Below are 57671 nucleotides of genomic sequence, written 5' to 3'. Positions count from 1 at the left end.
GCGCCGGTCATCCGGGCGTACGGCATCGCGGAGCGCACCGGCCGCCGCCTCGACGAGGCGATCGACGGCCAGCGCCGGGCGCAGCAGCGGGCCATCCGGATCAGCATCATGGGCAGTTCGGTGGGTGAGTTGGCGGCCGGGCTGGCGCTGGCCGGCGTGGTGGCGCTCGGCGTCGTCCTCGGCGTCGGGGGCACGCTCAGCATCGGCCAGCTGACCGCGTTCCTCTTCCTGGTCACCCTCTTCATCCAGCCGGTGCAGATCGCCACCGAGGTGCTCAACGAGGCGCAGAACGCGATCGCCGGCTGGCGCCGGGTGCTGAACGTGCTCGACGTGGCCCCGGACGTGGCCGACCCGGCCGAGCAGGGCCGTGACCTGCCGTCCGGTCCGCTGGACATCCGCTTCGCCGGGGTGGGCTTCGCGTACCCGGGCGGCGCGCCGGTGCTGCACGACATCGAGGTGGAGATCCCGGCGAAGAGCCGGGTGGCGGTGGTCGGCGAGACCGGCAGCGGCAAGACGACCTTCGCCAAGCTGCTCACCCGACTCATGGACCCGACCGGCGGCGCGGTGCTGCTCTCCGGGGTGCCGTTGAACGAGGTGCGGTTCGCCTCGCTGCGCGCCCGGGTGGTGATGGTTCCACAGGACGGTTTCCTCTTCGACGCCACGGTGGGGCAGAACGTCCGGTTCGCCCGCCCGGAGCTCTCCGACGAGCAGCTCGTGGCGGCCTTCAACGAGCTGGGCCTGGCGGACTGGCTGGACGGGCTCCCCGCCGGGCTGGACACTCCGGTCGGCGAGCGCGGTGAGGCGTTGAGCGTGGGGGAGCGGCAGCTGGTGGCGCTGGCCCGGGCGTACGTGGCCGACCCGGACCTGCTGGTGCTCGATGAGGCGACCAGCGCCGTCGACCCGGCCACCGAGGTGCGCCTGCAGCGGACCCTGGACGCGGTCACCCGAGGTCGGACGACCCTCGCCATCGCGCACCGGCTCTCGACCGCGCAGGCCGCCGACGAGGTGATCGTGGTCGACCGGGGTCGGATCGTGCAGCGCGGACCGCACGACGAGCTGGTCCGGGACCCGGAGTCGACCTACGGTCTGCTCTACGCCTCGTGGCTGGAGCAGACCCGCTGACCCCGGCACGGGGGTCGACCGTGCCGGGGCGGCGGGGTCAGCGGGAGTAGTACTCCACGACGAGCTGCTCGTCGCAGATCACCGGCACCTCGTTCCGGGTCGGCTCGCGCAGCAGCGTCGCCCGGAGGCCGGCCAGGTCCACGTCCAGGTACGGCTGTCCCGGGCCGTCTCCCCGGTTCGTGCCGGCGGCGGCGGCCTGGAACGGCAGCAGCTCGCGGCTGCGCTCGCGGACTCCGACGAGCTGGCCGGGGCGCAACCGGTAGGAGGGGCGGTCGACCTTGCGACCGTCGACCGTGATGTGGCCGTGCGCGACCAGCTGGCGCGCCTGGTAGATGGTGCGGGCCAGGCCGGCGCGGTGGACCACGGCGTCGAGGCGGCGCTCCAGGAGCGCGACCAGACGTTCGCCGGTCTTCCCGGCGCCCCGGGCGGCCTCGTCGAAGGTGCGGCGCAGCTGGGTCTCGCTGACGTTGTACTGGTGGCGCAGCCGCTGCTTCTCCAGCAGCCGTACCTGGTAGTCCGAGGTCTTGCGGCGTTGCCGCCCGTGTACGCCCGGCGGGTAGGGGCGGCGCTCGACGTAGCGGACGCACTTGGCGGTGAGGGGGATACCGAGGGCGCGGGAGAGCCGGACCTTGGGCCGGGCTTGGTTCACGTGGACGTCTCCGATCAGGTGCTCTATGGTGCTAGTTAGGTAAGCCTAACCTACTAAGGAGATCGCGCCATGGGACCCAGCCCCGCCGAGATCATCCGTACCCTCGTCGCGGGCCGGCTCCCCGGCCTCGTCCACCTGGCGCACCGGCCCGGCCCGCACCACGTACGGCACGTGACCGACCCGGAGGGGCGGGTGCTGCTGCTCGTGCCGGTGGTCAGCGATCTCGCCGCGGCGCTGCGGCCGGTCGACGGCGACGAGGACGTGGCGATCGTCCTCGACGTGCTCGACCTGCCTCCCGCGGCGGGCGCGCCCTCGCTCGGGCGGGCCTGGGTCTCCGGCTGGGCCGTCGAACTGGGCGGCGCGGAGGCCCGCGCCGCGGCGCAGGACTTCGCCGCCGTCGAGCCGACCGGTGACCTGCTCGACCTCGGCCGCCGGTTCCGCCTGTTCCGCTTCGAGGTGGCCGAGGCCCGCTGGGAGCGCGCCGACGACGTCCGTCGCGTCGACCCCGACGTCTACGCCGGGGCCGAGCCGGACCCGCTGCACCCGATCGAGGCGGAGCTGCTGGCCGACCTGGCCGACCACCACGGCGACGAGGTGAGCGCCTACCTTCGCCGGCACTTCGGCCTGGTCGCCGACGACCCGGCCGACGCGCCCCGGGTGGTCCGGATGGACCGGTACGGTCTCGTGGTGGCCCTCGGTGGGCCGGGGGCCCGGCGTCGGGCGCGGCTGGCCTTCCCGGCGCCGGTGGCCGACCACGCCGAGCTGGTCCGGCTGCTGCACCCGATGATCTGCCCGCGCGCCGCCGCCGGCTGAGCGGCCGCCCGCGCACCGATCGACGGCCGGGGTTCAGCGCCGGGGCAGGCCCCGGTCGACCAGCTCGGTGGGGATCAGCAGGTCGCGCGGCGCGGACCGGTCGCCCTGGATCCGGCGGAAGAGCAGCTCGGCCGCGGTGCGCGCCAGCGTGCGGGTGTCGTAGGCGACCACCGTGAACGGGTACGGCAGCAGCCGGGACAGGTCGAAGTCGTCGAAGCCGAGCAGGGCCGCGTCGCTGCCCCGGCGGTGCAGCTCCTCCACCGCGCCGAGTGAGATCCGGTTGTTGAGGGCGAAGAAGGCGCTCGGCGGTTCGGGCTCGTCGAGCAGCTCTCCGACGACCCGGGCGGCCGTCTCCGGGTCCCGGATGCCGTAGCGGATCAGGCGGTCGTCGGCGAGCCCGGCCGCGGTGAGCGCGTCCCGCGCGCCGGCCAGCCGTTCCCGCATCGTGTAGATGGCTGTCGAGTCGAGCAGGATGCCGACCCGGCGGTGGCCGAGTTCGACCAGTTGCCGGACGCCGGCGTTCGCGCCGCCGCGGTTGTCCAGCAGCACCGTGTCGGCCGGCAGGCCGCCGGCCGGCCGGTCGAGGAAGACCGCCGGGGTGCCGCGCTCCACCTCGCTGCAGAGGAACGCGTGGTCGTCGCCGGCGGGTACGACGAGCAGGCCGTCCACCTGCCGGGCGCAGAGGTCGCGGAGCAGCTGCTGCTCCCGGGCCGGGTTCTCCTCGGAGCTGGCGATGAGCAGCATCGTGTCATGCTCCGAGGCGACCTCTGCGACGGCGCCCGCGATGGTGGCGTAGAACGGGTTGGCGATCTCCTCGATGAGCAGCCCGATCGTCGCCGTGGCCTGGCCGGAGCGGAGCGAGCTGGCCAGGTGGTTGCGGCGGAAGCCGAGCTCGGCGACGGCGGCGAGGACCCGCTGCGCCACCTCCGGCTGCACGTAGGGGGCGTTGTTGACGACCCGGGAGACCGTCTTCACGCTCACCCCGGCGAGGGCGGCCACGTCCACCATGGTGGGTCGTCTGCTGCGGCCGGGGGCGCTGGTCACCCGCGAGACCTTACCGCCTCCGGATGACGGGTGGATCAAGCTCGGGTCAACGCCTTGACACGTGTGATCTTTCGCCGCGAGGATCTGACAACGTTGTCAGCCTGGGAGGCATCATGTCCGAGTCCGCGTCCATGTCGCGGCGAACCTTCCTGTCCACGAGCGCCACCCTGCTCGCCTCGGTCGGCGTGGCCGCCGCGCTGCCCGAGGCCGCCGGGGCCGCGCCCGCCGCGCCGGCAGGCGGAACCGCCGCCGTCGACCTGGCCCGGTACCGGCCGGTGAGCGTCTCCTCGACCGACTACGCGCCCACCCCGGGTTCGTTCGCCGTGGACGGACTGCCGCAGGTCGGCGTGCGCGGCAGCGGCTGGCGAGCCGCCGCCGCCGATCCGCAGTGGATCTCGGTCGATCTCCAGGCGCCGTGCCGGATCGAGGCGGTGACGCTGGTCTTCGAGGCCACGCTCGCCGACGGGCCGTTCGACGGCAACTACACAGACACCGACGGCGACGAGATCCTCTCCAGCGCCGCCGTGGCGTACCGGCTCGAGGTCTCCTCCGACGGGCGGACCTGGCGGACCGTGTACGAGACCACCGAGGGCCAGGGCGGCGCCCAGGCGATCCGGCTTCCGGAGCCGGCCACCGCCCGGTGGATCCGGATGACCGCCACGAAGCGCTCGAACAGCAACCCCGTCGGACTCAACGGGTTCCAGGTCTACGGCACCGCCCTCGCCCCGCGGCCGCGAGCCGAGGGCTGGACCAGCTGGGCGGGGGGCAACACCCGCCCAGCACCCGAGCTGAAGGTCGCCGCCGACGGCACCGTGCCGGTCGAGTCCGGCTGGTCGTTGACGATGGACGACTTCGCCGGCACCACCGACGGCGCGAAGCTCTCCACCGGCGGTGTCGACGTGCGGGACTGGCTCCCGGCCACCGTGCCCGGCACCGTGCTGGGCACCCTCGTCGACCGGGGCCACCTGCCCGACCCGGTCTCCGGCCTCAACAACATGCGCATCCCGGAGGCGCTGTCCCGGCACTCCTGGTGGTACCGCCGGGCCCTGCGGCTGCCCCGCGGGCTGGACACCTCCGCCGGCCGCCACGTGTGGCTCGAGTTCGACGGCATCAACCACGAGGCCACCGTCTGGGTCAACGGGACGCGGGTGGGCGACGTCAAGCACCCCTTCGCCCGGGCGGCCCTCGACATCACCGCCGCCCTCGCCGGGCACACCGAGCACGTCGTGGCCGTCCAGGTCACCCCGATGCCGCACCCCGGCACTCCCGGCGACAAGGGGCCCGACGGGCGGACCTTCCTCCAGTCGGCCCACCACTACCTCGACGCGCCGACCTACCTCGCCGTCTCCGGCTGGGACTGGATGCCCGCGGTCCGGGACCGGGTCAGCGGCATCTGGAACCACGTCCGGCTGCGCAGCACCGGGGCCGCCGTCCTCGGTGACCCGTACGTCAAGACCGTCCTGCCGAACCTGCCGGAGACCGGCGCCGCCGAGGTCACCATCGCCGTACCGGTGCGCAACGCGGCCGCCACGGCCACCACGGTGACCGTCCGCGCGGAGTTCGACAAGGTCAAGGTCGAGACCACGGTGACCGTGCCCGCCGGCGGGGAGACCACTGTGGAGTTCACGCCGGAGCGCTTCCCCGCGCTGCGGCTGCGCAACCCCCGGCTCTGGTGGCCCAACGGCTACGGCGAGCCCCACCTGTACGACCTGAAGCTCACCGCCACCGTCGGCCGGAAGGTCAGCGACCGGCGTGGGGTCCGGTTCGGTGTCCGGGAGTTCGGCTACGACTGGCACCAGCCGATCCAGATCTCGCCGCCCGGCACGCCCCCGCTGGACTTCGTCGACGGCGCCGCCACGCAGATCGTCACCTTCGACCGCCAGCACGCCCGGCACGTCCGCATCCAGGCCGGCCAGCGCGCCACCGGATGGGGCGTCTCGATGTGGTCGCTCTCGGTGGCCGACGGCGACGGCCCCGACCTGGCCCGGGGAAAGTCCGCCACCGACTCCGGCGCGGAGAACGACACCAACGTCGCCGCCAACGCCGTCGACGGCGACCCCACGACCCGCTGGGCCTCCAAGTACGAGGACGACCAGTACCTCCAGGTCGACCTCGGCGAGGCGGTCGACTTCGACCGGGTCACCATCGTCTGGGAGCAGGCGTACGCCCTCGACTACCGCGTCCAGGTCTCCGCGGACGGGGAGTCCTTCACCGACGTGAAGGCGGTCAGCAACGAGACCCCGCTGGGCAGCCGGGCCACCCAGGTCGAGACGTTCCCCGAGCAGACCGCCCAGCACCTGCGCATCCAGGCCGGTACCCGGGCCACCTCGTGGGGCGTCTCCATGTGGACGCTCTCGGTGGGGCGGCAGGCCGACCCGGAGACCGATCTGGCCCTGCGCGCCGCCGCGAGCGCCTCCTCCGCCGACAGCGACTCGACCGGCCCGGAGCGGGCCGTCGACGGCAACCCGCGCACCCGCTGGGCGTCGAAGGCGGAGGACGGCCAGTGGATCCAGGTCGACTTCGCGGGGCCGGCCACCTTCGACCAGGTGACCATCGTCTGGGAGCAGGCGTACGCCCGCGACTTCGTCATCCAGGTCTCGGCCGACGGGCAGCACTGGACCGACGTCAAGTCGGTGAGTAACAAGATCACCGAACTCAAGATCAGCGTGAACGGCGTGCCGGTCTTCGCCCGGGGCGGCAACTGGGGCTGGGACGAGCTGCTGCGCCGGGTGCTGCCCGAGCGGCTCGCCGACACGGTCGAGATGCACCGCGACATGAACTTCACGATGATCCGCAACTGGCTCGGCAGCAGCAACCGCGAGGAGCTCTACCAGGCCTGCGACGAGCAGGGCATCCTCGTCTGGAACGACTTCTGGCAGGCCGGCCAGTTCCTGCCCAACCCGCCCGGCTACGTCGACATCGCCGCCGACACGATCCGGCGGTACCGCCACCACCCGAGCATCGTCGTCTGGTGCGGCGCCAACGAGGGCGACCCGCCGCCGATCGTCGACGCCGGGCTCAAGCAGGCGGTCGCCGCCCAGCACCCGGAGATCCTCTACATCCCGAACTCCGCGAGCGGCATCGTCAGCGGCCGCGGGCCGTACCACTGGGTCGACCCGGCGACGTACGTCGACAACAAGATCTACGAGGCCGACTCCTTCGGCTTCCACACCGAGATCGGCATGCCGGTGGTCTCGGTCGTCGAGAGCATGCGCAACCTCGTCGGCGACGAGCCGGAGTGGCCGCCGGGCGTGGTCTGGAACCACCACGACTGGTCGAGCATCGGCAACCAGCGCGTCGGCACGTACCAGGAGGCGATCGACGCGCGGCTCGGCGAGTCCGGCTCGCTCGACGAGTTCGCCACCCGGGCGCAGTTCGTGAACTACGAGAGCCACCGCGCCATGTTCGAGGCGTGGAACGCCAACCTGTGGCAGGACGCCACCGGCCTGCTGCTGTGGATGTCGCACCCGGCGTGGCACAGCACCGTCTGGCAGACGTACGACTACGACCTGGACGTGAACGGCGCCTACTTCGGCACCCGGAAGGGCTGCGAGCCGCTGCACGTCCAGGCCGACCCCGGCACCTGGCGGGTCCGGGCCGTCAACCACACCACGACGGCGCTCACCGGCGCCACCGTCACCGCCCGCCGGTACGACCTGCGAGGCCGGTCGTTGGGCGCGGCCCAGAGCCAGCGGCTGAGCGTGGCGGCCTCGTCCACCTCCGCCGCGTTCGTGGTGCCCGAGCCGGACCGTGCCGGGCTGCACCTCGTCCGGCTGGAGCTGCGTGACGGACACGGCCGGCTGCTCTCGGAGAACACCTACTGGCGCTACGGCGAAGCCGCGCAGATGCGCGCGCTCAACGACCTGGCGCGCACCCGCCTGTCCACGAAGACCGGCGGCGTGCGCACGGCCGGTGGTCGCGCCACGGTCAGCACGACGGTGCGCAACGAGGGCGACACGGTGGCGGCGCTGGTCCGGCTCGACGTGCGCGACGCCCGGGGGGAGCGGGTGCTGCCCGCCCGGTACGAGGAGAACTACTTCTGGCTCCTTCCCGGCGAGTCGCGTCGGGTGGAGATCTCGTGGCCGGCGCGGCTGGACCTGCGGGGCCACGTGCGGGTCTCGGCGCGGGCGTACAACTCGGCGGGCTGAGGTTCGGGTGCGCCGGTCGTCGCTCCGGCGGCCGGCGCACCCGTCGGCGTGACTGCCCCAGGGCTCGGGCTGCCGTGCCGCCCGACACCGATCGTGAGCCTGGGCGGTCCCGTGCCGCCGCCGGAACGGTGACCCGCACCGCCCGGGGCGGTGGGGCTATCCGGTGGGCAGCTCGCCGGTCAGGTAGCGCTGGATCGTCGGGCCGACGGCGGCGACCAGGGTCTCCGGGGCGGCGGAGGCGACCGGCTCCAGCCGGATCACGTAGCGCATCATGGCCAGCCCGACCAGCTGCGTGGCCACCAGTGACCCGCGCAGCGGCAGCTCGGCCGGGTCGATGTCGAGGTGCTCCAGCACCCGGCGCAGCACCTGGGTGACCACGAACTCGCGCAGCAGCCGGGCGGTCCACTCGTTGCTCACGGCCGAGCGCAGCAGTGCCACCCCGGCGGTGCTGGCCGGGGAGTCCCAGACGCCGAGGAAGGTGCGGACCAGCCGCTCGCCGATGCCGTCCGGATCGCCGGCGATCACTCCCGGGAGCAGCTCCCGGGGGTCGACCGGCGCCTGCATGGCGGCCAGGAAGAGCTGGTCCTTGCTGCCGAAGTAGTGGTGCACCAGCGCCGGGTCCACGCCGGCGGTGGCGGCGATGGTCCGGATGGAGGCCGCGTCGAAGCCTCGTTCGGCGAACGCGGCCCGCGCCGAGGAGAGGATCGCCTCGCGGGTCCCCGGGTTGCCGGGTCGCCGGCCGGTCCGTCGCGCCATCGCCGCCCTTCGCTGGTGCTCCTCGACCCGTCCGTTCGCCCGGCCGGGTCGCTCGTGTTCCTCGTGCTGCCGGCCCGCCCGTTCGCCGGGCCGGGTCGTCCTGCTCCCGCCCCGCCGAACGGGCGGGTCGGTCAGCCGCTGCGTCGGCGCAGCGTGGCCGCGGCGAGCACCAGCGCGAGCACCGCCGCGCCGGCGACCACCGCCACGTCCCGCCACATCGTGCCGGTCGGCTCGGCGTGCGCGCCGACCTCCTGCAACGCCTCGACGGCGTACGACAGCGGCAGCACGTCGCTGATCGCTTGGAGCCAGCCGGCCATCTCGTCACGGGGCACGAAGAGCCCGCAGAGCAGCAGCTGGGGGGCGACCACGACCGGCATGAACTGTACGGCCTGGAACTCGGTGCGGGCGAAGGCGCTGCAGAAGAGGCCGAGCGCGACCGCGAGCACCGCGTTCAACGCGGCGATCATGATCACCAGCCCGCTGCCGCCCGCGGTCTCCAGGTCGAAGAGCCAGTACGCCACCGCCGCGGCGACCGCGGCCTGCGCCGCCCCGGCCAGCCCGAAGGCGATGCCGTAGCCGAAGAGCAGGTCGGCCTTGGCCAACGGCGTGGTGAGCAGGCGCTCCAGGGTGCCGGTGGTGCGCTCGCGCAGCATGGCGATGCTGGTCACCAGGAACATGACGATGAACGGGAAGAAGCCGAGCATCACCAGCGCGATCCGGTCGAAGGTGGAGGGCGCGCCGCCGGGCGGGGCGGGCTGGTCGGCGTACATGTAGTAGACCAGGGTGAGCAGCAGCGCCGGCACCACCAGCAGCAGCGCCACCGTACGCCGGTCGTGGCGTAGTTGGCGCAGGATGCGACCGGTGGTCACGGCCAGGATCCGCGGGTTCACGACGACTCCCCTCCGGCGCCCGCCGCCACGGCGGCACTGGCCTCGTTCGCCCGGATCAGACGCAGGAAGGCCTCGTCGAGGTCGGCGACCCCGGCGGCGGCGCGGACCGCGTCCGGGGTGTCGTCGGCGATCAGACGCCCCTCCCGGATGAGCAGCAGCCGGTCGCACCGGGCCGCCTCGTCCATCACGTGGCTCGACACCAGCAGCGTCACCCCGGCCGCGGCCAGCTCGTGGAACCGGCTCCACAGCTCGGCGCGGAGCACCGGATCCTGTCCGACGGTCGGCTCGTCGAGGACGATGAGCTCCGGCTCGCCCACCAGGGCGCAGGCCAGCGAGGCCCGGCTGCGCTGCCCGCCGGAGAGGGTGCCGACCAGCTGTCCCGCCGCCGCGCCCAGCCCCACGTCGGCGACCGCCCGGTCGGCGTCGGCCCGGCCGCGCCCGTGCAGGGCGGCGAAGTAGCGCGCGTTCTCCCGCACGGTGAGGTCGGCGTAGACGCTCGGCGCCTGGGTCAGGTAGCCGACCCGTCGGCGCAGGTCGGCCGAGCCGGCGGGGCGTCCGAGCACTGTCGCCGTGCCCCCGGCGACCACCTGCACCCCGACCACCGCGCGCATGAGGGTGGTCTTGCCGCTGCCGCTCGGCCCCAGCAGGCCGGCGACCACGCCGCGCGGCACCGCGCAGCTGATGCCGTGCAGCACGCGCCGCCGCCCCCGGTCGACGACCAGGTCGCGGAGCACGATCGCATCCTCCATCGCTCCTCCCAAGAACTCATCAACTGTTGAACTCAACGCTAGATGAGTTATCCGCCCGCGCGCAACGGGTTGACTTCGAGCGCAGTCGAACTGCAACCCTGTCGGTCGTGGACATCAGCACACGCGAGCGCACCCTCACCGTCGGCGAGGCGGCCGAGCGGGTCGGCCTCACCACCTACACGCTGCGCTGGTACGAGCAGGAGGGTCTGGTGGCGCCGGTCGGTCGCGACTCGGCCGGACGGCGCCGCTACACCACCGGCGACGTCGACTGGCTCTTCCTGCTCACCCGGCTGCGCCGCACCGGCATGCCGGTACGGGACATGCGCCGCTACGCCGAACTGGCCCGGCAGGGCGATCGCACCCTCGGGGCGAGGCGGGCGCTCTTCGAGTCGCACCGGGCGCGGGTACTGACCCGGATGGCCGAGCTCGAGGCGGACCTGAAGGTGCTCGACCACAAGATCGACGCGTACCGCCGAGCGGAGGAGGGCCAGTGATCAGTCGGCGTGTCGGAGCGAACGGGCCGGAGGTCTCCGCGATCGGCCTCGGCTGCATGGGGATGAGCTTCGCCTACGGCGGCCGGGACGACGCCGAGTCGACCCGGACCCTGCACCGCGCCCTGGACCTGGGCGTCAACCACCTGGACACGGCCGACGTCTACGGCGCCGGCGCCAACGAGCGCCTGCTCGGCCCGGTCGTCCGAGCCCGTCGGGAGGAGGTGTTCCTGGCCACCAAGTTCGGCAACCGCAACCGGGGCGAGGGCTACGGCTTCACCGGCACCCCCGGCGCCTACGTGGACTCCAGCGCCGACTGGGCCCGCCAGGCGTGCGACGCCTCGCTGTCGCGCCTCGGTGTCGACACCATCGACCTGTACTACCTGCACCGGCGTGACCCGCAGACCCCGATCGAGGAGACCGTGGGAGCGATGGCCGAGCTCGTCGCGGCCGGCAAGGTGCGGCTGATCGGGCTCTCCGAGGTCAGCCCGGCGACCCTGCGCGCCGCGCACGCCGTGCACCCGGTCGCCGCCGTGCAGATGGAGTACTCGCTCTTCACCCGGGACGTGGAGGCGGAGATGCTGGCCACCTGCCGGGAGCTGGGGGTGGCGCTGGTGGCGTACTCGCCGGTCGGGCGGGGACTGCTCACCGGGGCGATAACCAGCCGGGGTCAGCTCGCCGCCGACGACTGGCGTGCCGGGGCGCCCCGCTTCGCCGAGAGCAACCTGGCGGCGAACCTCAAGCTGGTCGACGAGGTGCGCGCCGTGGCCACCGAGGTCGGCGCCACCGCGGCGCAGACGGCGCTGGCCTGGCTGCTCGCGCAGGGCGAGGAGGTGCTGCCGATCCCCGGCACCAAGCGGGTGCGCTGGCTGGAGGAGAACGTGGCGGCGGCCGACGTCCACCTCGACGCGGCGCAACTGGGCCGGCTCGACGCGGCGCTGCCCCCCGGAGCCGCGGCCGGCGAGAGGTACCCGACGCCGGCGATGAGAACCCTCGGGCACTGAGAGACTGTCGCCGTCGATTCGGACACCAGGTGCGCCATCGGACAGCGCCGGTACGGCACGATGGCGGACGTGGATCACGCTCCGTTGCCAGACGCCGGATTCCTCGACGACTGGGCGGCCCGGCTGCGTGAGTTCGGCGAGCGGCAGGTCGTCGGCATCATGCTGCGCGGCAGCCACGCCCGGCAGGCCGCCACCGAACACAGCGACGTCGACCTCGACGTGCTGGTCGGCGGTGCGCCGTACGCCGCACGGCGGGCGTACCTGGCCCGGACAGCGGGCCGGCTCACCCACGTGTCGGTGGCCGCCCGGGACGTCCGCTCCTGGGTGGCCCGGCTCGGGAAACCGGCCGACTGGGCGTTCGGCCTGCCGGTGCTCGCGCCCGCCCGGCTGCTCTGGGCGGACGCGCACTGGCGGCGACGGATCGACCTGCCGGTGCTCTGCCAACCGGCGGGCGAGCCACAGCTGGAGGAGTTGATCGCCGCCCTCGGCAAGGCGGCGAGTGCCCGAGCCGCCGGGGACCACCTCGGGCTCCGCCTGGTCACGGCCGACCTGGCCCGGCTCTGCCCGTCCGTGCTGCGGCTGGCGAACCCCTCGGTGCGCGTCGCCTCGCGCCGGGCCGCCGCCGAGGCCGCGCTGAACCTTCCGGTCGCCCCGCCCGGCTACCGGGCGGACATGCTGCTCTGCCTGGGCCTGCGCCCGGGCGCCCCCGAGCAGCTCTGGGCCGCGGCGGTCCGGCTGGTCAGGGGGTCGCTCCCGCTGATCCGGCCGTACGCCGAACGGATCGCCGAGGCCGCCGGGGCGGACCTGGCCGAGGCGCTGCTCGACGGCCGGCTGGACCGCTACGTCGCCCAGCTCGTCCGGGCCTCCGATGCTCCGCCCCGCCCCCGACGGGAGGCATCTGCGGTGCCCGCGCCGCGTGCGGGAGAATGTCTTACTGTGCCCGCACCTGACGCGCCCGTGACCGGCGCCCCCAGCCCAGCGAGCCGGCCCCCGGTGTCCGGCCCGGCCCGTCCGTCGTCCCGGCTCGACCCGGCCATCGCGGCGCGGTTGCGGCGTACCGCCGACGGGCTGGTGGCGGCCGTGGTGCGCGAGCAGGAGACCGGCGAGGTACTGATGGTCGCCTGGATGGACGACGAGGCGCTGCACCGCACGCTCACCACCGGCCGGGCCACCTACTGGTCGCGCAGCCGCCAGGAGTACTGGGTCAAGGGCGCCACCTCCGGCCACCACCAGTACGTCCGCTCCGTCGCGCTCGACTGCGACGGCGACGCGCTGCTGGTGACGGTGGAGCAGGTCGGCGCGGCCTGCCACACCGGGCACCGCACCTGCTTCTTCGACGAGCTGCCGGTCACCGGCGTGGAGACGCCGTGAGCGCGCCGGGAAGCCGGCCGGCGGACGGGCGGCGGTCGTGACCGACGGCAAGGTCAGCCCCGACCAGGCGACCTTCACCGAGCTGGCCGCCCGCTGGCGGGTGGTGCCGGTGACCAGACGGCTGCTCGCCGACGCGGAGACCCCGGTCGGGGTCTACCGCAAGCTCGCCGGTGGCCCAGGCACGTTCCTGCTGGAGTCCGCCGAGCAGGGCGCCGGATCGGCCGGCATGACCTGGTCGCGGTACTCGTTCATCGGCGTACGCAGCAGCGCCACGCTCGTCGAACGTGACGGCGCGGCCAGCTGGCTCGGAGCGCCGCCGGCCGGGCTGCCCACCGGCGGTGACCCGGTCCGGGTGCTGCGGGAGACCGTCTCGGCGCTCGCCGGCCCCGCCTGGGACCCGGCCAGCGGAATGCCTCCGCTCACCGGAGGCATGGTCGGCTACCTCGGCTACGACCTCGTACGCCGCTTCGAGCGGCTGCCCGAGCTGACCGAGGACGACCTCGGTGTGCCGGAGCTGGGCATGATGCTCGCCACCGACCTGGTGGTGCTCGACCACTACGACGGTTCGGCGATCCTGATCGCCAACGCGGTCCTGCCCCCGCTCGACGAGCCGGCCCGCGACGAGCTCGTCGCCGCGGCGTACCACCAGGCGGTGGGTCGGCTCGACGCGATGACCACCGCGCTCTCCCGGCCGATCCCGCCGATGATCTCGACGGTCGACCGGTCACCGGCAGGGGAGGTGGCCGGCCGTACGCCCGAGGGCGGCTACCCCAAGGCGGTGGAGGTGGCCAAGGAGGCGATCCGGGCGGGTGAGTGCTTCCAGATCGTGCTGTCCCAGCGCTTCGAACGGCCCACCCACGCCGATCCGCTGGACGTCTACCGGGTGCTGCGCACCACCAATCCGAGCCCGTACATGTACCTGCTGCGCTTCGACGGCTTCGACATCGTCGGCTCCTCGCCGGAGGCGCACCTGAAGGTGACCACCGAGGCCGGCGGCGAGCGGCGCGCGCTGCTGCACCCGATCGCCGGTACCCGCCCGCGCGGCGCGACCCCGGCCCAGGACGCCCACCTCGCCGCCGAGCTGCTCGCCGATCCGAAGGAACGGGCGGAGCACGTCATGCTGGTCGACCTGGGCCGCAACGACCTGGGCCGGGTCTGCCGGCCGGGCACGGTCGAGGTGCCGGAGTTCGCCACCATCGAGCGGTACAGCCACGTCATGCACATCGTCTCCACCGTGGTCGGCACGCTCCGGGAGGACCGGACGGCCTTCGACGCCCTGGCCGCGACGTTCCCGGCCGGCACCCTCTCCGGTGCGCCGAAGGTGCGGGCCATGGAGATCATCGAGGAGCTGGAGCCGGTCCGGCGCGGCGTCTACGGCGGCACGGTCGGGTACTTCGGCTTCGGCGGCGACCTGGACATGGCCATCGCGATCCGGACGGCGCTCATCCGGGCCGGCCGGGCGTACGTGCAGGCCGGCGCGGGCATCGTGGCCGACTCCGACCCGGCCGCCGAGGAGCAGGAGACGCGGAACAAGGCCGCCGCGGTGCTCGCCGCCATCGCCGCCGCCGAAACGTTGCGAGCGGCCCGGTGAGCGCGAGGAGTGCAGCGCAGCGGAGCCCCGCAGTCGCGAACGAAAGGCTGACCCGGTGAGCGCGAGGAGTGCAGCGCAGCGGAGCCCCGCAGTCGCGAACGAAAGGCTGACCCGGTGAGCGCGAGGAGTGCAGCGCAGCGGAGCCCCGCAGTCGCGAACGAAAGGCGGGTCCGGTGAGCGCGGACGAGACCCGGGACGCCCGGGCCGGCGCCGGTCGGCGCGAGTTGACGTACGCGGTGCTGCTCAGCCTGGCCGGCGCGGGCCTGGCGCTCTGGGCGGCGACCCGCACCTGGTCTGTCGAGCTGACCGTGCGGCCGTCCCCGCTGCCGCCGGAGCGGGTCGCCAGCACCGGTACCGCCCTGCTGCCGTGGCTGCCCGCGCTGGCCGTGGTCGGCCTGGCGGGCGGGGGAGCGGTGCTCGCCACCCGGGGCCGGGTACGCCAGCTCCTCGGTGGTCTGCTCGCCCTGCTCGGGCTGGCGGTCGCCGTCGGTGGTGGCTACGGCCTCGTCGCCGGCTTCGAGGGGGTGGTGAGCCGGCAGTGGCCGGTGCTCTGCCTGGTCGGCGGTCTGCTGGCGGGTGCGGGTGGTCTGCTGACGGCGCTGCGCGGCCGGGACTGGCCGGCGATGGGGGCCCGCTACGAGCGGCCGTCGCGGGCCGCCGCCGTGCCGCCGGGGGGTGCCCCGGCGGGACCGGTCACCGGCCGCCGCACCACCGAGGCGTGGGACGCGCTGGACCGGGGTGAGGATCCGACGGTCAACTGACCGGCTGTCGCTCCCGCTCGCGGCGGGCGGCGGCGCGGGTGGTGGTCAGCTCGGCGACGAGGCGGTCGAGTTCGGCGCGCCGGTCGGCGCGGGCCCGGTCGGCGCAGACCGCCTCCCACGCGTTGCCGCGCGCCGTACGCATCCGGGCCTCGCCGACCACCGCGCGCTCCAGCGTGTGCACCACGCCGACGGCGAGGGACGCGACGGTCCGCGAGATGGTGGTCAGGCCGATGTTCGGGTTCGGGCCGGCAGTGCTCATGGTCACCCCGTACGAGGAGGTTGGCGAGGGCTGGGCGGGCGCGCATTCGAGTCTGCCCGACATCGATGCTCACCGGCTCACGTTTCACCGTGGTGTCCGTCGCATCAACACTCCGTCCGGCCCCTGACCAGGGCCGGTCCGGCAGTCCTTGAGCTTCCTCACAAAATCGATGCCCGTGACTGGATTCCCGGGCCGGCCCCGGGGGCATCATCGATAGGTCGACGGCGATGGGATCCGGCCGTCGCGACGCGGGCGCGACGGGCGATGGAGGTGGCGCTGCGTGACATCCCCTTCACGGCAGGTCGGCCATTATGCCGCAGGCCGTTTCGTGAGCAGCGCCATACCCCCACCGTCTGGCGCCAGGTGGGGACGCCTAGCATCGGCCCATGACGCCCGGAGGAGGGAGTCCGTTGGTGACTGCTGAGCATGCGCACGCGGAGGGGGACGGGGCCGATTCGGCGGCGTCCGTAAGCGTGCTCGACGAGATCCTGGCGGGCGTGCGCGAGGACATCGCCCGCCGACAGGAGCAGGTTCCGCTGGAGCGGATCCGGGAGTTGGCCGCGGCCGCCCCGCCGCCGCTGGACGCCTACGCGGCCCTGCGCCGCCCCGGCGTCGCGGTGATCGCCGAGGTGAAGCGCTCCTCGCCGTCCAAGGGGCAGCTCGCGGAGATCGCCGACCCGGCGGACCTGGCCGGCGACTACGCGGCCGGTGGCGCGCGGGCGATCAGCGTGCTGACCGAGGGGCGGTGGTTCGGGGGGTCGCTGGACGATCTCGCGGCGGTCCGCGCGGCGGTGCAGATTCCGGTACTGCGTAAGGACTTCGTGGTCTCCAGCTACCAGGTGCACGAGGCGCGGGCGTACGGCGCCGACCTGGTGCTGTTGATCGTCGCCGCGCTGGAGCAGAACGCCCTCGTCGGGCTGCTGGAGCGGATCGAGTCGCTCGGCATGACCGCGCTGGTCGAGGTGCACGACGAGGAGGAGGCCGACCGGGCGATGGAGGCCGGGGCCCAGGTGATCGGGGTCAATGCCCGCAACCTGCGTACCCTTGAGGTTGACCGTTCGGTGTTCGAGCGGATCGCGCCCGGCCTGCCCAGCAGCGTCGTGAAGATCGCCGAGTCCGGCGTGCGTGGCCCGCACGACCTCATCCGGTACGCCTCCGCCGGTGCCGACGCGGTCCTGGTCGGTGAGGGTCTGGTCACCCAGAAGAGCCCTCGCGAGGCGGTCGCCGAGCTGGTCAACGCCGGCAACCACCCGGCCACGCCCCGTCCGGTGCGCTGATCCCGCGCCGGCCCGCCAGCACCGAGAGGATCCCGCCATGAGCGCCGACGCGCCGGCCGACACCGGCTCCCGCCCTGACCCGGCCGGTCACTTCGGCCGCTTCGGCGGCCGGTTCGTACCCGAGGCCCTGGTGGCCGCGCTCGACGAGCTGACCGAGGCGCACCGCACGGCCATGACCGACGAGTCGTTCCGGGCCGAGTTCGCCGCCCTGCTGCGCGACTACGCCGGCACCCCGTCGCTGCTCTACCCGGCCGAGCGGCTCTCCGCCAAGCTCGGGGCCCGGGTGCTGCTCAAGCGGGAGGACCTGAACCACACCGGCGCGCACAAGGTGCGCAACGTGCTCGGCCAGGCCCTGCTGACCCGGCGGATGGGCAAGACCCGGGTGATCGCGGAGACCGGCGCCGGGCAGCACGGGGTGGCCACCGCCACCGCGGCCGCGCTCTTCGACCTGGAGTGCGTGGTCTACATGGGCGAGGTGGACACCGAGCGGCAGGCGCTGAACGTGGCCCGGATGCGGATGCTCGGCGCCACCGTCGTCCCGGTCACCACCGGTTCCCGCACCCTCAAGGACGCCATGAACGAGGCGATGCGGGACTGGGTCGCGAACGTCGACGGCACCCACTACCTGATCGGCACCGCCGCCGGGCCGCACCCGTTCCCGGCCCTCGTCCGCGACTTCGTCCGGGGCATCGGCGACGAGGCCCGCCAGCAGTGCCTCGACCAGATCGGCGCGCTGCCCGACGCCGTGGCGGCCTGCGTCGGCGGCGGCTCCAACGCCCTCGGCATCTTCCACGCCTTCGTCGGCGACCCGGACGTGCGGCTGTACGGCTTCGAGGCCGGCGGCGAGGGGGTGACGACGGACCGGCACGCGGCCAGCATCACCGGCGGGTCGCTCGGCGTCCTGCACGGCGCCCGCACGTACGTGCTCCAGGACGCCGACGGGCAGACGATCGAGTCGCACTCGATCTCCGCCGGCCTGGACTACCCGGGCGTCGGGCCGGAGCACGCGTGGCTGCACGACAGCGGCCGGGCCAGCTACCTGCCGGTCACCGACGACGAGGCGATGGCCGCGTTCGAGCTGCTCTGCCGCACCGAGGGGATCATCCCGGCGATCGAGAGTTCGCACGCGATCGCCGGCGCCGCGGCGATCGCCCCGAAGCTCGCCGCCGAGCTGGGCCGGGAGCCCACCATCGTCGTCAACCTCTCCGGGCGGGGCGACAAGGACGTGCACACCGCCGGCGAGTACTTCGGCATCCTCGGCAAGGAGCAGTGATGAGCCGGATCGGTGTCGCCTTCGAGAAGGCGCGGGCGGAGGGGCGGGCGGTGCTGGTCGGCTGCATGCCGGCCGGGTTCCCCACCGTCGAGGGCAGCATCGCCGCGATGACCGCGATGGTGGAGGCCGGCGTCGACGTGATCGAGGTGGAGATCCCGTACTCCGACCCGGTGATGGACGGCCCGGTCATCCAGAAGGCCAGCGACATCGCGCTCGCCGGCGGCGTACGCACCGCCGACACGCTGCGCGTCATCGAGGCGGTCGCGGCCACCGGCGCCCCGGTGGTCACCATGACCTACTGGAACCCGATCGAGCGGTACGGGGTCGACGCGTTCGCCCGTGACCTGGACGCCGCCGGTGGCACCGGCCTGATCACTCCGGACCTCATCCCCGAGGAAGCCGACGAGTGGCTGGCCGCCTCGGACGCGTACGGGCTGGACCGCACCTTCCTGGTCGCGCCCTCCTCCACCGACGCGCGGCTGGCGATGACCGTCGAGCACTGCCGGGGCTTCGTCTACGCCACGGCGATCATGGGGGTCACCGGGGCGCGGGCGCAGACCTCCGACGCGGCCCCGGTCCTGGTCTCCCGGGTCCGGCAGGTCACCGACCTCCCGGTCGGCGTCGGTCTCGGCGTCGGCACCGGGGCGCAGGCCGGCACGGTCGGTGGATACGCCGACGGCGTGATCGTGGGCAGCGCGCTGATCCGTCGGGTGCTCGACGCGCCGGACCTTCAGACCGGGCTGGCCGGGCTGCGTACGCTCGGCGCCGAGTTGGCCGAGGGCGTGCGCAACCCCGTCCGCTGAGCCACCGCGCGGCGACGTTCCCGCGGGGACCCTGCGCACCCGCCGGGTGCGCAGGGTCGACAGGTCGGGCGGGCCGGCCCCGCCGGGCCGGTCGCCGTCACTTCCGGCCGGTCGCCGTCACTTCCGGCCGGCGCGGGCCGCCGGCTCGCCACCGGCGACGAAGGCGTCCCGGGGGCGCTGCACCGAGGCGAGCGACAGGATGTCGCGGCCGAAGATCCCGGCGGTCAGCCAGATGGCGAGGACCCGGGTCTTGCGCTCCCAGCTCGGTACGGCCAGCACGTGGTAGCCGCGGTGCATGAGCCACGCCGGCAGGCCCTTGATGACGATGCCGCGGTACTGGAAGATGCCCCGGCCGAGGCCGAGCGTCGCGATGGAGCCGAGGCTGTGGTGCAGGTACCGCTTCGGCTTCCGGCCGTGCAGGACGGCCGCGATGTTGCGGGCGAGCAGCTTGCCCTGGCGGTAGGCGTGCTGGGCGTTGGGCACGGTGCGCGCGCCCGCAACGGGCGAGGCGAGGTCGGGTACTGCGGCGTCGTCGCCCGCGGCCCACGCGTCGGGCACCGGGTCCTCGTCGGTGCCGACCCGCAGGTCGGGCCGCACGACGATCAGACCGCGCCCGTCGATCGGGAGGTCGGTGTGCCGGCTGATGACCGGGTTGGCGCCGTTGCCGGCGGTCCAGACGATCAGTTCCGAGTCGAACTCCTCGCCGCTGGAGAGCACCACGTGCCCGTCCACCGCGGAGGTTATCTGGGTGTTCAGGTGTACGTTTCCGCCGCGCTTCTCCAGCGAGCGCACCACCCAGCGGCCGGGCTCGTCGGTGACCTCGGGGAGGATGCGGCCGGTCGCCTCGACGAGGTGGAAACGCAGCTCGTCGCGGTGCAGCTCCGGGTACCGCTTGAGCAGCGCGGTGGCCAGGGAGAGCAGTTCGCCGAAGCCCTCGACGCCGGAGAAGCCGCCGCCGACGAAGGTCACCGTGAGCAGCTTCTGGCGTTGCGGCCCCGGCGGAAGCGCGGCGGCCTGGTCGAACGCGGTGAGCAGCCGGTCCCGGATGGCGACCGCCTCCTCCACGTGCTTCAGGCCGATCGCCTGCTCGGCGATGCCGGGCACGGGGAACTTGCGGGTGACGGCGCCGGCGGTGACGACGATGAGGTCGTAGCTCAGCTCGAAGTCGTCTCCGGTGTTGGGCTCGACGGTGACCACCCGGTGCTCGTGGTCGATCGCGGTCACCGAGCCGGCGACGACGTGGGTGCGCCGCAGGTGACGCCGCAGCGACACGGCGGCGTGCCGGGCCTCGATCGAGCCGGCCACGACCTCCGGCAGGAACGGCTGGTAGGTCATGTACGGGCGAGGGTCGACGATGGTGAGGTCGGCTTCGTCTCGGCGAAGTTTCCGCTCGAGTTTCCAGGCCGTGTAGAAGCCGGCGTAGCCGCCACCGACGATCAGAATCTTGCGCATTATGCCCTCCGCCGGAGTTCGTCCGGCAACTCGGATTGCTCCTATCCGAGATAATACTCGGATGTCAGTTGTCCGGGTCAAGGACTGTCGTTAGGCTCACCGTATGCGACTGTCCGGCGGAGTGGAGTCGGCTCTGCACTGTTGCGTGGTGCTGACCGCGTCGGCCGCGCCGGTGCCCGCCGCGCGCCTGGCGGAGTTGCACGGCGTCTCGGCGACGTACCTGGCCAAGCAGCTGCAGGCGCTGTCCCGGGCCGGGTTGATGCAGTCCGTCCAGGGCAAGTCCGGCGGGTACGTGTTGACCCGCTCGGCAACTGAGATCACGGTGCTGGACGTGGTCGAGGCGATCGAGGGCACCCGGTCGACGTTCATCTGCACGGAGATCCGGCAGCGGGGGCCGCTGGCCCGGCCGCAGGAGGCCTGCGCCGCCCCGTGCCCGATCGCCCGGACGATGTACGCCGCCGACCGCGCCTGGCGGGCCGCGCTGCGAGAGGTGACGATCGCCGACCTGAGCGGCGCGGTCGGCGAGTACGACGGCGGCGTGCTGAGCCGCATCGGCGCCTGGCTCCTCTCCCCGCAGCCCTGACCGGTCAACCCGCCCCCGCCCCGGGCGCGCTCTTTCACGGAAAGAGTGTCCGTTCGCGCCGCAATGCGCACTCTTTCCGTGAATCTGCGCGGTGCATGGTCGGGGTTGCGGGTCAGGGGTGAGCGGGTTCCGCCGGCGGAAGCTGTGCGCGCTGGTTGGGTGCTGGCGGAGTCGGGGCGGGATGTTCGCGCAGCACCCCGGATCGGCCGGCGAGGGCATCGGTGAGCGCCGCCCGCGTGGTCGGCGTGAGCGTCTCCGGCAGAGCGGCCGGGTCGTGCCAGGAGGTCCGGCAACCGCCCGTCGGCTCGCCCGCCGCCGCGCGACCCCGGGCCCGGGCCCGGAACACGTGCACCAGCACGTCCGACGGCGGCCCGGCTCGTCCGGGTGGCGCCGGGTCGCTGAGGTGATAGAGACCGATCAGGTCGACGACCTCGATCTCCCAGCCCGTCTCGACCCGGACGTCTCGCAGCACGGCGGGCAGCGGGCTCTCCGCCCGGTGCAGCCGGCCGCCGGGCAGGGCGTGGCGGCGCTCGCCCCGGGACTGCCGGCAGAGCAGCACCCGGCCGGCGTCGTCGGTGACGACCGCGGCCACCGCCCAGGTGAGCCGACTCATGACAAAGAGCCTACGGTGGCGCAAACCAGAAGTCATCGCGACGACCCGAGGCGGCGCCCGGGGTGCCACTCAAGGCCCTCGCAGCGGTACCGTGTGCATCCGTGACCCTCGCCTCGTTCTCCCCCCAGGCGGCCCTGCCCAGCCCGACGACCGCCGTCTGGCAGCTCGGGCCCCTGCCGGTCCGGGCGTACGCCATCTGCATCATCGCCGGCATCCTGGTGGCCTGCCTGGTGACCGAGTACCGATTGCGCCAGCGTGGCGTGGCGCCGGGCGCGGTGCTGGACATCGCGGTCTGGGCCGTCCCGACCGGCATCATCGGCGCCCGGATCTACCACGTGCTCACCTCGCCGGAGAAGTACTTCGGCGCCGGTGGCGACCCGATGAAGGTCTTCGCCGTCTGGGAGGGCGGTCTGGGCATCTGGGGGGCGGTGGCCGGCGGCGCGCTCGGCGCGTGGATCGCCGCCCGACAGCTGGGCATCCCGTTCGCGGTGGTGGCTGACGCCCTCGCCCCGGGCCTGCCCCTCGCGCAGGCGATCGGCCGGTTCGGCAACTGGTTCAACAACGAGCTCTTCGGTGACCGCACCACCCTGCCCTGGGGTCTCGAGGTCCACCGGATGGACCCGGACAATCCCGGCCACGCGCTGCGCGACGACACCGGTCAGCCGATCCTCGAACCGGGTCTCTTCCACCCGACGTTCGCCTACGAGGCGATCTGGAACGTCGGCGTCGCGGCGCTGGTCTTCCTGCTCGACCGCAAGTTCCGCCTCGGCCGCGGCCGGGCCTTCGCCCTCTACGTGATGGGCTACACCGCCGGCCGGTTCTGGATCGAGATGATGCGCACCGACGAGGCGAACACCATCCTCGGCGTCCGGCTCAACGTGTGGACCGCCGGGCTGGTCTTCCTCGGCGCGCTGATCTACTTCCTGCGGGTACGCGGGCCCCGCGAGTACGTGATCCCGGTGACCGCCACCGGCGTCCCCGCCGCCGCCGAGCCGTCCGGGTCGGATGTCTCCCAGGTCGACCTCTCCGTCCGCGAGGCCAAGCCCCGCGCCGCGATCCCCGACGGCTACCGGGTGGTCGACGAGGAGCAGTTCCGGGTCTACCGCGAGACCGGTGTCGCGCCCGCCGAGCCGGTGACCGCTGACTCCGCCGCCGACGTGCCCCGGGCCGACGCCGACGGCGAGCCGTCCCGCACCGAGGAGTCGGCCGGCGACGACGAGCCGAACCGCGACGACGAGCCGGCCCGTGCCGACGACCGGGCCGGCGCGAGCGGCACCGGCCCGGCCGACCGCGAGAGCTGACGGAGGAGCGACACCATGCGTAGCGCGGTGGTGGTCGGCGCCGGCATCGGCGGCCTGTCGGTCGCCGGCGCGCTGGCCCGATCCGGCTGGCAGGTCACGCTGCTGGAGCGGACCGACCGGGTACGCCCCGAACCGACCGCGGTGGTGCTCTGGCCCAACGGGGTGCGGGCGCTGCTCGCATTGGGCCTCGGCGCGGGGCTCGACGCGATCGCCACCCCGCTGCCCGACGGCGGGATCCGGAGACCGGACGGGCACTGGCTGGTGCAGCCGCAGGCGCTTCCGGCCGACCGGATGCCGGTCGTGGTGCACCGGGAGGACCTGCACGATGCTTTGATCGCCGGGCTCGGCGACCGGGTCGAGCTGCGTACCGGTGTGACCGTGCGGACCGTCCGCGCCGAGCCGGGCGAACGGCCGGCGGTGGGCGACGGCCGGCAGACCTACGAGGCCGACCTGGTGGTCGCCGCCGACGGGGCCGACAGCCAGATCCGCCAGCGGCTCGCCCCGGGCGCGAAGGTGGTCAGCTCCGGCTCCGCCGCCTGGCGTGCGGTCATCCCCTGGTACCGGGCGCCCCAACTCCCCACCGACGAGCGGGTCGGCGGCGAGGTGCTCGGGGCCGGCTACCGCTTCGTCTCCGCCTCGCTCGGTGACCGCGGGTCGTCGGGCGGCTCCAGCCGGGGCGGCATCTACTGGGTGGCCACCGCCGCCGGCGCGGCCCGCCCCGAGCCACCGGAGACCCAGCTCGCGCTGCTGCGCCGCTGGTACGCGGGCTGGCCTGCGCCGATCGCGGCGCTGCTGGACGCCACCGATCCGGCCGACCTCGTTCAGCAGGAGATCCGCGAGCTGCGGCCGCTGCCCCGCGCGTACGGCTTCCCGGCCGGCCCGGGCGGGGTGGTGCTGCTCGGCGACGCCGCGCACGCCATGCCACCGCACCTGGGGCAGGGCGCCTGCCTCGCGTTCGAGGACGCGGCCACCCTCGCCGGGCTGCTGCGGGAGTCGACGCTGCCGGACGCGGTCACCGCGTACGACCGGGTGCGGCGCCCCCGCGCGGCCGGCATGGTCCGGCAGACCCGCCGGATGTCGGCGGTGCTCCAGGCCCGCGGCAAGCTGGCGCTGCGCGCCCGGGACGCGGCGCTGGGCACCCTCACGCCGCGGCTGCTCCACACCGCGGCCGCCACGGCGGCCCAGTGGCGTCCCCCGGCCTGACCCGTCCCGTCCGGCCGGCGGCTTCCCCGGGGCCCGGCTCAGCCGAGCAGCGCGGCCGGTTCGGCGATGCAGGCGGTGCCGACCCGGCGGAAACCGACGCGTAGGTAGACGCGGGCGATCTCCTCGCTGCCCGCCGAGAGGAACACCGTCTCGGCGCCGGCGGCGAGCAGCTCGCGGGCGAGCGTCGCGGTGACCGCCGCGCCCAGCCCGCGACGGCGGGCGGCGGGTAGCACGCCCACCCCGGCGATCTCGGCGACGTCGTCGACGCGCATGGCCATCCCGCTGGCGAGCGCCCCCTCGGCCGCGGTGCCGGCCAGGGCCGAGATCCGCCGGCCGTCGTTGATGCCGGCGCGCTCCTCGGCGAGCACGGCGCTCTCCAACTCGGTGACGATCGCGTCCCGCTGCGCCGCTCCGGCCTCGCCCCGGGCCGTGCCGCCGTAGGCGAACGCCACGGCGGCGACGGCCCGCCGGGCGGCCACGGCCGCGGCGAAGTCCGGCGCGTCCGGTTCGAGCACCCGCACGGGTACGTCGCCCAGCGTCGCCGGATCGGGCAACTCCCGCGGATCGAGCACCATCAGTGGCGCTTCGAGCACGGAGAGCCCCGCCGAGCGGGCCACCGGCAGGAACTCCGGAGTGGTCTCGTGCACCCATTCGAACGCCTCGGGCAGGCCCAGCTCCCGCTGCCGTTCCCGGACCGCGTTGACGTCGGCCAGCGACGGCGGCTCGGCCGCGCCCGGCCGAGGGCGGGCGTAGAACGGGAAACCGGCCTCGTTCCGGACGAAGAGCACCAGCGCGCCGTGTTCCTCGACCCGGGCCGCGTCCCGGGGCACCGCGTCGTAGAAACGTTCAAGCCGGTCGAAGAGTTCCTTGTGCGCGGAATCCACCGCGCGAGACTACCTGTCCCAGACTCTGGAAGGTGTGATCAATCTGGACTGGCCTTGTGCGACCCGCCCTAACGTAGACTCAATAGACCCACGGGCCGACGTCGTCCCCTTCATGATCCACCCTGAGTGACGACAGGAGGCCCGGTGGCCTTTCCGTACCCGCAGCAGCCGGTCCCGACCCACGGTTCCGCACGGCCCGTGGGGCTCTACGATCCCGCGTTCGAGCACGATGCCTGCGGCGTGGCCTTCGTGGCCGACCTGCACGGGCGGCGTTCGCACTCGGTCGTCGCGAACGGTCTCGCCGCGTTGGGCCGGCTCGATCACCGGGGGGCCCGTGGCGCCGAGCCGAACACCGGCGACGGCGCGGGCATCATGATCCAGGTGCCGGACGCGTTCCTGCGTGCCGTGGTGGACTTCCCGCTGCCGCCCGCCGGCGAGTACGCCACCGGCCTGGTCTTCCTCCCCGACAACGACGCCGCCGAGGCGCTCGCCCGCCGCGTCGTCGACAAGTACGCCTTGGTCGAGGGGGCCGAGCTGCTCGGCTGGCGGGACGTGCCGGTGGACCCGAGCGGGCTCGGCGAGACGGCCCTCGCCGCGATGCCCCGGGTCCGGCAGCTCTTCCTGGCCGCCCGCCGGCTCACCGACTCACCGGCCGGGCCGGCCGGCACACCGCTGCGCGGCCTCGACCTGGACCGGGTGGGGTTCTGCCTGCGCAAGCAGGTCGAGCGGGAGAGCGCCGAGCGGGGCGTGCCGGCGTACTTCCCGTCGCTGTCGGCGCGCACGATGGTCTGGAAGGGCATGCTCACCCCCGACCAGCTGCCGGCGTTCTATCCCGAGCTGACCGACGAGCGGCTGGCCAGCGCGATCGCGCTCGTGCACTCCCGGTTCTCCACCAACACGTTCCCCTCCTGGCCGCTGGCGCACCCGTACCGGTTCATCGCCCACAACGGCGAGATCAACACCATCCGCGGGAACCGGAACTGGATGCAGGCGCGCGAGGCCCTGCTGCGCAGCCCGGACGTGCCCGGCAATCTGCGGCGGATCTTCCCGGTCTGCACCCCGGGCGCCTCCGACTCGGCGAACTTCGACGAGGTCCTGGAGCTGCTGCACCTCGCGGGGCGGAGCCTGCCGCACGCGGTGCTCATGATGATCCCCGAGGCGTGGGAGAACGACCCGGGCATGCGCGCGGACGAGCGCGACTTCTACCGCTTCCACGCCAGCCTGATGGAGCCGTGGGACGGGCCCGCCTCGGTCGCCTTCACCGACGGTGAGATCGTCGGCGCGGTGCTGGACCGCAACGGGCTGCGTCCGGGGCGCTGGTGGCGGACCGACGACGGGCTGGTGGTGCTCGGCAGCGAGGCGGGCGTGCTCGACCTCGACCCGGCCCGGGTGATCGCCAAGGGGCGGCTCCAGCCCGGCAGGATGTTCCTCGTCGACACCGCCGCCGGGCGGATCGTCCACGACGACGAGATCAAGGCCGAGCTGGCCGCCGAGCAGCCGTACGGGGAGTGGCTGCACGCCGGTCTCATCGAGCTGACCGACCTGCCGCCCCGCGAGCACATCGTCTACACCCACGACTCGGTACGCCGCCGTCAGCAGACCTTCGGCTACACCGAGGAGGAGCTGAAGATCCTGCTCGCGCCGATGGCGCGCAGCGGCGCGGAGCCGATCGGCTCGATGGGCACGGACACCCCGATCGCGCCCCTCTCCACCCGGCCGCGGCTGCTCTACGACTACTTCCACCAGCTCTTCGCGCAGGTCACCAATCCACCCCTGGACGCCATCCGGGAGGAGCTGGTGACCAGCCTCGGCTCCCGGATCGGGCCGGAGGGGAACCTGCTCGACCCGGGCCCGGCGAGCTGCCGGCAGATCGTGCTGCCCTACCCGGTGATCGACAACGACGAGCTGGCCAAGATCCTCTCCATCGACGAGGACGGTGACCTGCCCGGCTTCAAGGCCGTCCGGGTCTCCGGGCTCTACCGCCTCCGGGAGGGCGCGGCCGGGATGAAGGCGCGGCTGACCGAGATCTGCCGGCACGTCTCCGAGGCGATCGAGGACGGCGTTCGGATCCTGGTCCTCTCCGACCGCGACTCCAACGCCGACCTGGCCCCGATCCCGTCGCTGCTGCTCACCGCGGCGGTGCACCAGCACCTGGTCCGCGAGCAGACCCGTACCCAGGTGGCGCTGATCGTCGAGTCCGGCGACTGTCGCGAGGTGCACCACGCGGCGGTGCTCATCGGCTACGGCGCGGCGGCGGTCAACCCGTACCTGGCCTTCGAGTCGGTGGAGGACATGATCTCCACGAAGGCGCTGGTCGGGGTGGAGCCGGCCACCGCGGTCCGCAACTACGTGAAGGCGCTCGGCAAGGGCGTCCTGAAGATCATGTCGAAGATGGGCATCTCGACCGTCTCCTCGTACTGCGGCGCGCAGGTCTTCGAGGCGGTCGGGCTGGACAATCGCCTGGTCGAGCGCTACTTCCGGGGCACCCCCAGCAAGATCGGCGGTGTCGGGCTGGCCGGCATCCACGCCGAGGTCGCCGCCCGGCACGCCCTCGCCTGGCCGGCGGCCGGCACCCCCGGCTCCGAGCGGCTGGCGGTCGGCGGCGAGTACCAGTGGCGCCGCGACGGGGAGCAGCACCTCTTCAACCCCGAGACGGTCTTCCTGCTGCAGCACGCCACCCGCAGCCGCCAGTACGACATCTTCAAGCGGTACACCACCAAGGTGGACGCGCTGGCGGCCGAGGCGGGATCGCTGCGGGGCCTCTTCGCGCTGCGCGCCGACGTGCGCGCGCCCGTACCGCTGGACGAGGTGGAGCCCGCCACCGAGATCGTGAAGCGCTTCGCCACGGGCGCCATGTCGTACGGCTCGATCTCGGCGGAGGCGCACGAGACCCTGGCCGTGGCCATGAACCGCCTCGGCGGCAAGTCCAACACCGGTGAGGGCGGCGAGGACGTCGACCGGCTGCACGACCCGGCCCGCCGCTCGGCGGTCAAGCAGATCGCCAGCGGCCGGTTCGGGGTGACCACCGAGTACCTGGTCAACGCCGACGACCTCCAGATCAAGATGGCCCAGGGGGCGAAGCCCGGTGAGGGCGGGCAGCTGCCCGGCAACAAGGTCTGGCCGTGGATCGCCCGTACCCGGCACGCGACCCCCGGAGTGGGCCTGATCTCCCCGCCGCCGCACCACGACATCTACTCCATCGAGGACCTCGCCCAGCTGGTGCACGACCTGAAGTGCGTCAACCCCGCCGCCCGCGTGCACGTCAAGCTGGTCAGCGAGGTGGGCGTCGGCACCGTGGCGGCGGGCGTGGCGAAGCTCAAGGCCGACGTCATCCTGATCTCCGGTCACGACGGCGGCACCGGCGCGTCCCCGCTGAACTCGCTGAAGCACGCCGGCACGCCGTGGGAGCTGGGGCTCGCCGAGGCGCAGCAGACGCTGCTGCTGAACAACCTCCGCGACCGGGTCACCGTCCAGGTCGACGGCCAGCTCAAGACCGGCCGGGACGTGCTCGTCGCGGCGCTGCTCGGCGCCGAGGAGTTCGGTTTCGCCACCGCGCCGCTGATCGTCGCGGGCTGCGTGATGATGCGGGTCTGCCACCTGGACACCTGCCCGGTCGGCATCGCCACCCAGAACCCGGTGCTGCGGGAGAGGTTCACCGGCACCCCGGAGTTCGTGGAGAACTTCTTCCTCTTCCTCGCCGAGGAGGTCCGCGGCTACCTGGCCGAGCTGGGCTTCCGCTCGATCGAGGAGGCGATCGGGCACACCGAGCTGCTCGACGTCGTACCGGCGATCGCGCACTGGAAGGCGCAGGGGCTCGACCTCGCGCCGGTGCTGCACCTGCCCGAACTGGCGCCGGGCGCGGCCCGTCGCGGCGTACGGGCCCAGGACCACGGCCTGGACCGGGCGCTGGACAACGAACTGATCGCGCTCGCCGAGCCGGCGCTGCGCGACGGCACGCCGGTCCGCGTGGAGCTCGGCATCCGCAACGACCACCGGAGCGTCGGCGCGATGCTCGGCGGTGAGGTGGTTCGCCGTCGCGGCGGCGCCGGGCTGCCCGACGACACCGTGGAGGTGACGCTGCGCGGCACCGCCGGGCAGTCCTTCGGCGCGTTCCTGCCGCGCGGGGTGACCCTGCGGCTGCACGGCGACGCCAACGACTACGTCGGCAAGGGGCTCTCCGGTGGCCGGGTCGTGGTCCGCCCCGACCCGACCGCCCCGTTCGTCGACCCGGACGCCGCGCCCGGGCAGCGCGCCGAGGACCAGATCGTCGCGGGCAACACCATCCTGTACGGCGCGACCGGCGGCGAGCTGTTCCTGCGCGGCCGGGTGGGGGAGCGGTTCGCGGTGCGCAACTCCGGCGCGGCGGCCGTCGTCGAGGGGGTCGGCGACCACGGCTGCGAGTACATGACCGGCGGGACGGTGGTCGTGCTCGGCCCGACCGGGCGCAACTTCGCCGCCGGCATGTCCGGCGGTACCGCCTTCGTCCACCGGCTCGACCACGACCAGGTCAACGCCGAGATGGTCGACCTCGCGCCGCTGCGCGAGGAGGAGCAGGCCGTGCTGCACGAGCTGGTGCAGCGGCACTTCGCCGAGACCGACTCGGCGCTCGCCGCGGAGCTGCTCAAGCACTGGCCGGAGGCGGTGGCCGAGTTCACCGCCGTGGTGCCCCGGGACTACCGCCGGGTGCTGGAGATCATGCGGACCGCCGAAGCCGCCGGCCGTGACGTCGACGACGCGGTGATGAGCGCGCTGGCCGCGCCCGCCGCCGTACCGCCCGCGCCGCGGGCGGCCGCCCAGGAGGTGGCGCGTGCCTGACCCGAACGGTTTCCTGCGTTATCCGCGGCAGCTGCCGGCCCGCCGGCCGGTGCCGGTGCGGATCTCGGACTGGCGGGAGGTCTACCCGCCGGCCGGCGCGGAGCTGATCCGCGAGCAGGCCACCCGGTGCATGGACTGCGGCATCCCCTTCTGCCACGACGGCTGCCCGCTCGGTAACCGCATCCCGGACTGGAACGACCTGGTCCGCACCGGCAACTGGGACGCCGCGGTGGCCTCGCTGCACGCCACCAACAACTTCCCCGAGTTCACCGGCCGGCTCTGCCCGGCCCCGTGCGAGGCCGCCTGCGTGCTCGGCATCGCCGGGGGTGACCCGGTGACGATCAAGCAGGTCGAGGTGGAGATCGCCGACGCGGCGGTGGCGCGGGACGGGCTGCGGCCGCGGCCGGCGCCGACCGCCACGGGCCGCTCGGTGGCCGTGGTCGGCTCCGGCCCCGCCGGGCTCGCCGCCGCCCAGCAGCTCGCCCGCGCCGGGCACGCCGTCACCGTGTACGAGCGCGACGACGCGCTCGGCGGTCTGCTCCGCTACGGCATTCCGGACTTCAAGCTGGAGAAGCAGCACGTCGACCGGCGGTTGGCGCAGCTCGCCGCGGAGGGCGTCGAGTTCCGTACGGGGGTCGACGTCGGCGTGGACGTGACCGCCGAGCAGCTGCGGGAGCGGCACGACGCGGTGCTGCTGGCCTGCGGCGCGCTCGCCGGCCGGGACGTCCCGGAGACCCCGGGGCGGCGGCTGCGGGGCGTACACCAGGCCATGGCGCACCTGGTCGCGGCGAACCGGGTGGTCGCGGCGGCCGGCGGGGGCCGGCCGGCGCCGGCCGTGCTGCCCGACGGGACGCCCATCGACGCGGCCGGCAAGCACGTCGTGATCATCGGCGGTGGCGACACGGCCGCGGACTGCCTCGGGGTGGCCCACCGGCAGGGCACGGCCGGCGTGCACCAGCTCGACCTCTACCCGCAGCCGCCGCTGGCCCGTGACGAGGCGCGCGATCCGTGGCCGACCTGGCCGTGGATCCTGCGCGGCTACCCGGCGCACGAGGAGGGCGGCGAGCGGGTCTTCGCGGTCGCGGTGCAGGAGTTCGTCGACGACGGCACCGGGCAGGTACGGGCCGTGCGGATCGCCGAGGTGACCGTGGAGAAGGTGGACGGCCGGCGCGTCGTCACCGCGGTGCCCGGCACCGAGCGGGAACTCCCCGCCGACCTGGTGCTGCTCGCCATCGGCTTCGAGGGCACCGAGGAGCAGCCGCTGCTGAGCCAGCTCGGGGTGCGTCGCAACGCCCGGGGCGCGGTGGACGCCCGGCCGGACTGGCAGACCGACGCCGACGGGGTCTTCGTCGCCGGGGACATGCACCGGGGCGCCTCGCTCATCGTCTGGGCGATCGCCGAGGGGCGGGCGGCCGCCGCGGCCGTCCACGCGTACCTCGGTGGCGGTGGCGCGCTGCCCGCCCCGGTCGACCCGGCCGCGCAGCCGCTCGCCGCCCGCTGAGCGGCGGCCTCCCCGGCCTCAACCGTCACACCGGCCCCGGCGCCGCCCCGGTTCCTCGTGGACCGGGGCGGTGCCACGTGAACCCGCTCACGAAGACCGGCAAATCGGGCTAATCGCCGTCACACTTGGCGACGGCCGAACGCGTGCGTACCGGCCCCTGTCATGAGGCTGTCTGGTCGGGAGGTCGTGCCGTGGCGTTTGGTGCCACGTTCGCCGCACTGCGTCACCGCAACTACCGTATCTGGGCGATCGCCGGATTCGTGTCGGTGATCGGCACCTGGATGCAGGTGCTCGGTGTCAACTGGTACGTGCTGGCCCGTACCGGCTCGGCGACCTCGATGGGGTTCGCCATCCTGCTGCAGGCCGTCCCCACGCTGCTGCTCAGCGTCTGGGGCGGGGCGCTGGCCGACCGGCTGCCCGCCAAGCCGCTGCTGATCGCCGCCCAGGGGGCCCACGCGGCGCTGGCCGCGAGCCTGGCGTTCGTCGCCCTCACCGGCACCGGCGGACTGCCGGCGATCTACGTGATCTCGCTCGCCGCGGGCGCGGTCTCGGCGATCGAGGGGCCCGTGATGGGCCGCTGGGCGTCCACCCTCGTGGACCGGGAGAGCCTCGGCAACGCCCTCGCGCTCGGCTCGCTCACCAACTCCGCCGGCCGCATCCTCGGCATGAGCGCGGGCGCCGTCGTGGTCGCCGCCGTCGGACCGGCGCTGCTCTTCGTCGTCAACTCCGTCAGCTTCGTCGCGGTGGTGGTGGCCCTGCTCCTGGTACGCGAGCGCGAGCGGTACGCCGCCGGACCGGAGGCCGAGCCGGCGGCCGTGGCCACCGACGGCGGCATCCGGGCCGGTTTCCGCTACCTGCTCGGACAGCCGGTGGTGCTCGTCGCGCTGGGCCTGTCGTTCGTGCTCGGCAGCCTCGGGCGCAACTACCAGGTGACCATGGCCGCGATGAGCGACGGACCACTGGGCGGTGGCGCCGCCGGGTACGGCCTCCTCTCCACCGTCTTCGCCGTGGGCACGGTGCTCGGCGCGCTCGTCGCCGCCCGCAGCCGCCGGCTCGGCTACGGCGTCCTGGTCGGCGCCGGGCTGCTCGCGAGCGTGTTGCAGATCGTCGCCGGCCTCGCGCCGGGCACCCTCAGCTTCGCCGCGGTGATCCTGCCGATCGCCGCCGCCGCGGTGGTCATCGACACCACCGTCGGCGCCCGGGCACAGCTCGACACCGACTACCTGATGCGGGGGCGGGTGCTGGCGGCGCTCGCCGTCACCGGCTCGGTCTCCTCGGCCGTCGGTGCGCCGCTGCTCGGCTGGCTCTCCGAGCACGCCGGCCCCCGGCAGACCCTGGTGCTGGCCGGCGCGGTCGCCGCCGTCGGCACCGTCGTCGCAGGCGCGGCCCTGGACGGGCTGCGCGGTCGGGTGCTGCGGGGCCGGGTGGTCGAGGCGCTGGCGGTACCCGCCGTCCGCCGTCCGATCCGTCGGGTCGCCTCCTCGGCGGCCCGGGTCGTACGCCCGGCGGCGACCCTGGTCCGCGCGGTGCGACCCGCCCGCACGGTCGTACCGGCGCCGCGGCCCTCCGTCGGCGGCGGAGCCGGTCGCCGGCCGGTGCCGCGTCCCGCCGCCGGTCGACCCACCCCGTCGCTGCCCTCGCACCTCCCGCACCGGCCTTCGGTCGTGCACCACGCCACGCCGCTCGGGACGCCGGTCGCTCTTCTCGACGGAGCGGATTCCCAGGACGTGACCCCGACCGGGCGGTAGCCGGCCGGCCCGCCGGAGTCGGACCCGGCCACGCCGCCGGCGCGGGAGCGGTTGTTCGCCGCCCCGCGGCGGCGCTGTGATCGACGCCATCGTTTCCGTGCCGCCTGCGGTCTGCTACGGGACCGGGCGGACTGAAGATCATCGCTACGCTGCCGGTATGGACGTCGAACAGCGCCTGCGGCGGATCCGCCTGTGGTTGTGGGTCGTGGTGGTGGGTCTCTTCCTCAGCGGGGCGACCGCCTTCCCGTTGGAGATCGAAGTCCGCTGGCTGCTGCGGCTGGTCGAGCCGCTCTCCGACCAGCTGCCGGCGCTGGTCGCCTGGATCGAACGGGTCCACACCGGACTGGTGGAGACCGGCGACCGCTATCCGTTCATGCTCTACGGCACCGACTGGCTGGCCTTCGCGCATCTGGTGCTCGCGGTGGCCTTCTGGGGGCCGCTGCGGGATCCGGTGCGCAACGTCTGGGTCGTCCAGCTCGGGATGATCGCCTGCGCGGGCATCGTGCCGCTCGCGTTGATCTGCGGGCCGATCCGCGACATTCCCTGGTTCTGGACGCTCGTCGACCTGTCGTTCGCCGTCGGCGCCTTCCCGCCGCTGTGGTTCGCCTACCGGCACATCCGCCGGATCGAGGCCGCCGGCGGTGGCTGGCGCGGCGACCGACCGGCGGCGCTCGCCGACGCCGGCTGATCATCGCAGCGCCGGAGGTCCCGCCCCGCCGGCGAGCGGGACCCGCCGAGCTGTTTCCCCGATCGAAGAATTTCGATAGCATTACCGCCTGGTAACAACCGCTCCAGCCCTGGCCACGCGCGCGGTCACGGATCCCACCACCCCTGTCCCGTGGAGGTCCGTCATGTCACACCGCCCGCTGGCGCGCGCCCTCACCGCGCTGGCCACCCTGCTCACCACCGCCCTCGCCGCAGTGCTCGTCGGGCCCGGCCCGGCGCAGGCCGCCGCCGTCAACTACGTCGCGCTCGGCGACTCGTACTCCTCCGGCGTCGGCGCCGGCCCGTACGACTGGTCCACCTGCCTGCGCAGCCAGAAGTCGTACGCCCCGCTCTGGGCGACGGCGCACGGCGCGTCGAACTTTGCGTTCCCGGCCTGCGGTGGCGCGGTCACCGCCGACGTCCTCAACGACCAGGTCGACTCGCTCAGCGCCGGTACCACCATGGTCACCGTCACCATCGGCGGCAACGACGCCGGCTTCGTCGACGTCATCACCAGTTGCCGGTTCGGCACCACCTCGACCTGCACGAACGCGGTGAACGAGGCGCGCGCGTTCGTCACCGGCACGCTGCCCGGCCGGCTCGACGAAACCTATGCGACCATCCGCGACCGCGCGCCCAACGCCCGGCTGATCGTGCTCGGCTACCCGCGGCTGTTCGAACTGAACTCCTGCGGGTGGCTCGCGATGAGCGTCTACAAGCGCACCATCCTCAACCAGGCCGCCGACCTGCTCGCCACGGTCACCGCCGGCCGCGCGGCGGCGGCCGGCGCCACCTTCGTCGACACCCGGCCGTTCTTCGTCGGGCACGGCGTCTGCGCGAGCGACCCGTGGATCCACGACATCAGCGGCGTCATCGAGGCGTACCACCCGGATGTCGACGGCTACCGCCACGGCTACCTGGCGGCGTTGAACTCGGTCACCGGCTGAGAGACCGTCAGGAAACCCTGCGGCGGCTGCGGCGGGCCCAGCCGACGACCGGCGGCGTTGGAGATTCGTCCCGATGCAACACCGGTATCCGGACGAATCTCCGCCTTGCCGGACCGCCGCCTGGACTCCGTCTCGCTCGCCCGGGTTTCCCGACAGTCTCTGACCCGCCAGGACGGCCGGCGGCCCGGGGGCGGTCGCCGGCCGCCGCGACGCGCACCCGTTGTGCTGTGACGGCGTCACCACCGTCCGTTATGGTCGTCGCGGACGGCCGTGGCGTGGGAGGCGGACAGTGGGCAGGCTCGCGTCGACGTACCGGCAGGCGGTCGCGGCACACCGCGCGGCGCGCGCACACCTCGACCTGGTCCGCGACGCGCTACGGGCCGTGCCCGCGCCGGCCCCCGCGCCGGACGTCGGCGAACTGGTCCGACGGCTCGACGAGGTCGGTGCCGCGGTCACCGCCGCGGAGTCCGGAGCCGCTCCGCTCACGGAGACGGCGGTCGCGGTCCGGCTCGGATCGGCGGTCACCCCGGAGGGCACGTTTCCGGCGCTGGTCCCGCTCGGTGGTGGCCGCCACCTGGCCATCGACACCGACGCCCGGGATCCCCGGGTGGCCGGGCTGCTGCGGTCGCTGGTGCTGCGGCTGCTGGCCGCCGCACCGGCCGGCGAGGTCCGGGTCGTCGGCATCGACACCACCACACCCGGATCCACGTTCGGGCCACTGTCCCCGCTGGTCGACGTCGGCGTGCTCGACCCACCGGCCGGCACCGACGCCGAGGTGGCCGCTCTGCTCGACACCGCCGAGCGGCATGCCCGCACCGCACGGCTCGCCCCCGGTGGTGGAGTGCTGTTGGTGGTCGCCGCCGACCTGCCGGGGCGGGAACTGGACCGGCTCGCCGCACTCACCCGGGCCGGTGCGCGGGCCGCGCTCTGCGTACTCGCCGCCGGCCGGCCACGCCGCCCGACCGACGACCCCACGCCGTGGCTGGGCGCCGCCACCCTCGTGCGGATGACCGGGCGGTACGCGTACGTCGGTGATCCGCCGGACACCCCGTTCAGCGTCGACGGCGCGGGCCTCGCGGCCCCGGTCCTGCTCGACGGCGACCCGCCGGTCAGCTCCGTGCGGGCGCTGGCTGAGCGGCTCGGTGTGACCGTGCGCGACGGCGGCGAGCAGCGCTTCACCGCCCTGCTGCCCGAGCAGCGGTGGGCGGAGTCGGCCGGTACGGGCCTGCGTACCGTGGTCGGTCACAGCGGCCCCACGCCGACGACTCTCGCGTTCGACGACACCACCCCGCACTGGCTGGTCGGCGGCGGGGAGCCGGACACCACGGCCGCCTTCCTGACCGGTGTGCTGCACGGGCTGGCCGCCCGGCACGCCCCGACCGAGCTGCAGCTCTATCTGCTCGGCTTCCCCGAGGGCGTGAGCTTCGCCGAGTTCGGGCCGACCGGGCGCGACCCGTCCTGGCTGCCGCACGTACGGGCCGTCGGTGTCGAGTCCGACCGCGAGTACGCCGTGACCGTCCTGCGGGAGCTGCGCCGGGAGCTGCGCCGTCGTGCCTCCGCGCTCAAGCGGCAGGGCGTCACCCGCTTCGCCGACCTGCCCCGCGACCCCCCGCTGCCGCGGCTCGTGGCGGTGATCGACGAGTTCTCCGTCCTGCTCTCGGGCGACGACGTCGCGGCCCGCGAGTCGGCGAGCCTGCTGGGAGAGCTGCTGCGCCGGGGCGGCCCGTGCGGCGTGCACCTGGTGCTCGCCGGCCGCGACGCGGCGGGGATATCGGCGCTGCGCGGAGACGGCGCGACGCCGACCGGCCGGATCGCGCTCCGCGACGGCAGCGGCGTGCTCGACCCCGGCAACGAGGCGGCCGCGGGGCTGCCGCCCGGGGTGGCCGTGGTCAACGTCGCCGCGGGTGCGGCAGGCGCCGACATCGTCGTCCGCCTCCCCGGCGTCGGCGCCACGGCCGGCGCGGTCAGCCGGGTGCGGAGCGAGCTGTGGCGGGCCCGGCCGGCCGGTTCGTCCCCGCCGGCGGTCTTCCGTGGGTACGAGAACGCCCGGATCGAGCAGGACGCCACCTACTGCGGGCTGCGGCCGGGCGGGCGCCGCCCGCTGGCCCTGGTCGGCCGGACGGTCGACGTGCACGTCAGCAGCGCGATGTTCATCATGGACACCACGCCCGGGCGGCACCTCGGGGTGGTGGGCTCCTCGCCGGCCGGCGCGGACCTGCTGCGTGCCGCGACGTTGAGCCTGGCCCGGCAGCACCTGCCGGGGCGGTGCCGGTTCCTGCTCGCGCCGCTGGTGGCCGGCGCCGACCCGGTGGCCGACGAGACCGCCGCCGCGCTGGCCGCCGCAGGACACCGGGTCGAGCAGCTCGACGCGGACGGCCTGCGGGAACGGCTCGCCACGCTGGCGGATCCGGTCCCGGCGGATCAGCCCCCGGCGGGCCGGACGTTCCTCGTCGTGTTCGGGATGGACGGTGCCGCGACGGTGCTCGGTGCGGCCCGGCCGGAGCCCTCCCGTCGTGGCCGGGACGACCTGCGGGCCCTGCTCCGGCACGGTCCGGGGCGCGGGGTGCACCTGCTCGGTTGGTGGCGCGACCCGCGCCGGCTCGCCGACGACGTGGGCGACGCCCGGGACGGCGACGGCGTCGCCTGCCTGGTCGCCCTCGACGTGCCCGGCGACGAGCTGCGCCGGCACCTCGGGTTGCCGGAGGTCGCCTACACGCCCCGGCCGGACCGGGCGCTGCTGGTGGACCGGCACGACCGGCGGGTACGGCTGATCGTGCCGTTCGCCCGGCCCGCGCACGACCTCGCCGGTGAGGGCTGAGCGGTGACCTTCGAGGAGTACGCGGAGCTGGCCCGCCTACTCGCCGAGCGGCGCGGGGCCGGTGCGCAGAGCGTCGCCGCCGCCGAGCGCCGCCGTGACCTGCACGCCGCTGCCGACTTCCTCGACGGGCGGTTGACCGCGCAGGGCAGGCGTCTCGACCTGCTCGGCCGGGCGATCGGGGAGCCGCCTGCGGCCGCCCCGGCGGCCGAGCCCGGCACCGCCCCGGCGGGGCCCTCGACTCCGGTCGGCGACCCGCCGGCCGTTGTCGCCCCGGACCCGGACCCGGGGCCGACCGCCGGCGCGACCGCCGCGCCGGCTCGGCCCGTGGTCGAGGCGTGCGACGGTGCGGCGTCGGCGAGCGCGCCCGCGGTGTCGCAGCGCGACGCCGTGGTCGAGCTGGAGCTGGCCCGGCGCTACGCCGACGAGGCGGACCGCCACGGGCAACAGGCGGAGCTGCTGGCAAGGCGGCCGATGCTGCTGCCGGCCTGGTCGCCCGTGGCCCGGGCGGCGGTGGTCTACCTGGCCTCGGCCGGGGCGGGCGTGGTGCTGATGTTCGCGATGGTGCTCGCCTCCGGTCTCGGCGCGCTCGGTGCCGGCCCGCTCTACGCCTGGATGTGCGCCGGGCTGCCCGCCGGATCACTGATCTCCGGATGGCTGGTGCTGGGCAGGTGGGGGCGGGCGCCGATGGAGGAGACCGGTGTCGCGCGCCACCCGGTGCTGGGCGTGGCGGTCTGCTTCCTGTTGGTCCCGTTGGCCTACTGCGGTTACCTGCTGCTGCTGCGGATCGTGCGGTGAAGCGGCCGGCGGAGTGGCGGCGGGGGGTGACGCGACGACCCCCGGGAACGCCGGTGACCTCGCGGTGAGGCGACCGGTGTTCCCGGGGGCACGATGACGCGACGAGTCAGCGACCGGCGGTCGCGAGCCCCTCGCTCAGCTCGGTTCCGGGGGCCGGGACGGGCGTGCGACGGCCCGTGGCGCGGCGGCCCGAGGGGACGATCAGCGCGGCCACCGCGGCGGCCAGGGCGATCGCGGTCAGCAGCACGAAGCCGGTGGTGAAGCCGGCTTCCCGGGGCAGGCCGCTCGCCTGCGGGTTGGCGGTGATCACGCTGCTCACCACGGCCGCGCCGATCGCGCCGCCGATGGTGCGGATGTTCGCGTTCATCCCGGTGGCCACGCCGGTCTGGCTGGGCGCGACGTTGGCCACGATCAGGTTGGCCATGGACGCGAACGCCAGCCCGATGCCGATGCCGACGAGGGCGCCGGCCACGCCGATCTCCAGGCGGGTGTCGTGGGCGAGGGCCAGCATGGCCGAGGCGGCCACGTTGAACACCGCGCCGGTGGCCAGCTGAGCCTTGGCGCTGAACCGGGCCTGCAGCCGACCGGCGACGATGCCGGCGACGAACATGCCGACCAGCATCGGCAGCATCAGCAGCCCGGCCTGGGTGACGCTCGCGCCGAAGCCGTAGCCGGCGCTGGACGGGGTCTGCACGAACTGCGGCACGAAGGCGTAGATCGCGAACATCGACCCGCCGTAGAGCAGGGCGACCAGGTTGGTCGTCCACACCCCGGGCAGGCGCATCATCCGCATGTCGATCAGCGGGTTCGCGGAGCGCACCTCGGCGACCAGCCAGCCGATCAGCAGCACGACGGCGAGCGCCAGCAGGCCGAGCACCCGGCCCGAGGTCCAGCCCCAGGTCGCGCCCTTGCTGACGGGCAGCAGCAGCGCCACCAGCCAGCCGGAGAGCAGCAGGGTGGCCCAGACGTTGATCCGGCCGGGCGAGCGGACCGGCGACTCCGGCACGAACCGGTACGCCGCGAGCGCGGTGAGGCCCACGACGACCATCGGGATCCAGAACAGCCACCGGTAGCCGAGTACGGAGACGATCGGACCGGCCAGCACGACGCCGAGGCCGCCACCGGCCGCGATGATCGCCGAGATGGTGGCGACCGAGGAGCTCACCCGCGCGGCGGGGAACTCGTCGCGGATGATGCCGAACGAGAGCGGGAAGACCGCGCCGCCGATGCCCTGGACGACGCGGGCGATGATCAGCACGCCGATGCTCGGCGCGATGGCGGCGAGCAGGCAGCCGACCGCGAGCGCGACGAGGGCGACGACCAGCATCCGTCCCTTGCCGATCATGTCGCCGACCCGGCCGAGGATCGGCGTGAAGATCGACGCGGAGAGCAGGTAGGCGGTGAGCACCCAGGTCACGGTGTTCTGGGAGGTGTGCAGGTCGTGCTGGATGACGGGCAGCACCGGGGTGATCAGCGACTGGAGCATCGCGAAGAAGCCGGCGCCGGCCGCGAGGACGAGGAAGGTCAGCCGACGCGAGCCGCGTCGGGTGGTCTCGGTCACGGAGTGAACTCCCAAATCGGTACGGAGGGAAGAGGATGCGGTGGCGGCGGTCAGCCGCCGGGCCGCTCCTGCGTGCGGTGGGCCATCGGTGGGACCGGCCGGAGGATCCGGGTAAGCTATCCGGAGGCACGGCTCCGGACAGTTCCGGAGGGGTGCCTCCGCAAACTTACTGGAGGGATGCCTCCGGTAGCAACCGAGGAGGTGTGACGTCCGCCATGGCCAGCACCCATGAGCTGGGGGAATACCTCGCGCGACGGCCCAGGCGGGCCGACGCCCAGCGGAACTACGACGCCCTGCTCAGCGCCGCCCGGGAGGTCTTCGGCGAGAGCGGCGTCAACGCGTCGCTGGAGGAGGTCGCCCGGCGGGCCGGGGTCGGCATCGGCACCCTCTACCGGAACTTCCCGAGCCGCCGGGAACTCTTCGAGGCGGTCTACGTCGACGAGGTGCAGGCGCTCAGCCGCTCGGTGGCCGACGTGGCGCACCTGTCGCCCTGGGACGCGCTCGTCGCCTGGCTGAACCGGTTCGTTGCGTACGCGGCCACCAAGCGGGCGCTCCGCGAGGAGCTGGCGTACGACTCCGAGGTCTTCCGCCGGTGCCGCACCGAGATCTACGCCGCCGGTGAGCCCCTGCTGAGCCGCGCCCAGCAGGCCGGAGCGGTGCGCCCCGACACCAGCTTCGACGACGTGGTGCGGTTGATCAGCGGCATCGTCGCGTTCCAGTTCCCGGAGCCGGGCCAGCGTGATCGGGTGCTGGCCATCGCCCTGGACGGGCTGCGCTACCCGCCCGCCTTCGCCTGACGCGACCCCGTCGGGTGCGGAAGCCCGCTCCTCTCTCGTGTCGGCTGGCCGACCGGAGCGCCCGACGGGTCTGAAACCATCGGCTCATCTCGATAGTCTGCTCGGTCTGTCCACTGTCGATTCTGTGGGTGCGCTGAGGAGTTACGACATGACCGAACCACCCGCGGCGGTGCGCGCCGCCGAACCGCCGCCGGATCCGAGCCCGGCCCCCGGGCGTATCACCAACCGTCCACCCGGCTACCCGAACGCACTGGTCTGGCTGCGGGCCGGAATCCTGCGCGACTGGCGCGGCGTGCTGGGCGCCTTCGTCGCCACCTGGTTCTACCTGCCGGTGGCCCTGTTCGCCGCGGTCTGGGGCGGCGTGCTCGGCGCGTTCGTCAGCGTCTTCGCCGGCGCCCTCGGCACCGAGGACCAGCTGCCCGCCGCGATCCGGGACACCCCGCTCGTCGGTGACCTGCTCGACGCCGTTCTCAGCCGCTCGGGCGGAGTGCTCGGCGGCTTCGTCGGCTTCGCGCTCGGCGCGGTCGGCGGCTTCCTGATCGTCGTGCTGCTGCCCTGGCGGGAGGTTCTCGACGAGCCGTTCGCCCTGCTCGCCGGTCTGCTCGGCACCACGGTCGCCGCCGCGCTGATCGGGCTGCTCTACACGATCTACCGGGTGCTGCTGGAGCCGCGGCTGATGGTGGTCTCCGGGGCCCGTGAGCTCAGCCGACGGGAGCAGGCCCGGCTGCTGCCCATCCTCGAGGACTGTGCCCGGCGACTCGGCCTGCCCACCGTGCCGCGGCTGCTTATCGAGGACGGCGCGGTGCTCACCAACGCCCGGACGTACACCCGGCACATCGTGATCACCTCCAGCGTGCTCGACGAGCCGGACGAGGAGATCGCCGCGCTGTTCAGCCACGAACTGGTGCACTGGCGTACCGGCGACGAGGTCACCAGCGCGTTCGTGCGGGGTGTCGCGCTTCCGCTCACCCTGGCGCACGCGTTGCCGACCTGGCTGATGCGGACGTTCCCGCACACCGGCACCAAGTTCGTGGTCTTCCTGATCTTCTGGCCGATCCTGCTGACCATGCGGTACGTGGTGCTGCCGCTGCACGCCCAGGACGTGCGGGCGGCGGAGTACCGGGCGGATCTGGGGGCGGTCTTCACCGGTCATGTCGAGGGGTTGCGCAGCGTCCTGGAACGGCGTAGATCCTTCGAGGGCGGACGCAGCGGTTGGGACGAGGCGGTCTGCGCCACCCACCCGCCGCACGAGCTGCGGCTCGACCGGCTCGACCGTACGACGGAGCAGCCTGCCGTGGCGCCGGTCCCGCTCACCACGGAGACGCTCTTCGGCCGTCCCGGTGATTTCGGCACCCCGCGCTCCTGGCTGGTGGCCGGACTGGTCGTGGCGGCCCTCGTCGTCGGCACCGCCGGGCTCGGCGTCGTGCAGTGGGCCTTCTTCCGGCCGCAGTCGGCCGTCGACGGATACTTCGACGCGCTGGCCGATCGGGACGCCGACGCCGCGCTCGACCTGCTGGACCCCGGGGCGGTGCCGACCGCCGACCGGGAACTCCTCGCCGACCTGATCCGGGGCGAGGGCTATGAGCCGCCGACCGACGTCGAGATCACCGCGATCGAGCGCGAGGAAGAGACGGCCACGGCCACCATCTCCTTCCGGTTGGCCGGCACGGAGCAGCAGGCCGAGTTGCGGCTGCACCGCGCCGAGTCCGCCACCGCCGGGTTGTTCCACGGCTGGCGGCTCCAGGACGGCCTCGCCACGGTCGGCCTACCACCCGGGCGCGACGGGCTGACGGTGAACGGCGTGCCGATCCCGTCGCCCAGCGAGGACTCCCCGCCGATCTCGCTCCTGCCCGGCGTCCACACCGCGAGCGCACCGGGCAGCGCGCTCAGCGAGGTGCCGACCGAGAAGATCGTGCTGGTTCCGGGGCAGACCACCGGCGCGGCCTTCGCCCTGGCCCCGGTGCTGCGCCCGGAGGTCACCGCCACCGCGCAGGAGCGGGTACGCGCCTACCTGGACGAGTGCGCGAAGCAGACCGTGGCCGCGCCGACGGGCTGCCCGTTCGACCACTCCGGGGGCACCGTGCAGAAGATCAGCTGGGAGATCCTCGAGTACCCGGAGGTCGTGGTGAATCTGCTCGGCCCGGACACCGCCCGGGTCAGCACCCCGGCCGAAGGTCAGGGGCGCGTTCGGGCCACCGGAACCGAGACGTACTTCGGCGGGCCGAGCCCCTTCGACGACGAGGATCAGGTCGCCGTCGTCGGTCTGCTGACCGCATCGGGCGACACCCTCACGTTCCAGCCCGGCAACGGCGACGACTGAGAGAGGAGCCGCAGGTGACCGAGACGAACCCCGACCCCGTGGCGCGCCAACCGTTCCGGCTGACCATCACGCCGCGTCAACGGCAGGCGCCCCCGGTGACGCTGCTGGACTGGATCCACCGCCGACCGGAGTACCGGCCGGTGGTACGCAGCGCCGGCGGAGCAGGCGGCGGGCGGGCCGGCTTCAGCGACGCGGTGATCATCGCCGTGGTGGCGCAGGCGCTCCTGCCGGGGCTGTTCAACCTGCTCCAGTCCTGGGTCGACCAGCAGCGCACCGAGGCGAGCATCCGGATCCAGACCGGGGAGACCGAGGTGGAGCTTCAGGTCAACGGCCGCACCGACTCGGCCCGGCTGCTCGCGCAGGCGACCGAGGCGCTACGGATCGCCCGCGCGGAGCAGACCGGTACGGAGACCGCCGGCTGACCCACCCGCCGGCCGCCGGTCCGGCCCGTCCGATGCCCACGCTGTCGCGGGGCGTGCGTCGGACGGGCCGACCGGCTGCGGTTCTCGTGACCGTCCGGTCAGGTGGCCTTGGCCAGCGCCTCGAACTCGGCGTCGGTGAGCTTCACCTCGGCCGCGGCGACGTTCTCCACCAGGTGCGCGACGGAGGACGTACCCGGGATCGGCAGCATCACCGGCGAGCGGCGCAGCAGCCAGGCGAGCGCGAGCTGCGCGGGCGTCGCGCTGTGCTCGGCGGCGATGGCGTCCAGCGGCCCGCCGGGACGGGCCAGGTTGCCGGTCGCGATCGGGAACCAGGGGATGAACGCGAGGTCGTTGCTTTCGCAGTACTCCAGCACGTCCTCGAAGTGGCGGTCGGCCAGGTTGTACAGGTTCTGCACCGACACGATCGGGGTGATCTTCCGGGCCGCCTCGACCTGCTCGACCGTCACCTCGGAGAGACCGATGTGCCGGATCTTCCCCTCCTGCTTGAGCAGGGCCAGCTCGCCGAGCTGGTCGGCGAGCGGCACCGTCGGGTCGATCCGGTGCAGCTGGTAGAGCGGGATGCAGTCCAGGCCGAGGTGGCGCAGGCTCAGCTCGCACTGCTGGCGCAGGTACTCCGGACGCCCCAGCGGACGCCAGTCGCCCGGCCCGGCCCGGGTGAAGCCCGCCTTGGTCGCGATGACCAGATCGTCGGCGTACGGGTGCAGCGCCTCGCGGATCAGCAGCTCCGAGACGAACGGCCCGTACGAGTCGGCGGTGTCGATGAACGTCACGCCGAGTTCGACAGCCCGGCGCAGCACCCGGACCGCCTCCTGCGGGTCCTTCGGGTCGCCCCAGACGCCCGGGCCGGTGAGCTGCATCGCCCCGTAGCCGAGCCGGTCCACCTCGAGGTCGCCGCCGATCCGGTACGTGCCGGCGGCCTTCGCGGGCCGGGCCTCGGCGTTGCTTGCCATGAGTTCCCCCTGTCGTGTTCCACCATCGTCGGCCAATCTAACCCCCACCCCGGCCGCCGACGCGGCCAACGTCGGGCGCGCCCCTTCGCGGGGCAACCCGTCGGCCCGCGGCCGGCACGGCCGCCTCGGCGTCGGCTTGGCGCTGGCCTCACCCGGCCCACTCTGCTACCGGAATGCGGGCCAGTGCTCCGGCCTTCAGGCCGGGGGTGAAGGCCCGCGCTGGGAGGGCCGTCGGGCTCGAGCAGTGCCTTAAGTGGGACGGTTCTGCTGCTCGATGTACTGCTTCACGACGCTCAACGGTGCCCCGTCGACGGAGCCCGCAAAGTACGAACCCGACCAGAGCTTGTTTGCCCGGTAGTAGTGCCGCGCCAGGTCGGGGAACTCCTGTCGCAGCCGGCGTGAGGAGACGCCTTTGAGGCCGTTGACCAGCCGGGCCACGGCGACCTTGGGCGGGTAGTTGACGAGCAGGTGGACGTGGTTGTTTGCGCCGTTGAACTCGACCAGTTCGGCTTCGAAGTCTCGGCACACGTCTAGCATGATCGCTTCCATGGGCGGCATGTCGGAGCCGGAGCCGGCGCGGGGCCTCCGGCGGGGGACGGAACTCCTCCTGGAGGCCGTGGCCCTGATGGCCGCGGCCGAACGCGACGGCGACTACTCCGTCGCCGACCGGGCGGCGGCGCTGCTGCGCCAGGCGCTCGCCATCACCCCGGAGGGCGCGCCGCAGCGGCTGCACCACCTCTCCGCGCTGGGACGGGTGTATCGGGACCAGTTCCGCCACCTCGGTCGCCGTGCCGCCCTGCAGGCGGCGATCGACGCGCACCGGGGGAGCCTCGCGTCGACGCCGCCCGGCGACCCGCAGCGGGCGTTCCGGCTGTTCAACCTCGCTACCGTGCTGAGCGACCGGTACGAGCTCCTCGACGACGTCGCGGCGTTGGACGAGTCGATCCGCCTGCTCGACGAGGCCGTCCTCGCCGACGCCGGCGGGGCACCGCTGCCCGTGCCGGCCCGGATCAACCTCGGCCAGCGGCTACGGGACCGCTGGCATCGTCGCGGCGACCCGACCGACCTCGACCGCGCCGTGGAGGTCCTCGCGGCCGCGGCCGACCCCGGGGCGGCCCTGATGTACGCCATGGTGATCACCGAGCGGTACACCGAGCGACGCACCCCGGCCGACCTGGACGCGGCGATCGAGGCGAACCGGGCCGCGGTGGCCGTGGCGGGCAGCCTGCCGAAGGACCTCGCCGACCTCGCCGACCTCGCCCGGATCGGTCTCGCGGCCCTGCTCGGCCAGCGGTACGAAGACAGCCACGCCCCGGCCGACCTGGACGGGGCGATCTTCGCGTACCGGACGGCGGTGGACGCCGCGGCCGGAGCCGACCGGGCCGGGCTGCGACGCGCACTGGGCGGCCTGCTGGCCTCCCGCTACGAGCTGCACCGGCACCGCGGCGACCTCACCGAGTCACTGCGGCTGCTCCGCACGGCGGTCGCCGCCACGGACGAGCCGGTGACGCGGGCCCTGCTCCTGCGCGACCTCGGCCACGTCCTGCACCGCCACCACACCGGCCTGCTCGGTCTCGACACCCTGCGGGAGTGCCACGACCTGCTGGCCGAGGCGGAGCGACTGCTCCCGGCCGGTCACCCGGAACGCCCCCACCTCCTGCGCGACCTCGGCGAGGCCCGGCGCGAGTTGGCCGACGCGGCGGGGGAGCCCGAGCTGCTGGAGCCGGCCGTGGCCACGCTACGCGCCGCCGTCGCGGCCGCCGCCGATTCGCCGCTGCTGCCCCAATCCCTGTCCAACCTGGGCGTCGCCCTGCAGGCGCTCTTCGCCCATACGCAGGATCTGGCGACCCTCACCGAGGCGGTCGCCGTACTGCGCCGGGCCCTGGAGGCGGCCCCGCCCGGTCACCCCGACCGGCTGCTCGTCCTCACCAACTACGGCGCGGCCCTGAACCGGCGGGTCGACCTGGCGGTCGAGGGAATGACCGACGCGACACCGAAGGCCGGTGGGCCGGCAAGAATCGGCGCCGACGGCCACCCGCCGCCCCCCGAGCTGGAACGGGACGCGCAGACGGCCGTCACGCTGCTGCGGGAGGCCGCCGAGCTGGCCCGGCACGAGGCCGACGAGGAGCGTGCCCCGGTCGTCCACATCCTCGCCCTCGCCCTCCTGCTCCGGCACCAGCTGACCGGAGACCTGGCGGACGTCGACGAATCGGTCGACCTGCTGCGCGACGTACGCGCGGCCCTGCCGCCGTTCCCGCCGGACGGTCACCGGCTGTACATCGACGCGCTCGCTCCGACCGCCACGCTGCCCGAAGGGTCGAGCTGGCCCCGGCTCTGGTGGTGCCCCACCGGGTTGCTCACCCTGCTGCCGCTGCACGCCGCCGCGCCGATGGAGGGCCGCGACGGCGTGCTGGACCGGGTCGTGCCGTCGTACACCGCGTCGCTGCGGGCGCTGCGGCGAGCCCGCGACGCGGCGCCGGCCGGCGGGGGACCGATCACCTCCGCGCTGGTGGTCGGCATGCCGCGGACACCGGGCCTGGCCGACCTGCCCGCGGTGGCGCGCGAGGAGGGCGTCGTCCGCCGGTATCTGCCGCAGGTGACCTCCCTGACCGGCCCGGCCGCGACACCGCAGGCGGTCCTCGCCGCGCTGCCCCGACAGCCGGTCGTCCACCTCTGCTGCCACGGCACCCAGCGCCTGGACGCGCCGACCGAGGGGCGGCTCGTGCTCTCCGGCGGGCCGCTGCAGGTGCGCGACCTGTGGCGCCCCGCCGGCACCGCCGCGGCCCTCGCCGTGCTGTCCGCCTGCGAGACGGTACGCGGTGGGGCGGCCCTGGCGGACGAGGCGCTCACCCTCGGCACCGCGTTCCAGCTCGCCGGCTTCCGGCACGTCATCGGCGCGCTCTGGTCCATCTCGGACGCGCTGGCCGCGCAGCTCAGCGCGGAGTTCTACGCGCGGCTCGCGGTGCCCGGCGGTATCGACCCGGAACGTGCCGCGCCCGCCCTGCACCACGCGGTGCGCCGGCTCCGTGCCGTGCTGCCCGGCCGGCCGGACCTCTGGGCGGGTTACGTCCACATCGGGCCGTGACCGGCCTCGGCGGGCCGGCGCCACCGCCTCCCGGTGGTCACCGAGGGGCGCCGGTGGCAGCGCCGCCCCGGAGAGCGGGCCGTGCGCCGCCCGCAGCAGTGCGAGGTCGCAACGCCACCGGGGACGGAACCCCCGAACGGTGCGGGACGGAACGGATCCGGCAGCTCCGGTCGGAACGGGGCGCTCCGGCCGGAATGACCGAGCGGCGACCACGCCGTCACGGCCCGTGCGACGCTGAGCCGGTGCCGGTGATGCCGACCCGTGGGCGGGCGACGGCGCGCACGGCGGGAGGGGGCTGCAATGGCGGGAGTGCCGCAGGTCGACTTCGCGCTCGACACGTACGAGTGCATCGTGCTCTACCCGGGGCGGGCCGGCCGAGCGCTGTCGACCCAGACCATCCAGCGGCTGCAGGCCGAGCACGCCGAGCACATGGACGCGCTGCACCGGCGCGGCATCGTCCTGGTCTCCGGCTCGGTCGACGGGCGGGCGGACAACCCGGACCCGCCGATCGGGTTCGGGCTGGCCCGTACCGGCTCAGTGGAGGACGTGCGCAGCGTGATGGAGGCCGACCCCGCGGTGCAGGCGGGGCTCTACCGGGTGGACGTGATGACCTTCCTCTGCCCGGCCGGGTCGCTGGAGTTCCCCCTCGCGAAGACCGAGAGCTGAGGGCGGCGGCGCGGACGGCCACTGACTTCGTGCGGATACGGCTCGCGCTCGGGCCGGGAGGACCCGGCACCCGGCCGGAACGGGAGGCGTACGATTCCCGGCGCGCGGTCGCCGTTGCCCGCCAGCCAGAACGTCCCGGATGCGGTTCCACCCTGTGTTCCACGCGTGTTCGCGTGTCGGTGGAGAATTGTTCCGCAGCCCGCGAGGGGGTCGGTCAGCAGCCCGACCCGGAGGAGAGACTAGCCTGATGGGCGTGACACGCCGCGCGAAGATCGTCTGTACTCTCGGCCCCGCCACCTCTTCCCCGGAGCGCATCCGGGGGCTCGTAGAGGCCGGGATGAATGTGGCGAGACTCAACTTCAGTCACGGCAGCCACGCCGACCACGAAGCCGTTTATCGGCTGGTCCGGGAGGCGGCCGAGGCGGCCGGTTCCCCGGTGGCGGTCCTCGCCGACCTCCAGGGTCCCAAGATCCGCCTGGGCAAGTTCGCCGACGGCCCGTACGAGTGGCGTACCGGCGACTCCGTCGTGATCACCAGCGACGACATCCTCGGCACGAAGGACCGCGTCTCCTGCACCTACAAGCGGCTGCCGCAGGAGGTGAAGCCCGGTGACCGGCTGCTGATCGACGACGGCCGCGTCGCCGTCGAGGTCACCGACGTGCAGGGCAACGACATCCGCTGCCTGGTCACCGAGGGCGGCCCGGTCTCCAACAACAAGGGCGTGTCGCTGCCGAACGTGGCGGTCAGCGTTCCGGCGCTGTCGGAGAAGGACGAGGAGGACCTGCGCTTCGCGCTCGGCCTCGGCGCCGACATGATCGCGCTGTCCTTCGTCCGCTCGCCCGACGACATCAAGCGCGTGCACGCGATCATGAACGAGGTCGGAGTGCAGCGGCCGGTGCTGGCCAAGGTCGAGAAGCCGGAGGCGGTGGACCATCTGGAGGCCATCGTGCTGGCCTTCGACGGCGTCATGGTCGCCCGCGGTGACCTCGGCGTCGAGATGCCGCTGGACGAGGTCCCGCTGGTGCAGAAGCGCGCCGTGCAGCTCTGCCGGGAGAACGCCAAGCCGGTCATCGTGGCGACCCAGATGCTCGACTCCATGATCGAGAATTCCCGCCCGACCCGCGCCGAGGCCTCCGACGTGGCCAACGCGGTGCTCGACGGCGCGGACGCGGTGATGCTCTCCGGTGAGACCAGCGTCGGCAAGTACCCGGTGCTCACCGTCAGCACCATGGCCAGGATCGTGACGACCACCGAGTGCGGCTCGTTCGCCGTGCCGCGGCTGCAGCACGACCCGCGTACCCACGGCGGCGCCCTCACCATCGCCGCCTCCTCCATCGCACGGGCCATCGGCGCCAAGGCGCTGGTCGCCTTCTCCCAGACCGGCGACACGGTGCGGCGGCTCAGCCGACTGCACTGTGACCTGCCGCTGCTGGCCTTCACCCCCGTGCCGGAGGTGCGCAACCAGCTCGCCCTCGCCTGGGGCGTCGAGACGTTCCTGATGCCCTTCGTCGAGCACACCGACGACATGTTCCGCCAGGTCGACGAGGCGCTGCTCGGCCTCAACCGGGCCAACCCCGGCGACTACGTGGTGATCGTGGCGGGCAGCCCGCCCGGCACCCCCGGCTCGACCAACACGCTCCGCGTGCACCAGCTCGGATCGTTGGTCGACGCGGCCTCGGCGCGGGCCTTGCAGTGACCGACCCGAAGGTCGTGGTCGGCCAGGCCGCGGTCGACCAGCTGCTCGAGGTGCTCGATCTCGAACAGACCGCCACCATGACCTTCCGGGGGATGAGCCCGCCCGTCGGGCCGCAGCGGGTGTACGGCGGGCAGGTCGCCGGCCAGGCGCTGGTGGCCGCCGGCCGTACGGTCGACCGGGAGCGGTTCGTGCACTCGCTGCACGGCTACTTCGTCCGCCCCGGCGACCCGGCCGAACCGATCGAGTACCAGGTGGAGAACGTCCGGGACGGGCGCTCCTTCTCGGTACGCCGCTCGGTGGCCCTCCAGCACGACAAGCCGATCTTCTTCATGTCGGCCTCCTTCCAGCGGGTGGAGGAGGGGCTGGACCACCAGGCGCCGGCGCCGCTGGACGTGCCGGGGCCGGACGAGGTGCCGACGATGCCCGACCGGCTCGCCCGCTATCCCGAACGGCTCGGCATCTGGTCCCAGATTCCGCGCCCGATCGACGTCCGCTACGTCGGCGAGCCCGGCTGGGTCCGCCCGGGCGACCGCCCCGCCAACCCGCACCAGCGGGTGTGGATGCGGATCGACGGCAAGCTGCCGGACGACCCGCTGCTGCACGCCTGCGCGCTGACGTACGCCTCCGACCTGACCCTGCTCGACTCGGTGCTCTCCGTGCACGGCGAGGTGTGGGGTCCGGGCGGGGTCGTCGGGGCCAGCCTCGACCACGCGCTCTGGTTCCACCGGCCGTTCCGCGCCGACGAGTGGTTCCTCTACGACTGCTGGAGCCCGTCGGCGTCGGGTGCCCGGGGGTTGGCCACCGGGCGGATGTTCACCACGGACGGCCGCCAGATCGCCAGCGCCGTGCAGGAGGGGCTGCTGCGGCGCGTCGGCGCGTGACCGATCGGCCGAGGGTCGGCGGACCGGGCGGCTGACCAGCCCGATAACCTTTGCGGCATGCGTCTCTCCGCTCGGGTCGACTACGCCCTCCGTGCGACCGCCGAGCTCGCGGCGACGGCCACCGGGCCGGGACGGGGCCGGCCGGTCACCGCCGACCAGATCGCCCGGGCCCAGGAGATCCCGCCGAAGTTCCTGGAGAGCATCCTGCTGCAGCTGCGCCGCGGCGGCATCGTCCAAGCCCAGCGTGGTCCCGAGGGCGGCTACTGGCTGGCCCGCCCGGCGGACGAGATCTCGTTGGCCGAGGTGATCCGGGTGATCGACGGGCCGCTCGCCCACGTTCGGGGGCAGCGTCCGGAGCAGCTCGGCTACCACGGCCCGGCCCGCTCGTTGCAGGAGGTCTGGATCGCCCTGCGGGCGAGCGAGCGGGAGATCCTGGAGCTGGTGACGATCGCCGACGTGGCCGGCGGGACGTTGCCGTCGCGGGTCACCGAGCTGGCCGCCGACCCGCGCGCCTGGACCTGATCCCACGGCTGGGCCTGCCGACCCCGCCCGCACCACCGCAGTCCCGCCCCGCCACCGCCGGCGCCGCGCGCTGGCTGGCGGGCCCCCTGTCCGGGCCGACGGGCCCTGTCCGGCCGCCGCGCCGCGGCTCCGCCACCGAAGTAACCGTCCGTACTGACTACGGAGAGCTGCCGCCGCCGCCTGGCGGTGCCTCGCTCTTTCGGCCCTTTGCTCTGCACCCGCCGACGCACCACCCCGCCGAGCTGGGGTTTTCGAAGGCGAGCCCCGAGTCGGGCAGCCGAATTCGGTGACGGTGCGCGACTGGCGCGTATAGGGGTGCAGAGCAAAGGCGGCGGCGAGGTCCACTCCACCCCGCCGGAAAGTTGCGCTCCGTAATGGCCGACGGCCGGGAATCAAGGGGTCGGCAGCGGCACGGCGAGGGGTCAGCCTTCGAACAGCTCGGCAGCACGGACCAGCGAGGCAGCACCGACCAGAGCGTCAACGCCCGAGCGTCCAGAGGGTCCGATAAATGCGCGCCGACGAGACGGTGTCGCGGCAGGCACCGGGCCGCAGCCGCGGAATCCGCTCAGCTACGGCCCGGTGCGCCACACCGCGGCATTCCCGACCCGTCCCGACCGGGAATGCCGTACCACCACCGGATATGAACCTAGGCCCCGTCCGGGTCGCGGGGGTGACACCAGCATGAAGATCGTGTTTCAGGCATTCCTCCGCAGGCCGCCGGCGACCTGCTCGGCGACCAGCTCGAACGAGCGCACCCGGTCCGCCACGTCGTAGACCATCGTGGTGAGCATCAGCTCGTCCGCGCCGGTACGCGCCAACAGCTCGGTCAGCTGACGGCGCACCGTCTCCGGCGAGCCGACCGCCTGACCCTCCAGGCGCTGCGCCATGAACTCCCGCTCGACCTCGGTGTACGGGTACGCCGCGGCCTCCTCCGGGGTGGCCAACGGCTGCGGCCGGCCGGAGCGCATTCGGAGGAAGGAGAGCCCGGCCGGCCCCGCGAGCCAGTGCGCGCGCTCGTCCGTCTCCGCGCAGAACACGTTGACCGCCACCATGGCGTACGGCTTCTCCAGGAACCGCGACGGCCGGAAGTGCTGCCGGTACAGCATCAGCGCCGGCAGGGTGTTCTGCGCGCTGAAGTGGTGCGCGAACGAGAACGGCAGCCCGAGCAGACCGGCCAACTGGGCGCTGAACCCGCTCGAACCGAGCAGCCAGACCGCCGGCTGCTCGCCCAGGCCCGGAGTGGCGGTGATCGGGCCCGGCTGCTCGCCGCTGAAGTAGTTCATCAGGTCGGCCAGCTCACGGGGGAACCCCTCGGCCGAGAGCCCCTCCATGGTCCGGCGCAGCGCCAAGGCCGTCACCTGGTCCGTACCCGGGGCGCGGCCGATGCCCAGGTCGATCCGGCCCGGATGCAGCGCCTCCAGCGTGCCGAACTGCTCGGCCACCACCAGCGGCGCGTGGTTGGGCAGCATCACCCCACCAGAACCGAGCCGGATCGTCGAGGTCGCCGCCGCCAGGTGCGCGATGAGCACCGGCGGGGCGGAGCTCGCGATCGCCGGCATGTTGTGGTGCTCGGCCACCCAGAACCGGTGGTAGCCCAGCTCCTCGGTGCGGCGGGCCAACTCGGTGGTGTGTCGCAGGGCCTCGCCCGGGGTGGCGCCGGTGGCGACCGGCGCAAGGTCAAGAACGGAGAGCGGTACGTCGATCACAAGCGTGGCCAACCCCGTGGACGTCGGGTTTGTTCCCGGATGCGACTCAACCCACGCCCCGCGCCTGCTCGAAGATCAAACTCGTCTGGGTGTGCTGTACCGCCGGGTCCACGGCCAGGTGATCGAGTACGAAGTCCCGCAGCGCGTCCGCCGACGCCGCCCGCACGTGCAGCACGTAGTCCTCCGCGCCGGCAACGTGGAAGACCGACACCACCCCCGGCAGCCGCACCGACCGAGCCCGGAACGCATCCACCACCTGCCGGTCGTGCGCGCTCAACCGCACGGAGACCAGCGCCTGCAACGGCAGACCCAGCGCCGCCGGGTCGATCTCGGCGTGGAAACCGCGGATCGCCCCGCTCTCCCGCAGCGCCCGGGTACGCGCCAGACACGTCGACGGCGCCACGCCGACCCGCTCCGCCAGCGCGTTGTTCGGCATCCGCCCGTCAGCGGCCAACTCGGCGAGGATCGCGCGGTCGGTGTCGTCGAGGGCGGACGACGGCCGCAGATCATTCGATACAAGGGTCACCCGGCCATCCTGTACCGAACATCACTCGAATTCAATCCCTACTCACAGAATCATCTTCGGAGCTATTGCGTCACATCAGCCTGATATTCGACGCTTCCGTCGTGACGACCGTGGACACCCGCGCCGTGCACGCCGGACGCGACGACCTGAACGCACTCGGCGTCCACGTGCCGCCCATCGACCTCTCCACCACCAACCCGCTGCCGTCGGTCTCCGCCGGCGGCGACGCCTACGAGCACCTCGCCACCGGCGGACCGCTCGCACCCGGCGACAGCGCCGTCTACCAGCGGCTCTGGAACCCCACCGTGGCCCGGTTCGAGACCGCCCTCGCCGATCTCGAAGGCACCGCCGCCTCCGTCGCCTTCGCCAGCGGCATGGCCGCGCTCAGCGCCACCCTGCTCGCCGCCACCCGCGACGGCCGCCGCCACGTCGTCGCCGTCCGCCCCCTCTACGGCGGAACCGACCACGTGCTCGCCACCGGCCTGCTCGGCACCGCCGTCACCTGGGCCCGCCCCGACGAGATCGCCACCGCCGTACGCCCCGACACCGCGCTCGTCATCGTCGAGACTCCCGCCAACCCCACCTGCGACCTCGTCGACATCGCCGCCCTCGCCCACGCCGCCGGCGACGTGCCACTCCTCGTCGACAACACCGTCGCCACCCCGGTGCTCCAACGGCCCACCCGGCACGGCGCCACCCTCGTCCTGCACAGCGCCACCAAGAGCATCGGCGGCCACGGCGACGTCCTCGCCGGCGTCGTCGCCTGCGACGCCGACTGGGCGGCCCGGCTCCGGCAGGTCCGCGCGGTCACCGGCGCGATCCTCCACCCGCTCGGGGCGTACCTCCTGCACCGTGGCCTGCAGACCCTGCCGATCCGGGTCCGCGCCCAGCAGGCAGCCGCCGAGAAGCTCGCCGGCTGGTGCGCCGACCACCCCGCCGTCGAGCGGGTGTACCACCCGTCCCTGCACGACCCGGCCGGGCTCGTCGGCCGGCAGATGAGCGGCACCGGCAGCCTGCTCGCCATCGACGTACGCGGCGGCGCGCCCGCCGCCGCCACCGTCGCCGGCGCCTGCCGCCTGATCACCCACGCCGTCAGCCTCGGCGGGGTGGACACCCTCATCCAGCACCCCGCCTCGCTGACCCACCGCCCGGTGGCCGGCGACGCCAAGCCCGACGGGGGACTGCTGCGGATCTCGGTCGGTCTCGAGGACCCGGAGGACCTGCGGGCCGACCTGGCGCAGGCGCTCGCCCTGATCGGCTGACAGCGGCACCGACCGCGCGGCGGACGATTCAGGCCAGATCGCGGCCGGAGAGCACCCGCCGGGGCGAACCCTGCCGGGCCACCCGCAGCATCGCCCGGCCCAGCAGGTCGGTGGTGGTCACCTGGTTCGGGAAGAGCCGACGCAGCACCGGGAAGAGCGGGCGGGTCACCGCGTAGCCGAGCCGGTACCAGCGGGTCTTCGACACCACGTCGTGCGTCGGCTGGATGAACCCGGGCCGCGCCGCGTAGCCGTTCGGCAGCAGACCGAGCACTGCGTTCTCGGCGCGGCCCTTGACCCGCGCCCACATCACCCGCCCCCGCTCCGAGGAGTCGGTGCCGAGCCCGGAGACGTAGACGAACGTCGCATCCGGGCTCACCTCGGCCAGCAGCCGGGCCGCGGCCACCGGATAGTCGTAGCTGACCCGGGTGTAGGTGACCTCGTCCAGGCCCAGCGAGGAGACGCCCAGGCAGTAGAAGCAGGCGTCGACGCCGGAGAGTTCGTCGCGCACCCCGGCCAGCTCCCCGACGTCGGGGATCGTGATCTCACGCAGCTTCGGGTGTTGCCGGCCGGTCGGCGTCCGCCCGATCACCAACACGCTCGTCACGTCGTCGGCGAGCAGGCACTCCCGCAGCACACCCTGCCCCACCATCCCGGTCGCGCCGAAGACGACAACCCTCACCGCTGCTCCTCCCTGTCGCGCGCCACGAGCCGGGCCACCGCGTCGGTGACCGTCTGTCGGCGTCGGCTCAGCGCCTCCGGACCATCGGCGGGGGCCAGCTCCGCCGAGCCGAGCATGGAGAGCGCGACGACCAGCAACAGCAGCTCCTCCGGCGGATAGCGGTCGGGTAGCCGGCCGGCGCGCTGGGCCGCGGCGATCGCCGCCGCCTTGTCCGCGTTCGACAGGGCCACCGCCTCGGGCAACGCCACCATTCCGCCGCGTTCCAGGGAGTGCCAGAGCAGCAGTCGCAGGGCCTGCGGATGGGTCTGGTTGCGGTCGAAGAGACGGCCCGCGTACTCGGGCAGATCGCCCGGATCGATCGGGACCTCCGCGACCGTGCTCACCACCAGCGCGTCGAAGACCGCGTCGAAGAGCTGGTCCTTGTTGCCGAAGTAGGTGTAGATCAACGCCTTGTTCGCACCCGCGGCGGCGGCGATCCGGTCCACCCGTGCTCCGGCGATGCCGCGCTGCGCGAACTCGTCGGCGGCGGCGGCGAGCAGCCGGCGCCGGGTGTCCTCCGCGTCCCGTGCCATAGCGCCAGGATAGCCGACTAACCAGTTAGTTGCGGAGCTGCCACCCACGTGCTTCACTAGGCAAGTAACCAACCGTTCAGTTACATCGTCTGGAGGAGAAGCATGAGTGGCTTCACCGTCCCCGACCAGTCCGGCCGGCTCGCCGTCGTCACCGGAGCGAACAGCGGCCTCGGCCTGGAGACCGCCCGTCGCCTCGCTGCAGCGGGCGCCGAGGTGATCCTCGCGGTCCGCGACGTCCGAAAGGGCGACCTCGCCGCCGACGACATCCGGGCCACCACGCCCGCCGCCCGACTCCGCGTCGAGCAACTCGACCTGTCCCGCCTCGCCTCGGTCGCCGACTTCGCAGATCGGCTCACCGCCCACGGGCGGACGCTGGACCTGCTGGTCAACAACGCCGGAGTGATGGCCGTCCCGACCCGGCACACCACGGCCGACGGCTTCGAGCTGCAGTTCGGCACCAACCACCTGGGCCACTTCGCGCTCACCGGACGCCTGCTGCCACTCTTGACGGCCGGCCACGACCCCCGGGTGATCACTCTCAGCAGCGGCACCCACCACTTCGGCAGGATCGACTTCGACGACCTGCAGGGCGAGCGCCGGTACGGTGCCCAGCGCGCGTACGCCCAGTCGAAGCTCGCCACGCTGATGTTCGCCGACGAACTCCAGCGACGCAGCGACCGCTACGACTGGCACCTGCTCAGCAACGCCGCGCACCCCGGCGCGACCCGGACGAACCTGCAAACCGCCGGCCCCAGCCTCGGTCTTGCTCGCAGCGCGATGCCGCTCTCCACCCGGCTCACCCTGCGCATCCCCGGGTTCTGGCAGGACGTCGACCACGGCGCCCTGCCCACCCTCTACGCCGCCACCAGCCCGCACGCGACCGGCGGCGAGTACTACGGGCCGGGCGGCCCGTTCGGCCTCACCGGCGAGCCCACCGTGGCGCGCAAGTCGCGGCGGTCGCGGGACGCCGCCGTGGCCGCGCGGCTCTGGCAGGAGTCCGAGCGGCTCACCGGCGTGAGCTACCTTCACTCGGTGGCGCCCGCCGATCGCTGACGCGCCCGCCGGTTGGCCTCGGCGGTGCCGGCCTCACGACTTCGGGCCGACGTGCCGGTCGAGCGCGGCGACCGCGTCCCGCCGGGCGACGGAGAGCGAGTTGCGCCGGTTCATCCGCCAGGCGACGCCGAGCAGGTCGAGGGCCCATTGGCAGAGGCCGATGATGTCGGCCGACTCGTTGGTGAAGAGGTAGCGCGGGTAGACGTACTGCCGGCCCCGCACCGTCACCCGGTTGGCGACCCGGCAGCCGTCGGAGTGGAACAGGCCTCGCGCGAAGTCGCCCGGGTGAGCGGCCACGATCTCCCGCTGCCACCCGGCCAGGACGATCGGCCGCTCGTGCTTCCTGCCCGGCCCGTGCTGGGGGAGCAGGCAGGGCCAGTGGGTGCCGTAGCTCTGCACGCCGACGCACCCCTGCTTCTGCACTCGCTGCACGGAGCCGGCGAGCACCGCCGTCATGGCCTGTTCGCACGCGTCGATCAGGTTCGGCCAGGTGTTGGTGCAGTAGATCCGCAGGACCGGCACTCGTGAACTGGTGACCAGGTGGCCGTCGCCGAGGTAGAGACCGAGCAGGTATGCGTAGGAATTC

48 protein-coding genes and 1 pseudogene (2 of these 49 only partly in view) are annotated in these 57671 nt (G+C 73.7%); 32 read left to right on the top strand and 17 right to left on the bottom strand.

Annotated elements, in window-relative coordinates:
* Positions 1-1122 carry the 3' portion of an ABC transporter ATP-binding protein gene (locus D7147_RS15250; RefSeq protein WP_120678074.1) on the top strand. It extends 675 nt beyond the left edge of the window, so 1122 of the gene's 1797 nt are visible here — the last part of the coding sequence; its start codon lies beyond the left edge, outside the window; the stop codon is at positions 1120-1122.
* A gap of 37 nt (positions 1123-1159) precedes the next feature.
* On the opposite strand, the gene rpsD is transcribed toward D7147_RS15250, so the two are convergent.
* On the bottom strand, positions 1160-1771 hold the full coding sequence (gene rpsD, locus D7147_RS15245; RefSeq protein WP_120678071.1) for a 30S ribosomal protein S4: 612 nt from the start codon (positions 1769-1771) through the stop codon (positions 1160-1162).
* Positions 1772-1840: 69 nt separating this feature from the next.
* On the opposite strand from rpsD, the gene D7147_RS15240 reads away from it, so the two are divergent.
* Positions 1841-2584, top strand: coding sequence for a DUF2470 domain-containing protein (locus D7147_RS15240; protein WP_120678068.1), 744 nt, complete (start codon positions 1841-1843; stop codon positions 2582-2584).
* 33 nt (positions 2585-2617) lie between these two features.
* Here the strand turns inward: D7147_RS15240 and D7147_RS15235 are convergent, their stop codons facing one another.
* Positions 2618-3592 (bottom strand): LacI family DNA-binding transcriptional regulator, encoded by a 975-nt coding sequence (locus D7147_RS15235; RefSeq protein WP_120678065.1) that lies wholly within the window; start codon positions 3590-3592, stop codon positions 2618-2620.
* A gap of 149 nt (positions 3593-3741) precedes the next feature.
* Here D7147_RS15235 and D7147_RS15230 point away from each other — a divergent pair, with 149 nt between their 5' ends.
* Complete coding sequence (locus D7147_RS15230; protein WP_199734187.1) at positions 3742-7776, top strand: discoidin domain-containing protein; 4035 nt, start codon at positions 3742-3744, stop codon at positions 7774-7776.
* Between the two features lie 156 nt (positions 7777-7932).
* On the opposite strand, the gene D7147_RS15225 is transcribed toward D7147_RS15230, so the two are convergent.
* The 3 genes from D7147_RS15225 to D7147_RS15215 all read right to left on the bottom strand — a co-directional run bounded on the left by D7147_RS15225 (position 7933) and on the right by D7147_RS15215 (position 10171).
* A complete protein-coding gene (locus D7147_RS15225; protein ID WP_120678062.1) occupies positions 7933-8532 on the bottom strand; it encodes a TetR/AcrR family transcriptional regulator in 600 nt (199 codons plus the stop codon).
* Between the two features lie 131 nt (positions 8533-8663).
* Positions 8664-9422 carry an ABC transporter permease gene (locus D7147_RS15220; RefSeq protein WP_120678059.1) on the bottom strand — a complete coding sequence of 253 codons (759 nt, stop codon included), beginning with the start codon at positions 9420-9422 and terminating at the stop codon, positions 8664-8666.
* Positions 9419-10171 (bottom strand): ABC transporter ATP-binding protein, encoded by a 753-nt coding sequence (locus D7147_RS15215; RefSeq protein ID WP_120678056.1) that lies wholly within the window; start codon positions 10169-10171, stop codon positions 9419-9421. The genes D7147_RS15220 and D7147_RS15215 overlap by 4 nt, the downstream gene beginning before the upstream one ends.
* A gap of 107 nt (positions 10172-10278) precedes the next feature.
* Between D7147_RS15215 and D7147_RS15210 the strand changes: the two genes are divergently transcribed.
* The 6 genes and pseudogenes from D7147_RS15210 (at position 10279) to D7147_RS15190 (ending at position 15389) form a co-directional block, all read left to right on the top strand.
* On the top strand, positions 10279-10665 hold the full coding sequence (locus D7147_RS15210) for a MerR family transcriptional regulator (RefSeq protein WP_120678054.1): 387 nt from the start codon (positions 10279-10281) through the stop codon (positions 10663-10665).
* Positions 10662-11666 (top strand): aldo/keto reductase, encoded by a 1005-nt coding sequence (locus D7147_RS15205; protein ID WP_120678051.1) that lies wholly within the window; start codon positions 10662-10664, stop codon positions 11664-11666. The genes D7147_RS15210 and D7147_RS15205 overlap by 4 nt, the downstream gene beginning before the upstream one ends.
* Positions 11667-11726: 60 nt before the next feature.
* Positions 11727-12422, top strand: a pseudogene (locus D7147_RS33075) (phosphoribosyl-AMP cyclohydrolase); the annotation flags it as partial.
* Between the two features lie 180 nt (positions 12423-12602).
* Positions 12603-13037 carry a phosphoribosyl-AMP cyclohydrolase gene (gene hisI, locus D7147_RS33070; RefSeq protein WP_120678883.1) on the top strand — a complete coding sequence of 145 codons (435 nt, stop codon included), beginning with the start codon at positions 12603-12605 and terminating at the stop codon, positions 13035-13037.
* A gap of 37 nt (positions 13038-13074) precedes the next feature.
* A complete protein-coding gene (locus D7147_RS15195) occupies positions 13075-14628 on the top strand; it encodes an anthranilate synthase component I (protein WP_120678048.1) in 1554 nt (517 codons plus the stop codon).
* 173 nt (positions 14629-14801) lie between these two features.
* Entirely contained in the window at positions 14802-15389 is a 588-nt protein-coding gene (locus D7147_RS15190; RefSeq protein ID WP_120678045.1) for a Trp biosynthesis-associated membrane protein, read from the top strand.
* On the opposite strand, the gene D7147_RS15185 is transcribed toward D7147_RS15190, so the two are convergent.
* Positions 15382-15648, bottom strand: coding sequence for a hypothetical protein (locus D7147_RS15185; protein WP_120678881.1), 267 nt, complete (start codon positions 15646-15648; stop codon positions 15382-15384). The two genes, D7147_RS15190 and D7147_RS15185, sit on opposite strands and share 8 nt — an antisense overlap.
* A 473-nt stretch (positions 15649-16121) precedes the next feature.
* Here D7147_RS15185 and trpC point away from each other — a divergent pair, with 473 nt between their 5' ends.
* From trpC to trpA, 3 genes are read left to right on the top strand one after another with little or no spacing between them, the layout of a single operon-like run.
* Positions 16122-16925, top strand: coding sequence for an indole-3-glycerol phosphate synthase TrpC (gene trpC / locus D7147_RS15180; protein ID WP_199716530.1), 804 nt, complete (start codon positions 16122-16124; stop codon positions 16923-16925).
* Between the two features lie 37 nt (positions 16926-16962).
* Positions 16963-18198: a tryptophan synthase subunit beta gene (gene trpB, locus D7147_RS15175; RefSeq protein WP_120678040.1), complete on the top strand. Its 1236-nt coding sequence runs from the start codon at positions 16963-16965 to the stop codon at positions 18196-18198.
* Positions 18198-19001 (top strand): tryptophan synthase subunit alpha, encoded by an 804-nt coding sequence (gene trpA / locus D7147_RS15170; RefSeq protein ID WP_120678037.1) that lies wholly within the window; start codon positions 18198-18200, stop codon positions 18999-19001. Before trpB ends, trpA begins: the two co-directional genes overlap by 1 nt.
* Positions 19002-19118: 117 nt before the next feature.
* Here the strand turns inward: trpA and D7147_RS15165 are convergent, their stop codons facing one another.
* Complete coding sequence (locus D7147_RS15165) at positions 19119-20453, bottom strand: NAD(P)/FAD-dependent oxidoreductase (RefSeq protein ID WP_120678034.1); 1335 nt, start codon at positions 20451-20453, stop codon at positions 19119-19121.
* 103 nt (positions 20454-20556) lie between these two features.
* On the opposite strand from D7147_RS15165, the gene D7147_RS15160 reads away from it, so the two are divergent.
* Complete coding sequence (locus D7147_RS15160) at positions 20557-21036, top strand: RrF2 family transcriptional regulator (RefSeq protein ID WP_120678031.1); 480 nt, start codon at positions 20557-20559, stop codon at positions 21034-21036.
* A 112-nt stretch (positions 21037-21148) separates the two neighbouring features.
* Here the strand turns inward: D7147_RS15160 and D7147_RS15155 are convergent, their stop codons facing one another.
* Complete coding sequence (locus D7147_RS15155) at positions 21149-21649, bottom strand: NUDIX hydrolase (protein ID WP_120678029.1); 501 nt, start codon at positions 21647-21649, stop codon at positions 21149-21151.
* 101 nt (positions 21650-21750) lie between these two features.
* Here D7147_RS15155 and lgt point away from each other — a divergent pair, with 101 nt between their 5' ends.
* Positions 21751-22950 carry a prolipoprotein diacylglyceryl transferase gene (gene lgt, locus D7147_RS15150; protein WP_120678027.1) on the top strand — a complete coding sequence of 400 codons (1200 nt, stop codon included), beginning with the start codon at positions 21751-21753 and terminating at the stop codon, positions 22948-22950.
* A gap of 15 nt (positions 22951-22965) precedes the next feature.
* Positions 22966-24153: an FAD-dependent oxidoreductase gene (locus tag D7147_RS15145; RefSeq protein ID WP_120678024.1), complete on the top strand. Its 1188-nt coding sequence runs from the start codon at positions 22966-22968 to the stop codon at positions 24151-24153.
* A gap of 38 nt (positions 24154-24191) precedes the next feature.
* Here D7147_RS15145 and D7147_RS15140 read toward each other — a convergent pair whose 3' ends face one another.
* Entirely contained in the window at positions 24192-25037 is an 846-nt protein-coding gene (locus D7147_RS15140; protein WP_120678021.1) for a GNAT family N-acetyltransferase, read from the bottom strand.
* Positions 25038-25181: 144 nt separating this feature from the next.
* On the opposite strand from D7147_RS15140, the gene gltB reads away from it, so the two are divergent.
* The 7 genes from gltB (at position 25182) to D7147_RS15105 (ending at position 38366) form a co-directional block, all read left to right on the top strand.
* Positions 25182-29852: a glutamate synthase large subunit gene (gene gltB, locus D7147_RS15135; protein WP_199734186.1), complete on the top strand. Its 4671-nt coding sequence runs from the start codon at positions 25182-25184 to the stop codon at positions 29850-29852.
* Positions 29845-31353, top strand: a complete 1509-nt coding sequence (locus D7147_RS15130; RefSeq protein WP_120678018.1) for a glutamate synthase subunit beta — start codon at positions 29845-29847, stop codon at positions 31351-31353. Before gltB ends, D7147_RS15130 begins: the two co-directional genes overlap by 8 nt.
* Positions 31354-31544: 191 nt before the next feature.
* The gene (locus tag D7147_RS15125; protein WP_120678015.1) at positions 31545-33101 is read left to right on the top strand and encodes an MFS transporter; all 1557 of its coding nucleotides are present in this window, start codon (positions 31545-31547) and stop codon (positions 33099-33101) included.
* A 157-nt stretch (positions 33102-33258) separates the two neighbouring features.
* Entirely contained in the window at positions 33259-33789 is a 531-nt protein-coding gene (locus tag D7147_RS15120; protein WP_120678013.1) for a hypothetical protein, read from the top strand.
* 163 nt (positions 33790-33952) lie between these two features.
* On the top strand, positions 33953-34753 hold the full coding sequence (locus tag D7147_RS15115) for an SGNH/GDSL hydrolase family protein (RefSeq protein WP_120678010.1): 801 nt from the start codon (positions 33953-33955) through the stop codon (positions 34751-34753).
* A 289-nt stretch (positions 34754-35042) separates the two neighbouring features.
* Positions 35043-37571 carry an FtsK/SpoIIIE domain-containing protein gene (locus D7147_RS15110; RefSeq protein ID WP_120678008.1) on the top strand — a complete coding sequence of 843 codons (2529 nt, stop codon included), beginning with the start codon at positions 35043-35045 and terminating at the stop codon, positions 37569-37571.
* A 3-nt stretch (positions 37572-37574) separates the two neighbouring features.
* A complete protein-coding gene (locus tag D7147_RS15105; RefSeq protein WP_120678005.1) occupies positions 37575-38366 on the top strand; it encodes a hypothetical protein in 792 nt (263 codons plus the stop codon).
* 106 nt (positions 38367-38472) lie between these two features.
* Here the strand turns inward: D7147_RS15105 and D7147_RS15100 are convergent, their stop codons facing one another.
* Positions 38473-39927 carry an MFS transporter gene (locus D7147_RS15100; protein ID WP_120678003.1) on the bottom strand — a complete coding sequence of 485 codons (1455 nt, stop codon included), beginning with the start codon at positions 39925-39927 and terminating at the stop codon, positions 38473-38475.
* Between the two features lie 215 nt (positions 39928-40142).
* Between D7147_RS15100 and D7147_RS15095 the strand changes: the two genes are divergently transcribed.
* The 3 genes from D7147_RS15095 to D7147_RS15085 all read left to right on the top strand — a co-directional run bounded on the left by D7147_RS15095 (position 40143) and on the right by D7147_RS15085 (position 43466).
* Positions 40143-40724 (top strand): TetR/AcrR family transcriptional regulator, encoded by a 582-nt coding sequence (locus D7147_RS15095; RefSeq protein WP_120678000.1) that lies wholly within the window; start codon positions 40143-40145, stop codon positions 40722-40724.
* 148 nt (positions 40725-40872) lie between these two features.
* Entirely contained in the window at positions 40873-43044 is a 2172-nt protein-coding gene (locus tag D7147_RS15090) for a M48 family metalloprotease (RefSeq protein WP_120677997.1), read from the top strand.
* A 14-nt stretch (positions 43045-43058) separates the two neighbouring features.
* Entirely contained in the window at positions 43059-43466 is a 408-nt protein-coding gene (locus tag D7147_RS15085) for an effector-associated constant component EACC1 (protein WP_120677995.1), read from the top strand.
* A 98-nt stretch (positions 43467-43564) separates the two neighbouring features.
* Here the strand turns inward: D7147_RS15085 and D7147_RS15080 are convergent, their stop codons facing one another.
* Together D7147_RS15080 and tnpA are read right to left on the bottom strand one after the other, a co-directional pair.
* Positions 43565-44437 (bottom strand): aldo/keto reductase, encoded by an 873-nt coding sequence (locus D7147_RS15080; RefSeq protein ID WP_120677993.1) that lies wholly within the window; start codon positions 44435-44437, stop codon positions 43565-43567.
* Positions 44438-44686: 249 nt separating this feature from the next.
* A complete protein-coding gene (tnpA, locus tag D7147_RS15075; protein ID WP_267900763.1) occupies positions 44687-44995 on the bottom strand; it encodes an IS200/IS605 family transposase in 309 nt (102 codons plus the stop codon).
* On the opposite strand from tnpA, the gene D7147_RS33385 reads away from it, so the two are divergent.
* The 5 genes from D7147_RS33385 (at position 44994) to D7147_RS15050 (ending at position 51287) form a co-directional block, all read left to right on the top strand.
* The gene (locus tag D7147_RS33385) at positions 44994-47522 is read left to right on the top strand and encodes a CHAT domain-containing protein (RefSeq protein ID WP_147437400.1); all 2529 of its coding nucleotides are present in this window, start codon (positions 44994-44996) and stop codon (positions 47520-47522) included. The genes tnpA and D7147_RS33385 overlap by 2 nt on opposite strands.
* Before the next feature lie 300 nt (positions 47523-47822).
* Positions 47823-48188 (top strand): YciI family protein, encoded by a 366-nt coding sequence (locus tag D7147_RS15065; protein WP_120677987.1) that lies wholly within the window; start codon positions 47823-47825, stop codon positions 48186-48188.
* Between the two features lie 247 nt (positions 48189-48435).
* Complete coding sequence (gene pyk / locus D7147_RS15060) at positions 48436-49884, top strand: pyruvate kinase (protein WP_120677985.1); 1449 nt, start codon at positions 48436-48438, stop codon at positions 49882-49884.
* Positions 49881-50765: an acyl-CoA thioesterase gene (locus tag D7147_RS15055; RefSeq protein WP_120677983.1), complete on the top strand. Its 885-nt coding sequence runs from the start codon at positions 49881-49883 to the stop codon at positions 50763-50765. The genes pyk and D7147_RS15055 overlap by 4 nt, the downstream gene beginning before the upstream one ends.
* Before the next feature lie 57 nt (positions 50766-50822).
* Positions 50823-51287, top strand: a complete 465-nt coding sequence (locus D7147_RS15050; RefSeq protein ID WP_120677981.1) for an RrF2 family transcriptional regulator — start codon at positions 50823-50825, stop codon at positions 51285-51287.
* A 695-nt stretch (positions 51288-51982) separates the two neighbouring features.
* On the opposite strand, the gene D7147_RS15045 is transcribed toward D7147_RS15050, so the two are convergent.
* The gene (locus D7147_RS15045; protein ID WP_407663360.1) at positions 51983-52993 is read right to left on the bottom strand and encodes an LLM class flavin-dependent oxidoreductase; all 1011 of its coding nucleotides are present in this window, start codon (positions 52991-52993) and stop codon (positions 51983-51985) included.
* 46 nt (positions 52994-53039) lie between these two features.
* Entirely contained in the window at positions 53040-53519 is a 480-nt protein-coding gene (locus D7147_RS15040) for an Lrp/AsnC family transcriptional regulator (RefSeq protein WP_120677977.1), read from the bottom strand.
* A gap of 83 nt (positions 53520-53602) precedes the next feature.
* On the opposite strand from D7147_RS15040, the gene D7147_RS15035 reads away from it, so the two are divergent.
* The gene (locus tag D7147_RS15035; RefSeq protein WP_120678877.1) at positions 53603-54781 is read left to right on the top strand and encodes a trans-sulfuration enzyme family protein; all 1179 of its coding nucleotides are present in this window, start codon (positions 53603-53605) and stop codon (positions 54779-54781) included.
* 28 nt (positions 54782-54809) lie between these two features.
* Here the strand turns inward: D7147_RS15035 and D7147_RS15030 are convergent, their stop codons facing one another.
* Positions 54810-55460, bottom strand: a complete 651-nt coding sequence (locus D7147_RS15030; RefSeq protein WP_120677976.1) for a Rossmann-fold NAD(P)-binding domain-containing protein — start codon at positions 55458-55460, stop codon at positions 54810-54812.
* Complete coding sequence (locus D7147_RS15025; RefSeq protein WP_120677975.1) at positions 55457-56032, bottom strand: TetR family transcriptional regulator; 576 nt, start codon at positions 56030-56032, stop codon at positions 55457-55459. Before D7147_RS15025 ends, D7147_RS15030 begins: the two co-directional genes overlap by 4 nt.
* A gap of 102 nt (positions 56033-56134) precedes the next feature.
* On the opposite strand from D7147_RS15025, the gene D7147_RS15020 reads away from it, so the two are divergent.
* Complete coding sequence (locus D7147_RS15020) at positions 56135-57085, top strand: SDR family oxidoreductase (protein ID WP_120677974.1); 951 nt, start codon at positions 56135-56137, stop codon at positions 57083-57085.
* 33 nt (positions 57086-57118) lie between these two features.
* On the opposite strand, the gene D7147_RS15015 is transcribed toward D7147_RS15020, so the two are convergent.
* On the bottom strand, positions 57119-57671 hold the 3' portion of the coding sequence (locus D7147_RS15015; protein WP_120677973.1) for a transcriptional regulator. Its footprint extends 197 nt past the window's final position; only the last 553 of its 750 coding nucleotides appear in the window; its start codon lies off the right edge, out of view — the gene reads right to left on this strand; the stop codon is at positions 57119-57121.

This window comes from Micromonospora musae, from assembly GCF_003626545.1.
GTDB classification, from domain to species: Bacteria; Actinomycetota; Actinomycetes; order Mycobacteriales; family Micromonosporaceae; genus Micromonospora; species Micromonospora musae.
The sequence above is the reverse complement of the archived record's forward strand: the minus strand, read 5'-3'. Positions and strand labels throughout refer to the sequence as shown.

Excerpts from the sequence above, each read along its gene's own strand:
- D7147_RS15155 (WP_120678029.1), bottom strand. The coding sequence starts at position 21,649 with ATGAGTCGGCTCACCTGGGCGGTGGCCGCGGTCGTCACCGACGACGCC.
- trpB (WP_120678040.1), top strand. The coding sequence starts at position 16,963 with ATGAGCGCCGACGCGCCGGCCGACACCGGCTCCCGCCCTGACCCGGCC.
- D7147_RS33385 (WP_147437400.1), top strand. The coding sequence starts at position 44,994 with ATGTCGGAGCCGGAGCCGGCGCGGGGCCTCCGGCGGGGGACGGAACTC.
- D7147_RS15240 (WP_120678068.1), top strand. The coding sequence starts at position 1,841 with ATGGGACCCAGCCCCGCCGAGATCATCCGTACCCTCGTCGCGGGCCGG.
- D7147_RS15090 (WP_120677997.1), top strand. The coding sequence starts at position 40,873 with ATGACCGAACCACCCGCGGCGGTGCGCGCCGCCGAACCGCCGCCGGAT.
- tnpA (WP_267900763.1), bottom strand. The coding sequence starts at position 44,995 with ATGCCGCCCATGGAAGCGATCATGCTAGACGTGTGCCGAGACTTCGAA.
- trpA (WP_120678037.1), top strand. The coding sequence starts at position 18,198 with ATGAGCCGGATCGGTGTCGCCTTCGAGAAGGCGCGGGCGGAGGGGCGG.
- D7147_RS15145 (WP_120678024.1), top strand. The coding sequence starts at position 22,966 with ATGCGTAGCGCGGTGGTGGTCGGCGCCGGCATCGGCGGCCTGTCGGTC.
- D7147_RS15120 (WP_120678013.1), top strand. The coding sequence starts at position 33,259 with ATGGACGTCGAACAGCGCCTGCGGCGGATCCGCCTGTGGTTGTGGGTC.
- D7147_RS15165 (WP_120678034.1), bottom strand. The coding sequence starts at position 20,453 with ATGCGCAAGATTCTGATCGTCGGTGGCGGCTACGCCGGCTTCTACACG.
- D7147_RS15065 (WP_120677987.1), top strand. The coding sequence starts at position 47,823 with ATGGCGGGAGTGCCGCAGGTCGACTTCGCGCTCGACACGTACGAGTGC.
- D7147_RS15115 (WP_120678010.1), top strand. The coding sequence starts at position 33,953 with ATGTCACACCGCCCGCTGGCGCGCGCCCTCACCGCGCTGGCCACCCTG.
- D7147_RS15080 (WP_120677993.1), bottom strand. The coding sequence starts at position 44,437 with ATGGCAAGCAACGCCGAGGCCCGGCCCGCGAAGGCCGCCGGCACGTAC.
- D7147_RS15020 (WP_120677974.1), top strand. The coding sequence starts at position 56,135 with ATGAGTGGCTTCACCGTCCCCGACCAGTCCGGCCGGCTCGCCGTCGTC.
- D7147_RS15050 (WP_120677981.1), top strand. The coding sequence starts at position 50,823 with ATGCGTCTCTCCGCTCGGGTCGACTACGCCCTCCGTGCGACCGCCGAG.
- D7147_RS15230 (WP_199734187.1), top strand. The coding sequence starts at position 3,742 with ATGTCCGAGTCCGCGTCCATGTCGCGGCGAACCTTCCTGTCCACGAGC.
- D7147_RS15185 (WP_120678881.1), bottom strand. The coding sequence starts at position 15,648 with ATGAGCACTGCCGGCCCGAACCCGAACATCGGCCTGACCACCATCTCG.
- D7147_RS15235 (WP_120678065.1), bottom strand. The coding sequence starts at position 3,592 with ATGGTGGACGTGGCCGCCCTCGCCGGGGTGAGCGTGAAGACGGTCTCC.
- D7147_RS15215 (WP_120678056.1), bottom strand. The coding sequence starts at position 10,171 with ATGGAGGATGCGATCGTGCTCCGCGACCTGGTCGTCGACCGGGGGCGG.
- D7147_RS15095 (WP_120678000.1), top strand. The coding sequence starts at position 40,143 with ATGGCCAGCACCCATGAGCTGGGGGAATACCTCGCGCGACGGCCCAGG.
- D7147_RS15225 (WP_120678062.1), bottom strand. The coding sequence starts at position 8,532 with ATGGCGCGACGGACCGGCCGGCGACCCGGCAACCCGGGGACCCGCGAG.
- pyk (WP_120677985.1), top strand. The coding sequence starts at position 48,436 with ATGGGCGTGACACGCCGCGCGAAGATCGTCTGTACTCTCGGCCCCGCC.
- D7147_RS15025 (WP_120677975.1), bottom strand. The coding sequence starts at position 56,032 with ATGGCACGGGACGCGGAGGACACCCGGCGCCGGCTGCTCGCCGCCGCC.
- D7147_RS15160 (WP_120678031.1), top strand. The coding sequence starts at position 20,557 with ATGCGACTGTCCGGCGGAGTGGAGTCGGCTCTGCACTGTTGCGTGGTG.